At 59.1% G+C, this 57,025-nt stretch carries 56 protein-coding genes (1 of these 56 cut by a window edge); 18 read left to right on the forward strand and 38 right to left on the reverse strand.

The genetic code is table 11. From position 1 onward, the window contains the following. Positions 1–269: 269 nt before the first annotated feature. Positions 270–1,031 (forward strand): NAD kinase, encoded by a 762-nt coding sequence (locus tag GS620_RS00005; RefSeq protein WP_253283451.1) that lies wholly within the window; start codon positions 270–272, stop codon positions 1,029–1,031. Positions 1,032–1,292: 261 nt separating this feature from the next. On the opposite strand, the gene GS620_RS00010 is transcribed toward GS620_RS00005, so the two are convergent. The 4 genes from GS620_RS00010 to GS620_RS00025 form a co-directional block, all read right to left on the reverse strand. Beyond that, the gene (locus tag GS620_RS00010; RefSeq protein WP_171613448.1) at positions 1,293–2,723 is read right to left on the reverse strand and encodes an amidase family protein; all 1,431 of its coding nucleotides are present in this window, start codon (positions 2,721–2,723) and stop codon (positions 1,293–1,295) included. A 90-nt stretch (positions 2,724–2,813) separates the two neighbouring features. After that, on the reverse strand, positions 2,814–4,703 hold the full coding sequence (prpE, locus tag GS620_RS00015; protein ID WP_171613450.1) for a propionate-CoA ligase PrpE: 1,890 nt from the start codon (positions 4,701–4,703) through the stop codon (positions 2,814–2,816). A gap of 10 nt (positions 4,704–4,713) precedes the next feature. After that, positions 4,714–4,905 carry a hypothetical protein gene (locus GS620_RS00020; RefSeq protein WP_171613452.1) on the reverse strand — a complete coding sequence of 64 codons (192 nt, stop codon included), beginning with the start codon at positions 4,903–4,905 and terminating at the stop codon, positions 4,714–4,716. Positions 4,906–5,069: 164 nt separating this feature from the next. Next, positions 5,070–7,343, reverse strand: a complete 2,274-nt coding sequence (locus GS620_RS00025) for an NADP-dependent malic enzyme (protein ID WP_171329025.1) — start codon at positions 7,341–7,343, stop codon at positions 5,070–5,072. Positions 7,344–7,528: 185 nt separating this feature from the next. Between GS620_RS00025 and GS620_RS00030 the strand changes: the two genes are divergently transcribed. From GS620_RS00030 to upp, 7 genes are all read left to right on the forward strand, one after another. Next, on the forward strand, positions 7,529–8,233 hold the full coding sequence (locus tag GS620_RS00030; protein ID WP_171119413.1) for a hypothetical protein: 705 nt from the start codon (positions 7,529–7,531) through the stop codon (positions 8,231–8,233). Then, positions 8,196–9,299, forward strand: a complete 1,104-nt coding sequence (locus tag GS620_RS00035; RefSeq protein WP_171613454.1) for a cupin domain-containing protein — start codon at positions 8,196–8,198, stop codon at positions 9,297–9,299. Before GS620_RS00030 ends, GS620_RS00035 begins: the two co-directional genes overlap by 38 nt. Positions 9,300–9,367: 68 nt before the next feature. Then, entirely contained in the window at positions 9,368–9,784 is a 417-nt protein-coding gene (locus GS620_RS00040) for a cytidine deaminase (protein ID WP_171206635.1), read from the forward strand. Positions 9,785–9,788: 4 nt separating this feature from the next. Continuing rightward, positions 9,789–11,096, forward strand: coding sequence for a thymidine phosphorylase (locus GS620_RS00045; RefSeq protein WP_171613456.1), 1,308 nt, complete (start codon positions 9,789–9,791; stop codon positions 11,094–11,096). Then, positions 11,093–12,304: a phosphopentomutase gene (locus GS620_RS00050; RefSeq protein ID WP_171613458.1), complete on the forward strand. Its 1,212-nt coding sequence runs from the start codon at positions 11,093–11,095 to the stop codon at positions 12,302–12,304. The genes GS620_RS00045 and GS620_RS00050 overlap by 4 nt, the downstream gene beginning before the upstream one ends. Further along, complete coding sequence (locus GS620_RS00055; RefSeq protein WP_171613459.1) at positions 12,301–13,287, forward strand: adenosine deaminase; 987 nt, start codon at positions 12,301–12,303, stop codon at positions 13,285–13,287. The genes GS620_RS00050 and GS620_RS00055 overlap by 4 nt, the downstream gene beginning before the upstream one ends. Next, entirely contained in the window at positions 13,284–13,916 is a 633-nt protein-coding gene (upp, locus tag GS620_RS00060; RefSeq protein ID WP_152457415.1) for a uracil phosphoribosyltransferase, read from the forward strand. Before GS620_RS00055 ends, upp begins: the two co-directional genes overlap by 4 nt. Before the next feature lie 6 nt (positions 13,917–13,922). On the opposite strand, the gene GS620_RS00065 is transcribed toward upp, so the two are convergent. Next, positions 13,923–14,936, reverse strand: coding sequence for a hypothetical protein (locus GS620_RS00065; protein ID WP_171613461.1), 1,014 nt, complete (start codon positions 14,934–14,936; stop codon positions 13,923–13,925). 147 nt (positions 14,937–15,083) lie between these two features. Between GS620_RS00065 and GS620_RS00070 the strand changes: the two genes are divergently transcribed. After that, positions 15,084–16,019, forward strand: coding sequence for a DMT family transporter (locus tag GS620_RS00070; RefSeq protein ID WP_171206632.1), 936 nt, complete (start codon positions 15,084–15,086; stop codon positions 16,017–16,019). Positions 16,020–16,301: 282 nt separating this feature from the next. Beyond that, positions 16,302–17,075, forward strand: a complete 774-nt coding sequence (locus GS620_RS00075) for a Hint domain-containing protein (protein WP_371809763.1) — start codon at positions 16,302–16,304, stop codon at positions 17,073–17,075. Between the two features lie 56 nt (positions 17,076–17,131). On the opposite strand, the gene GS620_RS00080 is transcribed toward GS620_RS00075, so the two are convergent. The 8 genes from GS620_RS00080 to GS620_RS00115 all read right to left on the reverse strand — a co-directional run bounded on the left by GS620_RS00080 (position 17,132) and on the right by GS620_RS00115 (position 25,081). After that, on the reverse strand, positions 17,132–19,333 hold the full coding sequence (locus GS620_RS00080; protein ID WP_171613463.1) for a 3-hydroxyacyl-CoA dehydrogenase NAD-binding domain-containing protein: 2,202 nt from the start codon (positions 19,331–19,333) through the stop codon (positions 17,132–17,134). After that, positions 19,326–19,814, reverse strand: a complete 489-nt coding sequence (locus GS620_RS00085; protein WP_171170341.1) for a cupin domain-containing protein — start codon at positions 19,812–19,814, stop codon at positions 19,326–19,328. Before GS620_RS00085 ends, GS620_RS00080 begins: the two co-directional genes overlap by 8 nt. Next, positions 19,814–21,025: an acetyl-CoA C-acetyltransferase gene (locus GS620_RS00090; RefSeq protein WP_152457420.1), complete on the reverse strand. Its 1,212-nt coding sequence runs from the start codon at positions 21,023–21,025 to the stop codon at positions 19,814–19,816. Before GS620_RS00090 ends, GS620_RS00085 begins: the two co-directional genes overlap by 1 nt. 11 nt (positions 21,026–21,036) lie before the next feature. After that, the gene (locus GS620_RS00095; RefSeq protein WP_171613465.1) at positions 21,037–21,675 is read right to left on the reverse strand and encodes a glutathione S-transferase family protein; all 639 of its coding nucleotides are present in this window, start codon (positions 21,673–21,675) and stop codon (positions 21,037–21,039) included. 278 nt (positions 21,676–21,953) lie between these two features. Then, entirely contained in the window at positions 21,954–22,166 is a 213-nt protein-coding gene (locus GS620_RS00100; RefSeq protein ID WP_171119424.1) for a hypothetical protein, read from the reverse strand. A 53-nt stretch (positions 22,167–22,219) separates the two neighbouring features. Then, positions 22,220–24,001 carry an acyl-CoA dehydrogenase C-terminal domain-containing protein gene (locus tag GS620_RS00105; RefSeq protein WP_171613467.1) on the reverse strand — a complete coding sequence of 594 codons (1,782 nt, stop codon included), beginning with the start codon at positions 23,999–24,001 and terminating at the stop codon, positions 22,220–22,222. Positions 24,002–24,043: 42 nt separating this feature from the next. After that, positions 24,044–24,445 carry a MerR family DNA-binding transcriptional regulator gene (locus GS620_RS00110; RefSeq protein ID WP_152457424.1) on the reverse strand — a complete coding sequence of 134 codons (402 nt, stop codon included), beginning with the start codon at positions 24,443–24,445 and terminating at the stop codon, positions 24,044–24,046. Between the two features lie 267 nt (positions 24,446–24,712). Further along, positions 24,713–25,081: a MerR family DNA-binding transcriptional regulator gene (locus GS620_RS00115; RefSeq protein ID WP_152457425.1), complete on the reverse strand. Its 369-nt coding sequence runs from the start codon at positions 25,079–25,081 to the stop codon at positions 24,713–24,715. Positions 25,082–25,196: 115 nt separating this feature from the next. Here GS620_RS00115 and GS620_RS00120 point away from each other — a divergent pair, with 115 nt between their 5' ends. From GS620_RS00120 to GS620_RS00130, 3 genes are read left to right on the forward strand one after another with little or no spacing between them, the layout of a single operon-like run. After that, complete coding sequence (locus GS620_RS00120; protein WP_152457426.1) at positions 25,197–25,616, forward strand: PaaI family thioesterase; 420 nt, start codon at positions 25,197–25,199, stop codon at positions 25,614–25,616. A gap of 1 nt (position 25,617) precedes the next feature. After that, entirely contained in the window at positions 25,618–26,136 is a 519-nt protein-coding gene (locus GS620_RS00125) for a PaaI family thioesterase (protein ID WP_152457427.1), read from the forward strand. A gap of 2 nt (positions 26,137–26,138) precedes the next feature. After that, positions 26,139–27,455: an MATE family efflux transporter gene (locus GS620_RS00130; protein ID WP_171613469.1), complete on the forward strand. Its 1,317-nt coding sequence runs from the start codon at positions 26,139–26,141 to the stop codon at positions 27,453–27,455. On the opposite strand, the gene arsC is transcribed toward GS620_RS00130, so the two are convergent. Genes arsC through GS620_RS00150 form a run of 4 tightly spaced genes read right to left on the reverse strand, consistent with a single transcriptional unit; the run spans position 27,452 to position 29,611 of the window. After that, positions 27,452–27,793 (reverse strand): arsenate reductase (glutaredoxin), encoded by a 342-nt coding sequence (gene arsC / locus GS620_RS00135; protein WP_171170673.1) that lies wholly within the window; start codon positions 27,791–27,793, stop codon positions 27,452–27,454. The two genes, GS620_RS00130 and arsC, sit on opposite strands and share 4 nt — an antisense overlap. After that, positions 27,790–28,848 (reverse strand): quinone-dependent dihydroorotate dehydrogenase, encoded by a 1,059-nt coding sequence (locus tag GS620_RS00140; RefSeq protein WP_171613471.1) that lies wholly within the window; start codon positions 28,846–28,848, stop codon positions 27,790–27,792. Before GS620_RS00140 ends, arsC begins: the two co-directional genes overlap by 4 nt. Continuing rightward, the gene (locus GS620_RS00145) at positions 28,845–29,276 is read right to left on the reverse strand and encodes a DUF1330 domain-containing protein (protein ID WP_171613473.1); all 432 of its coding nucleotides are present in this window, start codon (positions 29,274–29,276) and stop codon (positions 28,845–28,847) included. The genes GS620_RS00140 and GS620_RS00145 overlap by 4 nt, the downstream gene beginning before the upstream one ends. Further along, positions 29,273–29,611, reverse strand: a complete 339-nt coding sequence (locus GS620_RS00150; RefSeq protein ID WP_171613475.1) for a DUF952 domain-containing protein — start codon at positions 29,609–29,611, stop codon at positions 29,273–29,275. Before GS620_RS00150 ends, GS620_RS00145 begins: the two co-directional genes overlap by 4 nt. Positions 29,612–29,718: 107 nt before the next feature. Here GS620_RS00150 and GS620_RS00155 point away from each other — a divergent pair, with 107 nt between their 5' ends. Next, positions 29,719–31,302: a bifunctional UDP-sugar hydrolase/5'-nucleotidase gene (locus GS620_RS00155; RefSeq protein ID WP_171613477.1), complete on the forward strand. Its 1,584-nt coding sequence runs from the start codon at positions 29,719–29,721 to the stop codon at positions 31,300–31,302. A gap of 62 nt (positions 31,303–31,364) precedes the next feature. On the opposite strand, the gene GS620_RS21900 is transcribed toward GS620_RS00155, so the two are convergent. Genes GS620_RS21900 through GS620_RS21910 form a run of 3 tightly spaced genes read right to left on the reverse strand, consistent with a single transcriptional unit; the run spans position 31,365 to position 32,976 of the window. Beyond that, a complete protein-coding gene (locus GS620_RS21900) occupies positions 31,365–31,661 on the reverse strand; it encodes a sulfotransferase (RefSeq protein ID WP_253283770.1) in 297 nt (98 codons plus the stop codon). Continuing rightward, positions 31,622–32,335 (reverse strand): sulfotransferase, encoded by a 714-nt coding sequence (locus GS620_RS21905; protein WP_253283771.1) that lies wholly within the window; start codon positions 32,333–32,335, stop codon positions 31,622–31,624. The genes GS620_RS21900 and GS620_RS21905 overlap by 40 nt, the downstream gene beginning before the upstream one ends. Positions 32,336–32,358: 23 nt before the next feature. Continuing rightward, entirely contained in the window at positions 32,359–32,976 is a 618-nt protein-coding gene (locus GS620_RS21910; RefSeq protein WP_253283772.1) for a tetratricopeptide repeat protein, read from the reverse strand. Between the two features lie 94 nt (positions 32,977–33,070). On the opposite strand from GS620_RS21910, the gene GS620_RS00165 reads away from it, so the two are divergent. Both GS620_RS00165 and mnmH read left to right on the forward strand, forming a co-directional pair. Beyond that, complete coding sequence (locus GS620_RS00165) at positions 33,071–33,736, forward strand: SOS response-associated peptidase (protein ID WP_171119432.1); 666 nt, start codon at positions 33,071–33,073, stop codon at positions 33,734–33,736. 47 nt (positions 33,737–33,783) lie between these two features. Further along, on the forward strand, positions 33,784–34,836 hold the full coding sequence (gene mnmH / locus GS620_RS00170; protein ID WP_171613479.1) for a tRNA 2-selenouridine(34) synthase MnmH: 1,053 nt from the start codon (positions 33,784–33,786) through the stop codon (positions 34,834–34,836). Here mnmH and selD read toward each other — a convergent pair. From selD to GS620_RS00205, 7 genes are read right to left on the reverse strand one after another with little or no spacing between them, the layout of a single operon-like run. Beyond that, a complete protein-coding gene (selD, locus tag GS620_RS00175) occupies positions 34,827–36,986 on the reverse strand; it encodes a selenide, water dikinase SelD (RefSeq protein ID WP_171613481.1) in 2,160 nt (719 codons plus the stop codon). The genes mnmH and selD overlap by 10 nt on opposite strands. Positions 36,987–36,991: 5 nt before the next feature. Next, positions 36,992–37,378, reverse strand: coding sequence for a Na+/H+ antiporter subunit G (locus GS620_RS00180; RefSeq protein ID WP_152457438.1), 387 nt, complete (start codon positions 37,376–37,378; stop codon positions 36,992–36,994). Positions 37,379–37,385: 7 nt separating this feature from the next. Then, positions 37,386–37,655: a K+/H+ antiporter subunit F gene (locus GS620_RS00185; RefSeq protein ID WP_152457439.1), complete on the reverse strand. Its 270-nt coding sequence runs from the start codon at positions 37,653–37,655 to the stop codon at positions 37,386–37,388. Next, the gene (locus tag GS620_RS00190; protein ID WP_171119435.1) at positions 37,652–38,149 is read right to left on the reverse strand and encodes a Na+/H+ antiporter subunit E; all 498 of its coding nucleotides are present in this window, start codon (positions 38,147–38,149) and stop codon (positions 37,652–37,654) included. Before GS620_RS00190 ends, GS620_RS00185 begins: the two co-directional genes overlap by 4 nt. Next, on the reverse strand, positions 38,149–39,693 hold the full coding sequence (locus tag GS620_RS00195) for a monovalent cation/H+ antiporter subunit D (protein WP_171613483.1): 1,545 nt from the start codon (positions 39,691–39,693) through the stop codon (positions 38,149–38,151). The genes GS620_RS00190 and GS620_RS00195 overlap by 1 nt, the downstream gene beginning before the upstream one ends. Further along, a complete protein-coding gene (locus GS620_RS00200) occupies positions 39,690–40,049 on the reverse strand; it encodes a Na+/H+ antiporter subunit C (RefSeq protein WP_152457442.1) in 360 nt (119 codons plus the stop codon). Before GS620_RS00200 ends, GS620_RS00195 begins: the two co-directional genes overlap by 4 nt. Next, the gene (locus GS620_RS00205) at positions 40,049–42,919 is read right to left on the reverse strand and encodes a monovalent cation/H+ antiporter subunit A (RefSeq protein WP_171613485.1); all 2,871 of its coding nucleotides are present in this window, start codon (positions 42,917–42,919) and stop codon (positions 40,049–40,051) included. Before GS620_RS00205 ends, GS620_RS00200 begins: the two co-directional genes overlap by 1 nt. A 256-nt stretch (positions 42,920–43,175) precedes the next feature. Here GS620_RS00205 and GS620_RS00210 point away from each other — a divergent pair, with 256 nt between their 5' ends. Together GS620_RS00210 and GS620_RS00215 are read left to right on the forward strand one after the other, a co-directional pair. Continuing rightward, the gene (locus GS620_RS00210; protein ID WP_171614465.1) at positions 43,176–43,616 is read left to right on the forward strand and encodes a rhodanese-like domain-containing protein; all 441 of its coding nucleotides are present in this window, start codon (positions 43,176–43,178) and stop codon (positions 43,614–43,616) included. Further along, positions 43,613–44,437: a PHB depolymerase family esterase gene (locus GS620_RS00215; protein WP_171613487.1), complete on the forward strand. Its 825-nt coding sequence runs from the start codon at positions 43,613–43,615 to the stop codon at positions 44,435–44,437. The genes GS620_RS00210 and GS620_RS00215 overlap by 4 nt, the downstream gene beginning before the upstream one ends. On the opposite strand, the gene mdoH is transcribed toward GS620_RS00215, so the two are convergent. The 11 genes from mdoH to cobM all read right to left on the reverse strand — a co-directional run. Beyond that, on the reverse strand, positions 44,438–46,309 hold the full coding sequence (gene mdoH / locus GS620_RS00220) for a glucans biosynthesis glucosyltransferase MdoH (RefSeq protein ID WP_171613489.1): 1,872 nt from the start codon (positions 46,307–46,309) through the stop codon (positions 44,438–44,440). Further along, positions 46,306–47,805: a glucan biosynthesis protein gene (locus tag GS620_RS00225; protein ID WP_171613491.1), complete on the reverse strand. Its 1,500-nt coding sequence runs from the start codon at positions 47,803–47,805 to the stop codon at positions 46,306–46,308. The genes mdoH and GS620_RS00225 overlap by 4 nt, the downstream gene beginning before the upstream one ends. Next, a complete protein-coding gene (locus GS620_RS00230) occupies positions 47,802–49,019 on the reverse strand; it encodes an OpgC family protein (RefSeq protein ID WP_152457447.1) in 1,218 nt (405 codons plus the stop codon). Before GS620_RS00230 ends, GS620_RS00225 begins: the two co-directional genes overlap by 4 nt. Positions 49,020–49,047: 28 nt before the next feature. Then, a complete protein-coding gene (locus GS620_RS00235) occupies positions 49,048–50,418 on the reverse strand; it encodes a tetratricopeptide repeat protein (protein WP_171170373.1) in 1,371 nt (456 codons plus the stop codon). A 179-nt stretch (positions 50,419–50,597) separates the two neighbouring features. Continuing rightward, positions 50,598–51,782: a CaiB/BaiF CoA-transferase family protein gene (locus tag GS620_RS00240; RefSeq protein ID WP_171170375.1), complete on the reverse strand. Its 1,185-nt coding sequence runs from the start codon at positions 51,780–51,782 to the stop codon at positions 50,598–50,600. Next, on the reverse strand, positions 51,769–53,388 hold the full coding sequence (locus tag GS620_RS00245) for a thiamine pyrophosphate-binding protein (RefSeq protein ID WP_171613494.1): 1,620 nt from the start codon (positions 53,386–53,388) through the stop codon (positions 51,769–51,771). Before GS620_RS00245 ends, GS620_RS00240 begins: the two co-directional genes overlap by 14 nt. A gap of 78 nt (positions 53,389–53,466) precedes the next feature. Beyond that, on the reverse strand, positions 53,467–53,925 hold the full coding sequence (locus tag GS620_RS00250; protein ID WP_171613504.1) for a DUF302 domain-containing protein: 459 nt from the start codon (positions 53,923–53,925) through the stop codon (positions 53,467–53,469). 58 nt (positions 53,926–53,983) lie between these two features. Then, a complete protein-coding gene (gene cobF / locus GS620_RS00255; protein WP_171613506.1) occupies positions 53,984–54,754 on the reverse strand; it encodes a precorrin-6A synthase (deacetylating) in 771 nt (256 codons plus the stop codon). Then, a complete protein-coding gene (gene cobA / locus GS620_RS00260) occupies positions 54,747–55,475 on the reverse strand; it encodes a uroporphyrinogen-III C-methyltransferase (RefSeq protein WP_152457453.1) in 729 nt (242 codons plus the stop codon). Before cobA ends, cobF begins: the two co-directional genes overlap by 8 nt. Beyond that, the gene (locus GS620_RS00265) at positions 55,472–56,794 is read right to left on the reverse strand and encodes a cobyrinate a,c-diamide synthase (RefSeq protein WP_171613508.1); all 1,323 of its coding nucleotides are present in this window, start codon (positions 56,792–56,794) and stop codon (positions 55,472–55,474) included. Before GS620_RS00265 ends, cobA begins: the two co-directional genes overlap by 4 nt. Further along, positions 56,781–57,025, reverse strand: the end of a protein-coding gene (gene cobM, locus GS620_RS00270; RefSeq protein ID WP_171231969.1) for a precorrin-4 C(11)-methyltransferase. 550 nt of this gene lie beyond the right edge of the window; the window shows 245 of its 795 coding nt (coding positions 551–795); its start codon lies off the right edge, out of view; it ends in the stop codon at positions 56,781–56,783. Before cobM ends, GS620_RS00265 begins: the two co-directional genes overlap by 14 nt.

The raw sequence follows: 57,025 nt of genomic DNA on the forward strand, positions 1-57,025 counted from the left end.
CGCTGACGACCCAGTTCCGACGTGATCGAGCCAAAAAGCTCGGGATCACGATCAGCAAGGGACTGGGTGAAAAATCCGGTATCACGAAGATTGGCGTTCATGGGCGCTCCACATGGCTAGGTAAAAATCTTGCGGATTTCCTATCGGAAACGCCACATTCGCAAAAGGCTTAAAGCGACGATTTGGCCCGCTGCGGCGTCAAGACTGGCCTATCGGGGAAAGGTATGTTTGTTTCGGAACCAAATGTGCAGCACCGGAAACCGGAAAACATGAAAAAAAGAATCGCCTTTCTTGCCAGTGAGGTCAAAGTGGCGCAAACGGCCCGGGATGCTCTGGTGTCCAAACACGGTAATGTGGCGCCCCGCGATGCAGATGTTGTGGTTGCTCTTGGGGGTGATGGCTTCATGTTGCATACCCTGCACAACATGCAGCATCTTGATACACCGGTATACGGGATGAACCGTGGCACAATCGGGTTTCTGATGAACGCGTATCACGAAGACGACCTGATGGCCCGCCTGGAGGATGCCGAGGAAGAGGTCATCAATCCGCTGGCGATGCGGGCGATGGATCAGTCCGGAAAGCTGCACGAGGCGTTGGCGATCAACGAAGTGTCATTGTTGCGGGCAGGCCCTCAGGCCGCGCGGCTTAAGATCAGCGTTGATGGCCGCGAGCGAATGGATGAACTTGTATGCGATGGAGCGCTGCTGTCCACAGCGGCGGGGTCCACGGCGTATAACTACTCGGCACACGGGCCTATTCTGCCGATTGGCTCGGACGTTCTCGCGTTGACGCCGATCGCCGCATTCCGCCCCCGCCGATGGCGTGGTGCCTTGCTGCCAAAAATCGCGAAGGTACGGTTCGATGTGCTGGATGCGGACAAGCGACCCGTTATCGTTGCCGCTGATTCGGTAGCTTTCCCAGACATTGATTGGGTCGAAATCCGTTCCGAGCCTACGATTTCACATCGCATTCTTTTCGACCCCGGGCACGGTTTGGAAGAACGACTGATTTCCGAGCAATTCACATAAAATTGCGTCTCTGCGAGGATTTTTTGAAACTGTGTGAAGCAGTTCACAGGGAATCTATTGGCAATTGGCTAATGTGAAATTGCCCGGAGAACACGCCAAGGTGGGAGTGAGTGGCCACCTGAACGGCGTATTCGAATGATTGCGCAGATTTTGCGCTGGCGAGGGTGGGTGGTGCTACGCTCGTCATCAGAAATCCGGGCTTATTTTAGCAGTCGGGCCCCGGGTACAATGTCCCGGGGTCTATTTTTTGCAGCAGCCCTGCTACTCTGACTTCTCCCAAAGCGGCAGGCACATTTGGCCCACGCGTGCCTCGATTGCCGCGGCCGCATCCACCGCCAGATCTTCGCGCCAGCGCTGTGCCGCAATCTGAACACTGATCGGCTGGGGGCCCTTAGGCAATTCAGCCAGCCGGGCCGGGACACATGCCGCAGGCAGGCCCAGAAAGTTCATCGCATAAGAATATACGGCGCACCCCAAAACCTCGTGCACACCCTCAGCGCCTTCGGTGTCCCGGTCGGGTTTGAAGAACGGTTGTGGCAGGAAAGGCGACAGCACCAAAGGGTAATCCTGCAAAAACAGGGACCATTCGCGCGCATAGTGGCTTCGTTTGGCCAGCATCCGAACCATCTCGGTTTCGACAATTGGCGGGAATTCCTGAAAATACACCGCAAAGATATTCTGAATCGTTTTCGAACCAGCGGCTTCGATATCTGATTTCATAAGCGTCAGCACTTCGCCCATCAGCGTACGATAACCGATTCGACCGCATTCAAAAACGTCAGGCGGGTCAATCTCTTGCACCATATAGCCCGCATCGGTCAGTGCGTCCCGTGCCGTGTCGAGTGCTTTCTCGACCTCGGGGTGCAAGGCATAGCCGAATGCGTTCTTGGTAAAGGCCACTTTGACTGGTGCGTCGGGGGCAGGGCCACGCCAGGCCATCGGCACGTGAAACGGATCACGCGCGTCGGCGGCGATCAGGCTGGGCATGGACAGATGCAGGTCAGCGGCCGACCGGGTTATCAGGCCCTGAACTGACATCGACTGCGCCAGCAAACCGCGCTCGACCTTCTGGCTTGGGTTCCATGCCGGGACACGCCCCAGCCCGGGCTTCACCGTCACGGCTCCGTTGGCCGCCGCGGGAAAGCGCAGGCTGCCGCCGATATCGTTGCCGTGGGCCAGCGCGCCGATTCCGGCCATGACCGCAGCGCCAGCCCCGCCGGAAGAGCCGCCGGGTGAGATATGCCGCCCCCAGGGGTTGTGCGTACGGCCATACAGCGGATTGTCCGTGTCGGCGCGGAAAGAGAACTCGGGCGTGTTGGTCCGCCCGACAACAACAGCCCCGGCCTTTAGCAGATTGCTCACAACCGGGGCGTCATCCGGTGCAATCACATCCTTCAATGCGACGACACCGTTGGTTGTGGCGTGGCCTTTTTGGTCAACATTCACCTTGATCGTGACCGGCACCCCATGCAGCGGACCCGTGGGTTTGCCGCCAGCCCGCGCATTGTCCAGCGCTTCGGCACGTTCCAACGCCTGCTCGCGAAGGTCTTCCACAACCGCATTCAAATGCGGGTTGACCTCATCCATTCGCTCGATCGAGGCCTGAACTGCCTCGGTCGCACTCAGGTCGCCGCGTCTTGTCAGGGTGGTCAGGTCTGTGGCGCTGAGACGCCAGATATCGGTCTGTGTCATGGGTCCTCACTGTCTTAACGTGACAGTAGGGAGGCTGCTTCCGGTTGCAAGAGAAGACAAAAAAATGGGCGGCTAATGCCGCCCCCCGGGTTACTTGGCGTAACCGATTGTCTGCAAGGCCTCCTTGATCTCGTCAAGAATGGCTGGATCATCGATCGTTGCAGGCATTTTGTAATCCTGACCGTCTGCAATCGACACCATCGTACCCCGCAGGATTTTACCGGAACGTGTCTTGGGCAACCTGTCGACGACGACGGCCAGTTTGAAGGCCGCCACCGGGCCGATCTTTTCCCGCACCATCTTGACGACTTCCTGAACCACGTCGCCATGATCCCGGTTTGCGCCGGCATTCAGGCACAGGAACCCAACGGGCATCTGACCCTTTAGCTGATCCGATACACCGATCACCGCGCATTCAGCCACATCCGGGTGAGCGGCAAGCACTTCCTCCATCCCCCCGGTCGACAGACGGTGACCCGCGACGTTGATGACATCATCGGTGCGGGCCATGATGTAAAGATATCCGTCCTCGTCGATCATGCCGGCATCGCCGGTTTCATAATAGCCGGGGAAATGTTCAAGATAGGATTTCCTGAACCGTTCCTCGGCGTTCCACAAGGTCGGCAGGGTGCCCGGAGGCAAGGGCAGTTTGACCGCGATGGCCCCCAGTTCGCCGGCTTTCATCGGGTGGCCGCCTTCGTCGAGAATTTGCACGTCATAGCCAGGCATCGGTTTCGCGGGCGAACCCAGCTTGATCGGAAGCTCTTCGATGCCCAGCGGATTTCCGGCGATGGCCCATCCGGTTTCGGTCTGCCACCAATGGTCGATCACCGGAACCTTCAGCGCATCCTGCGCCCAGATGATGGTGTCGGGATCAGCCCGTTCCCCCGCAAGATACAGTGCCCGTAGGTGAGACAGATCGTACTTGGCGATCAATTCGCCTTTGGGGTCTTCTCGTTTCACGGCACGGATCGCTGTAGGGGCGGTGAAGAAGCTTTTCACCTTATGTTCAGAGATTACGCGCCAGAAGGTTCCCGCATCAGGGGTGCCGACCGGTTTGCCTTCGAACACAATCGTCGTGTTGCCGTGGATCAGGGGTGCATAGCAGATATAGGAATGTCCAACGACCCAACCCACATCAGATGCCGCCCAGAATACATCACCGGGATCAACGTCATAGATGTTCTTCATGGTCCAGTTCAGCGCCACCAGATGCCCGGCAGTGGGGCGCACGACGCCCTTGGGCGCCCCCGTGGTGCCCGAAGTGTACAGGATGTACGCCGGATCGTTTCCGTCGACGGGAACACATTCCGCCGGTTCGACACCGTACTGGAACCCGTGCCAGTTGTAGTCGCGCCCTTCGATCAGTTGCGCAACTTCCTGTTCGCGCTGAAAGATGACGCAGAAATCCGGCTTGTGCTCGGCAAGTTCGATGGCGCCGTCCAGAAGCGGCTTGTAGTGCACGACCCGGCCAGGTTCCAAACCGCAGGACGCTGCAATGACGGCTTTGGGTTTGGCGTCGTCGATACGGACCGCCAGTTCGTTGCTGGCAAATCCGCCGAACACAACGGAATGCACAGCGCCCAGACGAGCGCAGGCCAGCATCGCCTCAAGCGCCTCGGGGATCATTGGCATGTAGATGATGACGCGGTCACCTTTCTCGATACCTTTCGCCCGCAGCGCGCCGGCCAGATTGGCCACACGGTTGCGCAGCTCGACATATGAAATCTCGCGTTTGGTATGAGTGATCGGGCTGTCATAGATGATGGCGGTCTGCTCGCCGCGCCCGTTTTCCACGTGGCGGTCCACGGCGTTCCAGCAGGTATTGACCCGTGCGTCGCTGAACCATTCATACAAAGGCGCGTTGTCGTCGAACAGAGCTTTGCTGGGTTCTTTGACCCAATCGATCCCCTTGGCGGCGTCCATCCAGAACGCTTCGGGGTTTTTCTTCCAACTGTCATAAACGTCCTGATACGCCATCTCGTCCTCCTCACAACGACTTGGTCTTTGTGTTAGGACCCAGAAAACTATCGGGCAAGCGCGTCAAATGACGACGCGTCAGTTTATCGCAAAATATTTGCAGTAATTCGCGCAACAGCTTGCAAATTTTTGCAAACTTCTTTTCCAGAATTGGATTTTCTGCGCCAAAGAGGCCATTTTGCAAACTTGCAAACCCGACCATGCAAAAGATCACGTCCGAGGCGACTCGGCGCAAAGCCAATTCGCCATTCTTCCGCGTGCCCCATGGCTCCCACGGAGAAGCAACGACATAAAGCAGTCAAAAGGTGAGAATTGTGTTAACCGCACCCCGGCGGGGGATGCGGTTTTGGGCGTCGGGCGGCCGGCTTACCCGTAATGCGCCACCGGCGTCCCCGCGATGGCAGCCATGTTCAGCAAACCGCGTGCGGTAATGGACGGGGTGACGATGTGCGCCTTGTTGCCCATCCCCATCAGAATGGGGCCAACTTCGATCCCGTCCGCTTTCATTTTCAGGATATTGCGAACGCCGCTGGCCGCATCCGCATGAGCAAAAATCAGCACATTTGCCGCGCCCTGTAGGCGAGATCCCGGAAAAATCCGCGCCCGAAGATCCGCATCAAGGGCCGCATCCAGGTTCATTTCGCCTTCATAGACAAAGTCGCGCGGTTTCTGGTCCAAGATGTCCAATGCAGCGCGCAGGCGTTTTCCCGATCCTTCCGCCTGATTGCCGAATTGTGATTGCGAACAGAATGCGATCTTGGGTTCGATCCCAAATCGGCGAACATGCCGCGCGGCGCCAATGGTGGATTCCGCCAGTTCTTCGGGCGTCGGCAATTGCCGGACATGCGTATCGGCTATGAATAGGGGGCCGTCTTCCAAAATCATCAGCGACAACGCGCCGTGCGGACGCAGGTTGCCATCGTCAAGCACCTGTTCAACATAGTTCAGATGCCAGCGATATTCGCCGAACGTGCCGCAGATCAGGCTGTCAGCCTCGCCCCGATGAACCATGATCGCGCCGATGGCGGTTGTATTTGTGCGCATGATCGCCTTGGCCAGATCCGGTGTCACACCTCGGCGCTGCATGATCTGATGATACGAGCTCCAGTAATCGTAGTAACGCGGATCGTTTTCCGGGTTCACGATCTGGCAGTCTGTGCCCGGGCGAATGGTCAGGCCCAGTTTTTCGCATCGGGATTCGATGACTTCGGGACGTCCGATCAGGATCGGCGTTTCCGTCGTTTCCTCAAGAATAGCCTGTGCAGCCCGCAGCACCCTTTCATCTTCGCCTTCGGCAAATACGATGCGACGGGATGCGACGGCTGCGGCCTCGAATACGGGGCGCATCAAAAGCGCCGACTTGAAAACAGACTGGTTGAGTTTTTCCTTATAGGCCTCAAGATCTTTAATGGGGCGCTTAGCGACGCCGCTTTCCATGGCTGCCTTGGCAACGGAAGATGAGACGACACCCACCAAACGCGGATCAAAAGGTTTCGGAATCAGGTAATCCGGCCCAAAGGTAAGTTGCTCGCCCTTGTAGGCGGCTGCCGCCTCGGCGCTTGTCGTCGCGCGGGCCATTTCCGCAATGCCGTCAACGCAGGCGATCTGCATTGCGTCATTGATCTCGGTCGCGCCCACATCCAGAGCACCCCGGAAGATAAACGGAAAGCACAATACGTTGTTGACCTGATTGGGAAAATCGCTGCGCCCCGTGGCGATGATCGCGTCCGGTGCAACCTCACGCGCGGCCTGAGGCAGAATTTCTGGCGTTGGGTTGGCCAGTGCGAAGATGATCGGACGATCGGCCATTTTCTGAACCATTTCAGGCTTCAGGACATTCGGGCCACTAAGGCCCAGAAACAGATCCGCATCGCCGATGACATCATCCAGAGTCCGCAATTCCGTTTTCTGCGCAAACTGCGACTTGTGCGGGTTCATATCCTCGGCGCGCCCCTCGTAGACGAGCCCGTGAATATCGCACAGCCAGATGTTTTCCTGTTTCACGCCCAGTTTCACCAGCATGTTCAAACAGGCAATCCCAGCAGCCCCGCCGCCGGTTGATACGACTTTGATGTCCGCAAAGGATTTCCCCGCCACATGCAAAGCGTTCTTGGCCGCGGCCCCGACGACAATGGCGGTTCCGTGCTGATCGTCGTGAAAAACGGGAATGTTCATGCGCTCGCGGCACAGCTTTTCGACAATGAAACAATCCGGTGCCTTGATGTCTTCCAGGTTGATGGCCCCGAATGTCGGTTCCAGCGCGCAGACGATATCCGCCAGCTTTTCCGGATCAGGCTGGTCTACTTCGATATCAAAACAGTCAATGCCAGCGAATTTCTTGAACAGGACGGCTTTGCCCTCCATCACCGGTTTCGAGGCCAGCGCCCCGATATTGCCCAGACCAAGAACCGCGGTGCCGTTGGACACCACGGCGACAAGGTTGCCGCGCGCCGTGTACTTTTCCGCGTTTGCGGCGTCGGCTTTGATTTCAAGGCTGGCCTCGGCCACGCCGGGCGAATAGGCGCGCGCCAGATCGCGACCGTTGGCCATCGGTTTCGTGGCCTTGATCTCAAGTTTTCCGGGTTTCGGATGGGCGTGATAGTCAAGCGCGGCCTGTCGCAGGCTGGGGGTGTCAGACATTGAAGTTTCAGTTCCCTCTTAGAATTTGATTTAACATTAAACTATTCGTCCAAGCTTGGCTACGTTGCGTAATTTTGCCGACGTGGCGCAGTCGCACACCCGAAATGGGTTGAATTTTGACATATTTTTTTTACATCTAGGCAACTTTGCGAAACGAACAAACACTCAGGCAAGACGAAGCAGTAATGACTTTCAAGGCAAATGATCAGGTCGATGGCCTGTTCTCCGGTTCTGTGGCGGATACCGGAGTTGTGCGGCTAACCCTTTCGTTTGCGGTGCTGTCAGGTGTTGTGCTTCTTGGTGCTGTTGGCATCTGGCCAGAACAGGCACTGGTTTTCAATCAGGAAGGCGGGTTGTTTGAAACAATTTCCGCGGCGTGTTTGTTTGCAGCGGGTGTGGCCGCTTTGTGGCGATATCCGGGTGTCACCCGGCTGTATATCGGGCTGACATTACTGTTGTTGGCCGAGCGAGAGCTGGAAGCAGGCGTTTATCCTGAAGGCAGCTTGCCGTTCATGATCCTTGACGGGCTGGATTCGGTGCTGGACGTCACTCTGGTCAGGGTCTTGCTGGCCTGCGTTGTCCTGGGCGGTGTCATGTGGCATGGGATCCCGACGGGATGGCGTGCTGTCAAGCGGCGCGCGCCTTTTATGATCGTGTTCATTGCGGCCGGCTGTCTTGCCGTCATCGCTCAGCTTCTTGAAGAATTCACCGGGCTGCACGGCGAAGCTTTGTCGTCAGTTATGAAGGCGCGGCTTTTCGTGATGGAAGAAACGCTCGAGATGTTCTTTTCGATTGGCATTTTGGCCTCTGTTCTGATCGGATGGTCAAAATCGAGTTCTGACGAGACATCTCATGACAAAGACATCCGAGCCTTCCCGGACCCAAGCTGAATTTCGTTTGCCTACCCAGGAAATTCGAAACGACATCCCCTTTTATACCAAGATGTTGGGGATGCAGATGGACATGATCTATCCCGCGGACGATCCGCGCGTCGCAGTGTTTTCAGGGCACGGTCTGCGGCTGCGGATTGAAAAAGACGCGCCCGAAGGTCCGGGAACATTGCGCATCCTGACAGATGACCCGGAAAGCTTTGCAGATGGCCAACGCGTTCTTGTCGCGCCGAATGGGACCCGGATCGAAATCGAAGAGCGTAACCCGCCGCTGGTGATGCCTGAAACGGTTCATTCCTTCGTGGTGCGCAGGCTCAAGGATCAGGCGCCATGGATCATCGGTCGGGCGGGGATGCACTATCGCGATCTGGTGCCGGATCGTCTGGGCGGATCGATCATCGCCAGCCATATCCGCATCCCGGACGGGGGTCCGGTGCCCGATATGGTGCATTTTCACAAAGTTGGGTTCCAGCTGATATTCTGCATTCATGGCTGGGTGGATGTCGTTTACGAGGATCAGGGAGAAAAAATGCGCCTGACCGCAGGGGATTGCTTTATCCAGCCGCCGGAAATTCGTCATCGCGTGCTCGAGGCGTCAGACAATGTTCAAGTCATCGAGATAGGTGTGCCAGCGGAACATGTCACGGAAATCGACCATGACATGCAGCTTCCCACGCCGCATTTTCGCCCGGACCGTGAATGGCAGGGACAACGCTTTGTCTTCAACCAGGCCAAGGGCGCTGAATGGGTGCCATTCCGTCTTCCGGGTTACATCTGCCGCGATACGACGATTGCCGAGAACACCAAAGGGGTCGCTGGCGTCCAGGTCGTCCGCAAGGGGCAGGGCGATACCGAATGGGCCAGTCACGATACGGACATTCACTTTACCTTCGTGATGAACGGGGCGGTCACGCTGGAAGGCGAGGGGCGCGAGCCCTGCCGGCTGGAGCAAGGAGACGCTTTTGTCATCCCGCCCGGGATGCGCACGCGCTTGTCCTCGCCCTCGGACAACATCGAGTTGCTGGAAGTCACCTTGCCCGGTACGTTCACGACAACACTGGGCTGACGGAAAAACATTGGCTGGGGGCTTCAATTCCTCGGCCTTTTTACGTAACGATCCAAATTTCTGACCAGATGATCAAAAAACGGGGAATCGCCATGTCGCTCAAAGACGCTGCCTTGTCAGTCCGCGAAAACGCCTATGCGCCTTATTCGAATTTCAAGGTTGGCGCAGCGCTTCGGGCTTCGACGGGTCAGATCTTTTCCGGGTGCAACGTTGAAAACGTGGCCTATCCCGAAGGCACTTGTGCCGAGGCCGGCGCAATCGCCGCGATGGTCGCCGCAGGAGAGCAGGAACTGACCGAGGTCTATGTGGTCGCCTCCAGCCCTCAGCCTGTGCCGCCTTGCGGTGGGTGTCGCCAGAAACTGGCCGAGTTTGGCAAGCGCGATGTGAAGGTTACCCTTGCAACCGTGGACGGCGCTGAATTCGAGACAACCATCGGGGATTTGTTGCCGGGCGCATTCGACGCGTCACATATGGAGGATGTCTGAACGCATGGATGCCCGTTCGATCATAGCAAAACTGCGCAGGCAGGAAGTGCCCGGGCGCGAGGAGCTGATCTGGTTTGCGCAGGGGCTTGCGGACGGAAGCGTCAGCGACGCGCAGGCCGGGGCATTCGCCATGGCTGTCTGCATGGGCGGATTGGGCCCTCAGGGGCGTGCGGATTTGACGATTGCGATGCGCGACAGCGGTGACGTTCTGACCTGGGACGTGGACGGGCCGGTGATCGACAAGCACTCGACCGGAGGGGTCGGGGACAGCGTCAGTCTGGTTCTTGCTCCGGCGTTGGCGGAATGTGGGGCGTATGTCCCAATGATCTCGGGCCGGGGTCTTGGGCATACCGGCGGAACGCTGGACAAGTTAGAGGCGATACCGGGGGTCAGCACTCAGATTGGGCAGGACCGTCTTGCGCAGATTTTACGCGATACCGGCGCGGCCATCGTCGGGGCGACCGGCCAGATCGCGCCGGCAGACAAGCGCCTTTACGCGGTGCGGGATGTGACCGCGACGGTCGAGAGCTTGGATCTGATCACAGCGTCGATCCTGTCTAAGAAACTGGCCGCCAGCCCGGACGCGCTGGTTCTGGATATCAAAACCGGCAGCGGTGCTTTCATGAAAACGATGGAAGATGCCCGCAAATTGGCCACCGCATTGACCCAGACCGCAAACGCAGCAGGATGCCGCACGTCGGCGGTGATCACGGATATGAACCAACCATTGGCCCCGGCGTTGGGCAATGCCTTGGAAATCGCGGAAGTGATGAAGGTGCTGACCACGTCGAATGCGTCCCCTTTGGCAGACATTTCCGCCGAGTTGGGGGGTGTCCTGCTGACCGACGCAGGAATGTGCGGAACGGTTGAGGAAGGGCGTGAGAAGATCTTTGAAATCATCCGTAACGGCCGCGCTGCCGAACGGTTCGGGCGCATGATGGCAGCGGTCGGTGGCCCGGTTCAGTTTGTCGATACCTGGGCCCGGTTCCTGCCTGAGGCGAATGTCATCCAAGAGGTTCCGGCCCCGCAGGACGGCTTCATCTCGGCGGTCGATGGTGAAGCTCTGGGTCTTGCCGTGGTTGCGCTGGGCGGTGGCCGTCAGGTCGAAAGTGATGAGATCGACCCCGCCGTCGGGATATCCAGTATTCTTCGGCTTGGGGATCGCGTGTCAAAGGGAGCGCCGATTGCAGTGATCCATACTGCTCGGGAAGATGCCGCGCGCAGAGCCGCAGAAACCGTGCTGAGCGCGATTGAGATCAGCGATAGGGCTCCGACGCTTCCGGATCTGATCCACGAAAGGATCAGCGTATGAGCCGTGCATTTCTCGTCGTCATGGACTCCGTTGGAATAGGCGGTGCGCCTGATGCCGATCGTTTTTTCAATGGCGACGTCCCGGATAGTGGGGCAAATACGCTGGCCCATATCGCGCAAGCCTGTGCCGAAGGGCGGGCCGAAGACGGGCGCTCGGGCCCCTTGAACCTGCCGAACCTCGACGCGCTGGGTTTGGGTGCGGCTGCGCGACTGGCGTCTGGGGACGCAACCCCCGGATTGAACGCGAAACCCAATGGGCTGTGGGGCTGCGCGCGCGAGCATTCGCCCGGCAAAGACACGCCCTCGGGCCACTGGGAACTGGCAGGTCTGCCGGTGCCGTGGGATTGGCACTATTTCCCGGATACGGTTCCGGCTTTTCCTGCGGACCTGAGCCGCGCAGCGGCCCAGGCCGCCGGGACCGAAGGCATCCTTGGCGATTGCCATGCCTCGGGCACGGCGATCATCGCCGAACTGGGTGCCGAGCATATGCGAACCGGCTGGCCGATTTGCTACACCTCAGCTGACAGTGTGTTTCAGATCGCAGCCCATGAGGAGAGTTTCGGACTGGACCGTTTGCTGGACATGTGCCGCGCACTTGCACCGCGCTTGCACGAGATGAAAGTGGGCCGTGTCATTGCGCGCCCCTTTGTCGGCTCGCCAGAGGCGGGATTTGAACGGACTGCCAACCGCAAGGATTTCGCCATTCTGCCGCCCGCACCGGTTCTGACCAATTGGGTGCAGGATGCCGGGCGGAAGGTGCACGCGGTGGGCAAGATCGGCGACATCTTTTCCATGCAGGGTATCGACACGCTGCGCAAAGGGTCGGACGCTGAACTCATGCGGCACCTTTCAGATCTGGTGGATGACGCCGAACAGGGCAGCCTGACTTTTGCCAACTTTGTTGAATTCGACAGTCTTTACGGCCACCGCCGCGATATCAGCGGCTATGCCCGAGCGTTGGAATGGTTCGATCACGAGATCGGCAAGATTCTGGCCAGGCTGCGCCCCGGCGACTTGTTGGTGTTGACCGCCGATCATGGCAATGATCCCAGCTGGACCGGGACAGATCACACACGTGAACAAGTGCCGGTTCTGATTTCCGGGTCGGGCACGGGGCAGATCGGCCAGGTAGATTTTGCCGATATTGCCGCCAGCATCGCCCATCACCTGAACATTCCGGCGCAAGGGCCGGGAAGGAACTTTCTATGAGCGTCGCCGATCTGCCGAAAATAGAACTGCACCTGCATCACGAAGGCGCCGCGCCACCGGCATTCATACGTCAGCTTGCGCATGAAAAACGGGTGGACCTGAGCGGTATCTTCAAGCCGGACGGATCCTATGATTTCCGCGATTTCGCGCATTTCCTGAATGTGTATGAAGCTGCTTGCGAAGTCCTGAAGACGCCCGAAGACTTTCGGCGGCTGACATTGGCCATTCTCGAAGAAAGCGCCGAAAACGGTGTCGTCTATTCTGAGACTTTTCTGAGCCCTGATTTTTGTGGCGGCGGCGACCTGCACGCCTGGCGGGACTATCTGAACGCCATTCAGGACGCGGCGGACGAGGCCGAGCGCAAGTTTGACATCACCCTGCGCGGCGTCATTACCTGTGTGCGCCATTTCGGCCCCGATCAAGCCAAGCGCAGCGCCTATTGCGCGGCAGAGACTGCGGGTGAATGGATCACCGGTTTTGGCATGGGTGGAAACGAATCCGTTGGCACTCAGGGCGATTTCAAATGGGCGTTCGATTGCGCGCGCGAGGCCGGCCTGCGGCTGACGACACATGCCGGCGAGTTCGGAGGTCCGGAAAGCGTGCGCGATGCCGTCCGTGATCTGGGGGTCGAGCGCATCGGGCACGGTGTTCGCGCCATTGAGGATCCGGACCTTGTTCGCGAACTGGTCGACCGGGACATCACTCTGGAGGTCTGTCCGGGATCGAATGTGGTTCTGGGGCTTTTCCCGGATTTTGCGACACATCCAATCGCGGCCTTGCGTGATGCGGGCGTGAAAGTCACCGTCTCAACGGATGACCCGCCATTTTTTCACACGACCATGCGGCGGGAATATGAAATGCTGAACGCAGCTTTCGGCTGGGAGGCCGAAGATTTTGCGGCCCTGAACGAAACCGCCCTGGAAGCGGCCTTTTGCGATGACGCTACCCGTGCACGGGTCAAGAAGAGACTGGAGAAAACATGAGCGAACATCTGACCATCGTCGATCACCCTCTGGTGCAACACAAACTGACGCTCATGCGGGACAAGGGCACCTCGACCGCCGTGTTCCGGCAGTTGCTGCGCGAAATAACGCTGCTGCTGGCCTATGAGGTCACGCGCGAAATTCCGTTGACCACGCGCCATATCGAAACACCGATGGAAGAAATGGATGCACCCATTCTGGCGGGCAAGAAAATGGCGCTGGTGTCGATCCTGCGTGCTGGAAACGGGATGCTGGACGGGGTGCTGGAGCTTGTTCCTTCTGCGCGTGTCGGCTTTGTCGGTCTGTATCGCGACGAAGAAACGCTTAAGCCCGTGCAGTATTACTTCAAGGCACCCGAGAGCCTGAAAGACCGTTTGGTTATCGCGGTGGATCCGATGCTGGCCACCGGCAACAGCTCGGCTGCGGCGATTGACCTGCTGAAAGAGGCGGGGGCGACGGATATCCGCTTTCTGTGCCTGTTGGCCGCGCCGGAAGGTGTGGCGCGTATGAAAGAGGCGCACCCGGATGTGCACATCGTCACCGCTGCACTGGACCGCGAGCTGAACTCGAAAGGCTATATCATGCCGGGTCTGGGCGATGCGGGCGACCGGATGTTTGGAACCAAGTAAACCGGCTTATTCACCGCATATGTTTTGCAGCCGGACCCAATCACGGTCCGGCAACACCTGTTCCAGTGTCCGGCCGGCCATGGGATCAGCCTCGATCAGGCCCAATACTGACTCTCCGGTAATATCCTGAGCATAGGCGTAAGGGGTGGAAGGCAGGGCGCTTTGCGAGAACATCGCCAGCAAGTCTTCGTCCGGAAGGGAAGGTCGGGGCTGCGAGAGGACCTGTTCGGTATAGGTGTCGATGATCTCAGGTGTCAGTTCCCCGGTCGTCAACAGCCGAAAGGCCGAGGCCGCCCCGGTTCTGTCCAGCAGATCATCCAGCGGGTCGTTGAGCGCCGCCCGCGCGCGCTCTGCAACAACATAGCCTGCTGCGACAGCAGGGTCTTCGTGGTCTTCAACCAGCGCCCGGTTCAACAGAACGGTGCCACCCGGCAAGCTGAGGCTGTCCTGAACGCCGGCGGGCAGTATAACGATCTGCCGTACGCCCGTACGACTGGCCAAGCGATCCAGTGAAGCCTGCGCATCCACGGAAGAACAGGCCGGTCCCGAGACGCGCTCGATCCGACGCAGGATCGTGTCTCCGATTTCCTGTCGTTTGATTTCGGGCACGACCGAGACAACATGGTTTTGCAACGCACCGGGCAGCCAAAACAACAATACGGCCAGAACCGCAGCCGCGACGCCGCCGACGCTCATCCAGCGCAAACGGCCGGGATGGGGGCGCGAACGTTCGATGGCACGTTGCAGCCGATCGATCGCTTCAAGCATCGTGGTTTCGGATTCTCCCAGTTCCAGTGTCTCATCCGGATCACCGTCGGGGCAAAAAACAGCCGGAAAGGCACCGGGGTTCTGCCGTTCAAGCGCCGCCAAAGACCAATGCGTCAAAGCCCTGTCATTGAAATCGGAAATGGTTAGGGTCGCCTCGCCAATCGATACCACGACTTCGCGCCGCTGTTCATCGGGCGAAGGGCGCCACAGACCGGTGGCTTCGATCCGCTGGTACTGTTTCAGGGCCGTCATCTGGTTGGGGTCTGCTCGAAATTGTTTTGCCGCAGCTTAGCATGGTGAAAACGCCGTGCGCAAACCTGTTGCGCAGGTATTCCGATTTGTGCTGGATACCCGTCAGGAAAAAGATCGCCGATCTTTGATCGCAACAAGGGCGCGAACATGCAGGCAGACACGACCACCTCTCCGGTGCTGGCTTCAGCCCTTATGGTAGCAGCAATGGCAATTATCGGCGTGATCGACAATGTTGTGATCCTGCTGGCCGAGACGGTCGGGCTGTGGCAATTCCATTTCATGCGGGCATTGCTGATGCTGCCGCTGATTGTCGGGCTGTCCCTTTTGGGGCTGGGCGGGCTGAGGCCGCAACGGTGGGGGGCGGTCATCTTACGCAGTCTTCTGATTACGACGGCCATGTTTTTCTATTTTGCGTCGCTGTCGATGATGCCGATTGCGCAAGCCCTGGCAGGGTTGTTCACCTCGCCGATTTTCGTGCTGCTGATTTCGTCCTTTGCGCTTGGGCAAAAGATCGGGCCGTGGCGCATTCTGGCTGTGCTGGTCGGTTTTTCGGGCACCCTTCTGGTTTTGCAACCCAACCCGGTCGAATTTGACATGCGTTCGGTTTTTCCAATTGCCGCAGGTTTTTTCTATGCCTTGAGTTCGATCATGACGCGGACATATTGCGCGCGTGAAAGCACGGTTGCGATGCTGGCAGCCATGGTCATTACCCTTGGGCTGTCAGGGGCCGTGGGCGCCGCCTTGTTCACGGTTGCACCCGTTGCCACTCTGGACGGGCCGGATGGCTTTGTTACACGGGGTTGGGTCTGGGAAGTGGGGCCCGCGCTGCCATGGATTGTTGTTCAGGCCGTCGGGTCGACGATTGCGGTCTTCATGCTCATCAAAGCCTATCAGGTAGGCGAGACCTCTTACGTGGCCGTGTTCGAGTATTCGGTGATGATCTTCGGGCCGCTCTTTGCATTCGTCGCACTGGGTCAGACCCTCGATTTGATGCAGGTGTCCGGGATTGTCCTGATCGCGACGGCAGGGGTTTTGCTGGGCTGGCGGGCCAGGCGGTCATCCACCCAGCAGGAACTTGCCTGACACATACAACAGCGCATTGCCAACGGATTTTGCACGCTGAAACCTCAATAAGCAGGTTCATTTCAACGGATCAGGTGCAGATGGATTCGTAAGTTCCATGCATGCTGACCGTTTCGAAAATTGCACAAAAGCCTGTTCAAGCCTTGTGAGTGTTTACCAAATCGCCCTGGGAACGCGCTGAGACGGCCCAAATTGGGCATAAATATGTCCGAAATAAGACAGCCCCGGTTTTTGATGTTAGCTGTTTTGCATAGTGAGTTTGTGCCAAAGGGGGTTAGGCACGTGTCTGAAGTTACGAGTATTTCTGTTTATCTTGATCAATCGTCCGATACTGATCCATCCGGTTTGAACCACGCGGTGAACGCGCGCCGTGGTGGTTTTTTGAACGGCACGAAGGTTGCGACAACAAGCGGGTGGAAACCGGTTGAGCGCATTGCAGTCGGCGATCTTGTCCGAACTCTGGATCACGGGTTCAAAGAGGTGCGCCGCATCTCGACCAGCGTCGTGGTCATTCCTGCCGAAGAGCGCCGTTCCGAGTATTTGCCGGTTTTCGTACCGGCACGCGCCGCGTATAACGGGCGCCCCGTTTGGCTGATGCCCGAACAGGGCATTGCTCTGAACCTGTCGCAGATTGATGCCGATGTCAGCGGATGTTCCGTCGTATCCGCAAGACTGCTGAATGGCGTGGGTCGGTTTATGTCGCAGGCACCGGGATCGTCGTTTGAGGTCTGTTCCCTGTTTTTCGACGAAGATCAGGTGATTTTTGTCGAGGGCGGCCTGCAAGCTTACTGCCCTTCCGGCCTGTTCAACATGCGCGGCAGGGTCAGCGGGGCTGGTTACGATGTCGCCGATGAAGAGACCGGCACAAAGCTGGTCAACCTGATTGCAAGCAGGGGAGATATGTCAGCCCTTGCCAACCCATTGGGTGCCCTGCCTGCACCCATTCCGCAGGAACCGATATTTCCGATCCGTCCGCCCTCTGGGGTCAGGCGGCCGGGTCGACCGGGGCGTCCAAACGCGCCGGTGCTGTTTCTGCGGCCCGAATGGCAGATCTAACCAAACACTGACAAAAACGATGCAGGCGCGTGATTTCACGCGCCTGCGTCACTGATTCAGGCAGCCTTTGCTTCGGGGTTGAAACGCCCGTAGAAGGTTTGACCCTTTTCTGCCATCTCACGCAGCAGCGGCGGGCAGGCAAAGCGTTCGCCATACTTCTCGGCCAGCTGATCACATCTTTCGGCTGCGTAGGGCGTACCGATTATGTCGAGCCAGCTGAGCGGACCACCGGACCACGGCGCAAAGCCCCAGCCCAGAATGGCGCCCACGTCGCCTTCACGGATGTCTTCCAGCACACCTTCTTCCAGCGCCCGAACCGCTTCCAGAACCTGAGCGAACATCAAGCGCTCCTGTACCTCGATCAGGTCGGGCTGGTCTTTGGCAAGCGGATACTTCTCCTGAAGACCCTTCCAGTATTCGACGCGCTTGCCTTTTTCGTCATAGTCGAAGAAGCCGGCGTTTGCCTTGCGGCCCAGGCGGCCCTGTTCTTCCATCCAGAAGATCAGATCGTCCGAGGGGCTTTCCGGATAGGCATTGCCCATGGCTGCCTTGGTCGCACGGGCGATCTTGGCGCCCAGATCAATCGAGGTTTCATCGGTCAGCTGGATCGGACCAACCGGAAAGCCCAACTGACGTGCGGCGTTGTCGATCAGCACGGGGCTCACGCCTTCGGTGATCATCCGTGCGCCTTCGTTGATGTACGGAATGATGCAGCGATTGGCGTAGAAGAAGCGCGCATCGTTGACCACGATCGGCGTCTTGCGGATCTGGCGCACGTAGTCGAGCGCCTTGGCAACGGCGCGATCACCGGTTTCCTTGCCCTTGATGATCTCGACCAGCAACATCTTCTCGACCGGTGAGAAGAAGTGGATGCCGATGAATTGGTCGGGACGCACGCTTGCCTTGGCCAGATCGGTGATCGGCAGGGTCGAGGTGTTCGAGGCAAAGATGCAGTCCTCGGGGATGATCGCTTCGACCTTTTTGGTCATCTCGGCCTTTACGCCCATGTCTTCAAACACGGCTTCGATGATCAAGTCACACCCTTTCAGATGGTCCAGATCCGGTGTCGCCGTGATGCGGGCCAGCATGGCCTCTTTCTTTTCGGCCGTGACCTTGCCGCGCTTGATACCCTTGTCCAGATAGGTTTCGGTATAAGCTTTGCCTTTGTCGGCCGCCTCCTGATCGCGGTCGACCAGAACGACTTCCATGCCAGATTGGGCCGAAACCAGCGCGATACCGGCCCCCATCATGCCAGCGCCCAGAACGCCGATCTTCTTGACACGCTGATCGGGCACACCTTTCGGACGGACCGCGCCTTTTTCAAGCGCTTCCTTGTTGAGGAACAGTGACCGGATCATCGCCGACGAGGACGGGTTCATAAGAACGTTGGTGAACCAGCGGGCTTCAATTTTCAAAGCGGTGTCAAAGTCGACCAGCGCGCCTTCATAGATCGCGCTCAGAAGGGCTTTGGCCGCGGGGAAGGCGCCTTGCGTTTTCCCATGAACCATGGCGCTCGCGCCCACGAAGGTCATGAAACCGGCAGGGTGGTAGGGCGCACCACCGGGCATCTTGTAGCCCTTCGCGTCCCACGGTTTCACCAGGTCGGCGTCCTTGGCATTCAGAACCCATTCCTTGGCCGCAGCGACCGGATCGTCGGCAACTGCGTCGATCAACTGCGCGCCCTTGGCCTTGGCCGGGTCCATCATCTTGCCTTCAAGCAGCACCGGGGCCGCCGCCATGGCGCCCACCATGCGGCTGTAACGGATGGTGCCGCCGCCGCCGGGGAAGATGCCCAGCAGGATTTCGGGCAGCCCGATCTTGGACTTTGGATTGCTTGTCATGACGCGGTGATGGCAGGCCAGTGCGATCTCGGTCCCGATCCCGGCGCAGGTTCCGTTGATCGCACAGGCGATGGGCTTGCCACCTTTCTTGGTCTTGGGGTCCATGCCCGCCAATTCCAGCTTGCGCAGGATGTGATGTCCGCCCATGACGAAATCAAACAACGCCTGCGCAGGTTCGTCCCCCGCTTCCTGACGGATAGTGGCCAATGTGTTCAGGTCCATTCCGCCGGCAAAGGAGCCTTCCTTGCCCGAGGTAATGACAATACCTTTGATCGCGTCGTCGCTCAGGGCCTGATCAATCAGTTGGCTGACTTCTTGAAAAGCCTCGCGGGTCAGCACGTTCATGGATTTTCCCTGGGCGTCCCAGGTCACAAAGGCGACGCCGTCCGCGTCTTTGGTCAGAGTGAAATCAGTCATTGTCATCTCCAATCTGGTCAGCCGTCAGCGGGCTGCCGTCTTTCCGGGTGAAAGAGAATCCGTTTTCATCATCCTTCACCATCATGTCTATGTCGCTGTAATAGCCGGTCTCGGTCGGGGTCCGTGTGCCCACTACCAGAAAGGTCGCGGGCGCATCGGTCTTGTTCACAAGGTGGTGGCCATTGGCCTCACCAGCGGGCCAAGCGGCGCAGTCACCAGGCAGCATCTCATGCTCACCATCGTCATCAATCAGCACGCATTTGCCGCTGAGCATGATGGCAAACTCGTCCTGCTCCATATGGTAGTGGCGCAGCGACGAGAGGCCCTGAGGCTCCAGCCGCACGATGTTGACCCCGTACTGGGTCAGCCCGCCCGCATGCCCGACGCGCTGCACGAAACGACCAGCGGTCGCCTCGGCCAGCTTGCCCGGATAGGACGAGCCCCCCTTGAACGGGATCTGAGAGAGATCCAGCTTGGGCATCAGACCCGCTCGATAATCGTTGCCGCACCCATGCCGGACGCAATGCAAAGCGTGGCCAGACCGGTTTCCTTGTCCTGACGCTCCAGTTCATCCAGCAAGGTGCCGATGATGATCGCACCGGTTGCGCCCAGCGGGTGACCCATCGCGATCGATCCGCCGTTGACGTTGACCAGCGCCGGATCGACGTCAAAGGCCTGCTGGAACCGCAGCACGACCGAAGCAAAGGCTTCGTTGACTTCGAACAGGTCCAGATCGCTGATCTTCATGCCGTTGTCGGCCAGGATCTTCTCGGTCACAGGAACCGGGCCGGTCAGCATGATGGTCGGGTCGGTACCGATCTTGGCGGTGGCCTTGATGCGGGCGCGGGGTTTCAGGCCGTATTTTTCACCAAATTCCTTGTTGCCGATCAGCACGGCCGCAGCCCCATCCACGATGCCCGAGCTGTTGCCCGCATGGTGGATGTGATTGATCCGCTCAAGATGTGGGTATTTCAGCATCGCCACCTTGTCGAAACCGGGCATCTGCTCGCCCATCATCTGGAAGGACGGGTTCAGGGCGCCAAGGCTTTGCATGTCGGTGCCCGGGCGCATGTACTCGTCGCGGTCCAGAATGGGCAGGCCGTTCTGGTCTTTGACCGTGATGATCGACTTTTCGAACCGGTTTTCCGCCCAGGCTTCCGCCGCGCGCTTTTGCGATTCAACTGCCAGAGCGTCAGCGTCATCGCGGCTGAACCCGTATTCCGTGGCAATGATGTCGGCCGAGATGCCCTGTGGCACAAAGTAGGTCTCCATCGCCAGAGAGGGGTCAACGGCAATCGCCGCCCCGTCGCTGCCCATGGGAACACGGCCCATCATCTCGACGCCACCTGCGATGTAAGCGTCGCCCGCGCCGCCCTTGACCTGGTTTGCGGCCAGGTTCACGGCTTCCATCCCGCTCGCGCAGAAGCGGTTGATCGCCAGGCCGGGGATCGACTGGTCCAGATCCGAGGCCAGAACCGCCGAACGTGCCAGACAGCCGCCTTGCTCCATCACCTGCGTGACGTTGCCCCAGATCACGTCCTCGACGGCGTGGCCTTCCAGGTTGTTGCGTTCCTTCATCGCGTTCAGGGTCAGGGCGGACAGACGTACCGAGGTCACCTCGTGCAGGCTGCCATCCTTGCGGCCCTTGCCGCGCGGGGTGCGCAGGGCGTCATAAATATAAGCTTCGGTCATGGGTCTTCTCCTCAAGCTCGATCCGACGGGTTGCCGGGCATCAGGTCATATGGGTGTTTCCAGCCGGGCTGTTCGGACAGGCGAGTCAGCCAGGCGTCGATATGGGGCCAGTCGGCGCGGTCAAAGCCGAATGGTTCAGGGTAATACAGATAGCCGCAGCAGCTGAGATCGGCGTTGGTCACGCCGTCGCCGACGATCCAGTCGCGGCCTTCCAAATGCGCGTTCAGCACCTGGTAGGCGGCCTTCAGGCGGCCCTGGTTGAAGGCGATCACATCCGGGTCGCGGTGCTGTTCGGGCAGAAAGTTGATCAGGAACCGGGTCAGGCCCGCCATCGAGCTGAGCTTGTGATTGTCCCACAGCACCCAGCGCAGGATGTCATAGTTCTCTTCCCGCGTTTTGCCGCCGAACTTGCCGGATTTTTCAGTCACGTAGGCCTGAATGGCACCGGATTGGGAGGTTTGAAAATCACCATCGACCATGAAGGGCGCTTCGCCCATCACGTTGATTTCCGAACGGAACTCGGGGCTTCGGGTGACGCCGTTGAAGAAATCGACAAAGACCGGTTCCCAATCGAGGCCAGACACTTCCAACGCCAGAGCGGCCTTGTAGGAATTGCCGCTTTCTCCGAAGCAGTGCAGTTTAATGGTCATGCAATCGCCCCTCCCGTGGCGCACGTGGCTAAGCCGGATTTGAGTATTTTTGAAAAGATGAAGGCCAGTCGGTAACCTTTGATCAACCATCTTCCTATTCAATGGTCCTGCGGTACAGGCTGGAGAGCCGATGACCGCAAAAGGTGAAGTCGTCCCTGTCCTGATGGCGAGTGCGCCCGGTGGCAGGGACGCGTCGCAGCTTCATCTTTTCATAAATACTCCCGCCGGAGGCATCCGGCATTCAAGTTAGCGGTTTCGTAAAAAATCGTCGCTGGCATTCACTTTTTCCGGGCCTCCAGTTCGGAATTAAAGATGCGCAGGCGATGGATCAGGTTGTCCTCGTTGATTACGCTGTTGAAATTTTCGAACAGAAAAGACAGCGCTTCGCCTTCATCTAATCCTGCCTCACGGGCAAAAGCCCTGAGCTTTCGATAGCCGTCCTCGGTCATGGCGACCGGGAATCGGCGGGTCAGGCGAAATCGTTTTGGCATTGTATCTCCTCCGTAAACCGGCTCCGAGGCGGGACCCCGGAACCGGAGAAAGATCAGAAGTTTGCAGCTTCCAGCGCCATGACCGTATCTGCGCCGGTTTGAATGCGCGACAGATGCAACGCCGTGGCGGGCAGACGGCGGGCCATGTAGAAGCGCCCGGTGTTGATCTTGGTCTCGTAGAACTCTTTGTCCGACGTGCCACTGTCCAGCGCTTCTTGTGCGGCCTTGGCCATACGCGCCCACATCAGGCCCAGGCAGACATGACCGAACATGTGCATGAAATCGTAGGAACCGGACAGCGCGTTGTTCGGATTTTTCATGCCTTCCTGCATGAAATACATACCAGCCGCCTGCAGATCCTTGGACGCAGCCTTCAGCGGTTCGATGAAGGCTTTGTCATACGCCTCGTTCTGGCCTGAGTTTTCCTTGCAGAAGGTTTTGACCATGTCGAAGAAGGCCATGACGTGCTTGCCGCCGTCCTGCGCCAGTTTGCGGCCAACAAGGTCCAACGCCTGTACGCCGTTGGCGCCTTCATAGATCATGGCGATCCGGGCATCGCGGGTATATTGCGACATGCCCCATTCCTCGATGTAGCCGTGCCCGCCATAGACTTGCTGCGCCTGAACGGTCATGTCGTAACCTTCATCCGTCAGGAAGCCCTTGATGACCGGGGTCAGAAGCGAGATCAGCCCGTCCGCGTCCTTGTCACCCGATCGGTGCGCTTTATCGATCATGGTCGCGCCCCAAAGGATGAACGCGCGTGCGCCTTCGGTGAAGCTTTTCTGATCCATCAGATTGCGACGGATGTCAGGGTGAACGATCAGCGGATCAGCCGGGCCATCGGGGTTCTTTACACCGGTTACATCGCGGCCCTGCAGGCGGTCTTTGGCGTATTCCAGAGCGTTCTGATACGCCGCTTCGGCCTGCGACAGGCCTTGCATGCCCACACCCAGACGCGCTTCGTTCATCATGGTGAACATCGCACGCATACCTTTGTGCTCTTCGCCCAGCAGCCAGCCGGTGGCCTCGTCATAGTTCATGACGCAGGTCGAGTTGCCGTGGATGCCCATCTTTTCTTCGATCTTGCCGACCGAGACGCCGTTGCGTTCGCCCAGCGAACCGTCCTCGTTCACGATGAACTTGGGCACGATGAACAGCGAAACGCCCTTGATGCCTTCGGGTCCGCCGGGGATTTTGGCCAGCACCAGGTGGATGATGTTGTCGGCCATGTCGTGATCGCCAGCCGAGATAAAGATCTTCTGGCCCGAGATTTTATAGCTGCCGTCGCCCTGCGGTTCCGCTTTGGTGCGCATCAGGCCCAGATCGGTGCCGCAATGCGGTTCAGTCAGGTTCATGGTACCGGTCCATTCACAGCTGACCATTTTGGGCAGGTACTTGTTCTTCTGCTCGTCCGTTCCGTGCGCCAGAATCGCCGAGGCCGCGCCGTGCGTCAGGCCCTGGTACATGGTGAAAGCCTGGTTTGAGCCCGAGAACATCTCACCCACAGCAGTGCCAAGCACATAGGGCATGTTTTGGCCGCCATACTCTTCCGGCATGTCGAGGCCAGTCCAGCCGCCTTCCTTCATCTGCTCGAAGGCTTCCTTGAACCCGGTCGGGGTGTAGACAATACCGTTTTCCAACCGGCATCCTTCGGTGTCGCCGACAACGTTCAGCGGATGCAGAACATTTGTGGCAACCTTGCCGGCTTCTTCCAGAACCGCGCCGGTAAACTCGGCTTCCAGTTCGTTATAGCCGGGTATGTCCGACTTTGAGACATTCAGCACGTCGTGCAGGATGAACTGCATGTCTTTGGTTGGCGCGTTGTAAACGGGCATGTGAAGCTCCCTTAATTCATATGTCCGGATGACAGGTCGAGGTTACTCGGCTGCCTTCTTTTCCTGTTTCATCGAGGCGATGACTTTCTCGCCCCAGCGCAACTGCTCTTTCAGATCGTCTATGGCCTGCGTCAGCTCTTCGCGGCGCGCTTCCATGTCCTCCAGACGCTCGCACGCGATTTCATAGGTCCGGGTCATCTGTGTGACCTGCTGGTCGCCGACATGGTACAAATCCAGCAGTTGTCGAATTTCTTCCAGGCTGAACCCAAATCGTTTGCCGCGCAGGATCAGTTTGAGCCGCGCCCGATCACGCTTGGTGAACAGACGTTTCTGGCCTTCACGGATCGGGAACAGAAGTTCCTTGGCCTCATAGAACCGCAAGGTGCGTGGCGTGACATCATAGGTCTCGCACATCTCACGGATGGTCATCACATCTTCGGTCATTCGTCATACTCTCGTCACTGGCGTCATGAGATATGAGTTGCGCAGTTGGTACGCGCTTTACAACACGAGAGTGACGTTTACGTAATCCAGACGCTGCGTCATTTCAAAGTTGACGTAACATCCGGCCACGTAAGCACGGTCTGACGCAATTTTCTTTCCGTTGCGTCATGCGGAATTTCCCGCCAAATCTGGCGCAATTGAGGAAACACCGCGCATCTGTTTGCGCAGATTCAGGGTGATCAATTCGAATTTTCGGATTGGGGGCGGCTATCCCAAGGACTTGGCCGTCTGGTCGCGCAGACGCTTGAGTTCGTCCATGGCTTCGTCCAGTTGCTGGCGCTGCTGCTGAAGCTCGTTCATCTGGCGATCCGCCATCTCGACGAAGGTGGCCATTTGCGCCTCATTGCCCTGATCTTCGTAGATCAAAAGCCATTGGCGGATCTCTTCCAGGGGAAATCCGAACTTGCGGCCGCGCATGATCAGCTTCATCCGCGCGCATTCGCGCGGGCCGTAAAACCGGGACCGACCTTCACGGTCCGGTTGCAAAAGTTCGATGTATTCGTAATAGCGCAGAGTGCGCGGGGTCACGTCGAACTCGGCGCACATCTCTTTGAATGACAAACGGTTGTTGGACATTCCCGATCTCCTTGTCAGCAACCTAGGCGGTCCCGATCCCAAGCGCAACAGGTGGGCTTGCCCTTTGCGGAAACAGCGGCTCATAAAGGACGGGCAGAGAACAGGACGCAAACCAATGGTCGACAAGACAGTTTTAGCCCGCCAGTTTATCGAGGCGATCCCCCATGCGCGGGCATTGAACCTCAAGCTCACGCAGATCGGTGAGGGCGAGGCAGAGATCACTTTGCCCTACAATGAGGATCTGATCGGGGATCCGCGCACAGGGGTGATTCACGGTGGGGCGATTTCCACAATTCTGGACACATGCTGCGGTGCTGCTGTGATGAGCCACCCCTCGGCCCCCGGCGGGACAGCCACGATCGATCTGCGCATTGACTACATGCGCGCAGCGACACCGGGTCAGACGGTGACAGCGCATGCCGTCTGCTATCACATCACGCGGAACGTGGCGTTTGTACGAGCCACGGCTATGGACCATGACAAAGACCTGCCGGTGGCCACGGCCTCGGGGTCCTTTACGGTTGAGGGGAAATAACATGGCAAGACCTCGTCCCGAACCAATGCAGGTGGTCAAGCAGCGACGCGACGCAGCGTTGCGTGCGCTGGTTGACGGTGTCCCTTACATCCGATTTCTCAATATCAGCTTCGACCGGCGCGGGGATGAACTGACCGGCGTTCTGAACTTCGATGACAAGTTGATCGGCAACCCGTTCCTGCCTGCGATTCACGGCGGTGTAACCGCGGCATTCCTCGAAGTGACCGCTGTCATCACCCTTAGTTGGGAACATATGTTCCCGCGTATCGAAAGTGGCGAGATCGACGGAGAGGCCATTGTGACCGACCCGAATATTCGCTTTCCCAAGACCATCGACTTTACCGTCGACTATCTGCGCTCGGGCCTTCCACGGGACGCATATGCACGGGCCTTCATCAGCAGATCCGGGCGGCGGTATGCCTCGGTCCGTGTCGAAGCCTGGCAGGACAATCATGCGAAACTGTTTGCGCAGGCTTCCGGACATTTCCTGATGCCGCAACCTCCCAGAGACAAGAGCTGACCGTGCAGGACGCCTCGGCGCCCATCACGCACGGGCGGGTGCTGAAGATCGCGGTGCCCATAGTTCTGTCGAATGCCACCGTGCCGATACTGGGTGCGGTGGATACCGGCGTTGTCGGTCAGATGGGCGAGGCGGCCCCGATCGGGGCGGTCGGCATCGGGGCTGTGATCCTGTCCACAATTTATTGGATCTTCGGTTTCCTGCGGATGGGCACAACCGGGATGGCGGCGCAGGCACGCGGGGCAGGCGATACCGTCGAAACCCGGGCGCTGCTGATGCGCGGCCTGATCCTTGGAGGCGCGGCAGGACTGTTCTTTATCCTTGCGCAGGTGGCCGTGTTTGCGGGTGCATTCGCGCTTTCCCCGGCAAGCCCCGAAGTCGAAGCCCTGACCCGATCCTATCTGGAAATCCGCATCTGGGGGGCGCCTGCAACCATCGCATTATATGCCGTTACCGGCTGGCTGATCGCCGTCGAGCGTACGCGCGGCGTGTTCATCCTTCAGGTCTGGATGAACGGGTTGAATATCGGTCTCGACCTGTGGTTCGTTTTGGGCCTGGGCTGGGGGGTCGAAGGGGTTGCGATTGCCACCCTGATCGCAGAATGGACCGGTTTGGCCTTGGGGGTGTGGCTTTGCCGGGATGGGTTCGCAGATGGAATCTGGCGCGATTGGGCTAGGGTTTTCGATGCCGCCCGGCTGCGGCGCATGTTGCAGGTCAACGGTGATATCATGCTGCGATCGGTTCTGTTGACCGGATCGTTCACGACATTCCTTTTTGTTGGCTCGGATCTGGGTGACGTGAATCTGGCGGCCAATCAAGTCTTGCTTCAGTTTCTTGAAATCACCGCCTTTGCGCTTGATGGGTTCGCCTTTTCCGCCGAAGCGCTGGTCGGAGGCGCAGTCGGTGCCAGAGACAGGTATCAGGTGCGTCGCGCCTCTGTCATGGCCTCGCAATGGGGTGTTGGGGGCGCGCTGTTGCTGGCGGCGGTTTTCTTCGTCGCCGGCCCGGCGCTGATCGACCTGATGTCAACTTCACCGCAAGTGCGTGAAGCCGGGCGCGAATACCTGTTCTGGGCCGCGATCGCCCCGGTGATCGGGGTGGCAAGCTGGATGTTCGACGGTATCTACATCGGTGCCACCTGGACCCGCGCCATGCGAAACGCGATGATTCAGTCGGTGGCGATCTATGTGGTCGCTTTGTTCATGCTGGTGCCTGTCTTCGGCAATCACGGCCTGTGGGCCGCGCTGATGGTTCTTAATATCGCACGTGGTGTGACAATGGGCTGGCGCTATCCCAAGCTTGAAGCCCAGGTGGCCTAGAGCAACGTCAACAGGTTTTCCGGCGGACGTCCGATGGCGGCTTTGTCTCCGGCAATTGCAAGAGGGCGCTCGATCAGGATCGGGTTTTCGGCCATGGCACGGATCAGGTCTTCGTCGGGCGAGGTTTTGACCAGCCCCAGTTCCTTGAACCGTTTTTCTCCTGTGCGCATCATTTCGATGGGCGACAGCCCAAGCGCGGATTGCGCAGCGCGCAACTCGTCGATTGACGGTGCGTCTTCCAGGTACTTTCGAACGCAGACCTGCGCACCGTTTTCTTCCAAAAGCGCCAGACCGGCGCGGGATTTGGAACAGCGGGGGTTGTGCCAGTATTCGATCACAGCCAATCCTCTCGTTTGCTGCCGACGGCTTGCGATACGGTGTCAAAACCGTCACGCGCCAGCAAGTCATCCAGCCCTTTGGCGATGTCGGCAGCCAGGGAAATGCCGCCATACACCATTGCGGTATAGAACTGCACGGCCGATGCCCCGGCACAGATCTTGGCATAGGCTTGCTCGGCATTGCTGATGCCGCCCACGCCTATCAGGGGGATATCCCCGTCCGTCAGTTTGCTCAGCCGAGCCAGTACGCTGGTCGACTTTTCAAACAGCGGGGCGCCCGACAAACCACCACTTTCGTCTTTCTGCGCGCTGCGCAACCCGTCGCGGGACAAGGTGGTATTGGTGGCGATCACAGCGTCCACCCCGGTTTCGCGTGCGACCTCGGCGATGTCCTGCAATTCCGCCTCGGTGAGATCCGGAGCGATTTTCAGGAAGATCGGCAGCCGGCGCGGCAGCGCATCACGTGTCTCGATCACACCGCTCAACAACGCGGTGAGAGCGGCTTTGCCCTGCAAATCCCGCAGCTTCTCCGTATTCGGGGATGACACGTTGACGGTTGCAAAATCCAGGTGTTCGGCACAATGGGCCAGCACTTTGACAAAATCGCCCGCGCGGTCTTCGCTGTCCTTGTTGGCCCCCAGATTCAGGCCGATGACCGCGTCTTTGGGGCGGTCTGCCAGCCGTTTTGCCATCGCCTCCATGCCTTCATTGTTGAAGCCAAAGCGGTTGATGGCTGCCTTGTCCTCGGTCAGGCGAAAAAGACGGGGTTTGGGGTTTCCCGGTTGCGGGCGCGGCGTGACCGCCCCGACTTCGACAAAACCGAACCCGGCGCGGGACAGCGGGGCCAAAACCTCACCATTCTTGTCGAACCCGGCAGCCAGCCCAATCGGGTTCGGCAGGGTCAACCCGGCAACGACCGTTTTCAGGCGCGGCGTCGTTACCGGCCCGGGTGCGGGTGCCAGCCCTGACTTCAACGCCCTGATCGACATCCCGTGGGCGGTCTCGGGGTCCATGCGGTGCAGGGCGGCGAGGCCCAGTTTCTCTGTCAGTTTCATCCGAATGTCGCCCCGGCTTCACTTGAACCGCATCGGATCAGGCGGGACGTTTCCACCGCCGCCTGACGGTGGATCACCGCCGCCCGATAGGTTGGGTCGGTGACCATTTCCAGAAATGCATGTGCCGTCGGATAGCGGGCGATGAAAACGGCATCCCACGCCTCGTCCGCCGGGCCAATCAGGGTTGATTCAAACACCCCACGCCAAAGGATGCGCGCCCCGATACGTTCAATGATCGGAGCGGTTTCGGCTCCGTAGTTCTTGTAGGCTTGCGCTCCGGTCAGCCCTGCATTCTCCAGTTCATGCGCGGGTGGGTACTGCGCCTTGGCCCGAAATTTCACCAGGTTGAGCATTTCGATCGGCTGGTCCCGATCCAATGCCTTGAAGGCCTCGAACTGGTCGCGGTCCGGGTCGATATAGGATGTCATGACATGTCCTTTGGGAACTGGTGCGCGGTGCCGTCAAACGGCAGAGGGCGTGACCAGGCAACATCGCTCATCCGGATCTGGCGATAGAGATGCGGGAACAGGGCACCGCCGCGCGAGACCTCCCATTTCAGGTCGTCGCCCATCGCATCTGCGTCACAGGCCAGCAAAACCAGACCATCGACACCGGCAAAATGTTTGGCTGCGGTTTCAGCTGCTTGTTCAGCGGTGGAAAAGTGGACAAACCCGTCAGCGACGTCGATCGGAGCACCGTTCGAGGCACCTTGGTCCTGCAAGGTGGCCCACTCTTCGGCTCGGAAAATCTTGTAAATCAGCATACGGACCTGATGCCCCGCGTACGCGTTGGAATCAAGCCGGATTTCTTCTTTGACTCTTTGGCGTCATCGGCGCACGATCCCTGCAAATTAAAACAGGGAGATTCAATATGTTGACGCGTTTCCTGGCTTCGGCTGCAATTCTTGGCCTGACCGCTGGCGTGGCGGCGGCAGAATACAAGCTGACCATTCTGCATACTAACGACATTCACAGTCGTATCGAGTCGATCAACAAATACGACTCGACCTGTGACGCAGAAGGCGAAGCCGAAGGTAAGTGTTTTGGCGGCGTTGCACGCCTCAAGACCATGGTAGACGCCCGACGTGATGCGCTGGCGGATCAGAATGTGCTGCTGCTGGATGCGGGGGATCCGTTCCAGGGATCGCTTTACTACACAACATATAAGGGCGCGGCAGAGGCCGAGTTCATGGAAGCCATCGGTTACGATGTTATGGCCGTTGGCAACCACGAATTCGACGATGGTCCGGAAGGTCTGGCGTCGTTCATCGACGCGGTCAGTTTCCCAGTGATCTCGGGCAATCTGGACCTGTCGTCGTCGGCCGAGTTGAAGGACAAGGTCGGCAACCATGTTGTGCTTGACGTTGGCGGTCAGAAGGTCGGCATAATTTCAGCACTGGCAACGGACACGGTTGAAACGTCAAGCCCCGGCAAGGACGTAATTTTCAAGGATGAGATAGAAAGCCTGCAGGCTGATGTAGCTGCCTTGCAGGATGAAGGTGTCAATATCATCATTGCTTTGAACCATGTTGGATTGGCCAAGGATCTGGAGATCGCAGAGCAGGTGCCGGGGCTTGACCTTGTTGTCGGCGGCCATTCGCACACGCTGCTCTCGAACACGCAGGAAGGTGCGGCTGGGTCATATCCGATGATGGTCGGTGATGTCCCGATCGTGCAGGCCTATGCCTATTCCAAATATCTGGGCGAGATCACGCTGACCTTTGATGATGACGGCAACCTGATTTCAGCGGAAGGTGAGCCTATCCTGCTTGATGCGTCTGTCACGCCCGATGCGGATATCGCTGCACGCGTGGCCGAGATGGGCGCACCGATCGAAGAAATGAAGCAACGCGTCGTTGCCAACTCGGGCGCTGCAATTGAAGGCGATCGGGCGGTTTGCCGCGTACAAGAATGCGCAATGGGTAACCTTGTCGCCGACGCCATGCTGGCGCGGGTTGCCGAACAGGGCGCTCAGATTGCGATTGCGAATTCTGGCGGTCTGCGCGCGTCGATTGACGAAGGCGAAGTGACCATGGGCGAAGTGCTGACTGTGCTGCCGTTCCAGAACACGCTGTCCACTTTTGAGATCACCGGGCAGACCGTCATTGACGCGCTGGAAAACGGCGTAAGCCAGGTGGAAGAGGTCAAGGGCCGGTTCCCGCAAGTGGCGGGCCTGCGCTTTACCTGGGATCCCAGCGTAGCGCCGAACGAAGGGCGTATCATTGATGTGATGGTCGCCGAGGGTGATGGGTTCGTTCCGATTGATCCGAACAAAACCTACCTGGTCGTAACCAACAACTACGTCCGCAATGGTGGCGATGGGTATTCGATGTTCGAGGGCGATGACAAGAACGCCTATGACTTCGGTCCGGATCTTGCGGATGTAACCGCGGAATATCTGGCTGAAAACGCGCCGTACCAGCCTTATGTCGACGGACGCATCCAACAGAAGTGACCCTGTTTTTCGAAAAGGACAAAAGCCGCGTCGTTATGATGCGGCTTTTCCGCTTCTGCGGATTAACTGAAATCGTATTCCGGCCAAAGTTCCGGGTCAAAGCCATCCAGCATCGGTTTGATCTGATGCGCGACCTTGCGCCAGCGCCCGATTGACTTGGTCGAGATCTTGTTGCGCACCTGATCCACGCTGGCCGTACGCACCTGTCTGGTGTTCTTTTCGGGGTGTACCATGGATTGGCACCACTCAATACCGCAAAACTCGGCAACGCGCTGGCTGTGGGTCAGGGGGTCCGCCACCAGATCTTCATAGGGCATTGTCAGAATGCGGTTTCCGAACAGCTTATCCCAATGAGACATGTAGCGGGATACAGATTTGCGGTATGCGCGATCGCTTCAAGGTTAGATGTGTCGTTCATGCCGTCTGCCAGGAACCGCTGGATCCATTTTGACAAACCGACATCGCGTGGATCCCGCAGCATGTTGATGATCCGGGCATTCGGGAAGGCTGCAAGAATGAAGCCGACATTTTGGTAGTTGTGCGGCATCTTGTCGACAAAGGCGATTGAATCCGTCGGAATCCCAGGCATCTGGTCCAGGTAGCTTTGGGCAATCGCCTTCGCGGCTTCTGAATCGAGCGACGTGCCGGACGTATAAAACTTTGCGGAAAGGTCGGTCATCAGCATCAGTTCACCGCAACCGGCGATACCGGGCGCAGAGCTCAGCATCATCTCCATCAAAGTGGTTCCGGATCGCGGCTGACCGATAATAAAAATTGGTACCGGCATACTGTTTTGCTCTGCACTGACCCGAGGCGACCCTTGAGGGAACAGGTCCAGAATATCGGATATTTTGTTCTCTTCGATTTCGGGGTCGTAGGGTAGAATACTCTGTTGGATTGCGTTTGCCTTTGCAAATTGCGGCAACGCCTTGGCCAAGCCTTCGCTTTTTTCGATCAGATGTGCCTTGGCAAACTCGAGCTCTTGTAAAGGTTGATCTGTCTGAGCGATGGCCTCGTTCAACGCAGGGATCATCTGCGGCACGTTTTCCTGTGCGGTCAATATTGCGGATTGCAAGAGGGCATTCGGGTTGTGGGGATCGGTTTCCAGGATGTTTTGCAGAACTTTGATCGCTTGGGCTCTGTCACTGGTCTGATGCAGATTGATGGCCATTTGCAATGCAATAGTTGTGTTCTTTGTGCCAACTCGTACGCGCGTTGGATATCCCGCGTGCTTTCCTCGACAAAACCGATGCTTTGGAAGGCGCGGGCACGCTTTGAAAGCAATTCCGCGTTGTTCGGATCTGACGCCAGTTTGTGTGTGGTGAACTGGATGATGGATCGCCAGTTCTCCCCTTGGCGTTGTATTTCGTCGATGACTCTGGTGAGTTCCCGATTGTTGGGAAATCGTTCAATCTTTTTTTCTGCGTAGGTCAATGCCTGTAAAATTTGCCCTGTTTGCATCAAGGCGTTAGCCAGATTCTCGGAAAATTGCGGATCATCGGGCTTCATCCGCGAGGCTTCAATGAAATGCGGAATGGATTTCCTGTACTGCTTCATCTCGGTCAAAACGAAACCGGCGATGGCTTGGTAATCCGAGGCCTTCGGGAATTTCTTGATGCCCAATTGGGCCTTTTTCAGCGCCTGTGGAAGCTTGCCCGCATCCAAAAGGGCCATCGCTTTACTCTTGAGGGATTGCGTTTTTGGGTTTTCCGTGTGATCCCGTGAGATCCTGTGCCAGTATCAAGATTGTATCGTCGGTTGATTACCTATGTGCGGACGGTTTGCAATAACTCTTCCCAATGACGCGATGGCGCAGCTGTTCTCCGCGCGTCCGGCAAACGCGTTGCCGACCGTACCGAATTTCAATGTTTGTCCGACAAATCAGGTGCATGTGGTTCGGGGTGGTGACTCAGGTCGGCGTCTGGATGCGCTGCGTTGGGGGTTCTTGCCACATTGGTACAAGACGCAAACCGCCGGGCCTTTGCTGATCAACGCCCGCGCCGAGACTTTGGCGGAAAAGCCTGCCTTTCGCGATGCCTGCCGGTCGCGTCGCTGTCTGATTGCCGCAACGGGGTTCTACGAATGGACCAAGACGGACGAGGGAACGCGCTTGCCATGGTACATCCATCGTAGGGACGGCGCCCCCATTGCCTTTGCCGGGATCTGGCAGGATTGGGGGGTGGATGAAAACCGTCAGGGCACCTGTGCCATCGTGACGACGGCGGCCAACGAAAACCTTGGTACCATCCATCATCGGATGCCCCTGATCCTCGAACCCGAACATTGGTCATTGTGGCTGGGAGAAGCGGGAAAGGGCGCTGCTCGTTTGATGCAGCCGGGGGCAGAGGATGTGCTGACGTTTCATCGCGTTGATCCAGTCGTGAACTCGAACCGGGCCAGCGGACCTGATCTGATCACGCCTTTGCACGAGTGACGGCGTGCGGCCTTTTCTTTGCAGACGCGGCAAGCTAGACCATCGGCATGGCCCTGAATTTTTCTGATCTGACACAGCTTTATGCGCATGGTTTTGACACGGTCATCGATGTGCGCAGTCCGGCAGAGTTCGCTGAAGATCATCTGCCAGGCGCGATCAACCTGCCGGTTCTGAACAACGAGGAACGCGCCCGTGTCGGGACCATGTATGTACAGGAGAGTCCGTTTCTGGCGCGTAAACTCGGGGCCGCTCTGGTATTCCGCAATGCGGCCAACCACATCGAGCAACATCTAAGCCACCACGAAGGCAGCTGGCGCCCTCTGATCTATTGCTGGCGTGGCGGACAGCGTTCCGGGTCGTTCACATGGATGCTGCAACAAATCGGCTGGCGTGCGGATGTGATCGAGGGCGGCTATCGCACCTACCGCTGGCTGGTGAATGCGTATTTGTACGATGATCCGTTGCCGCATCGGTTGGTGGCGCTGGATGGCTATACCGGAACGGCCAAGACAGAATTGCTGGCACTTTTGCAGGCACGCCGGCTGCAGGTTCTTGACCTCGAAGCACTGGCCAATCACCGAGGGTCTCTGCTGGGGGAAAGACCGGGCGGCCAGCCCAGCCAGAAAGCTTTTGAATCGGCCCTGGCAGGGGCGCTTTGTGCGATGGATACGGCGCGCCCGGTCGTCATCGAAGCGGAATCGTCCAAGATCGGCAGCCTGATACTGCCGCCCAGCCTGTGGAACGCTTTGTGCGCAGCCCCACGGGTGAACATCACGGCTCCGCTCGAGGCGCGCGCTGCCTATCTCGTTCAGGCCTATGACGACATCCTGTCTGACAGTGACCGTTTGAGGGACCGTTTGTCGCCGCTGCGCTTTCATCGCGGGCACGAGGTCGTGGATAATTGGATGCAGCTGATCGAAGCAGGTCAAAAACAGGTGCTGACCCAGGCCCTGATGGAGCAGCATTACGACCCGGCATACGCAAAGTCGCGGCGGTCCCGTTCCGTCAAGGTTCTGGCCGATATTGAGATCGCCGTTCTGAACGATGCCGGCCTGAGCAAGGCGGCCACCCGGATCGAAACCCTGCTGGATCAGTCCTGAAGGCGCAGTCCCGGTGCATCGGTGAGCTCGCCGATTGCCATGGCCGGATATCCGGCGTTCCTGAGGTCTTTCAAGACGGTTTCGGCACCCTTTGCCGCCACTGCGGCCAGCAGGCCGCCTGCTGTCTGCGGGTCGAATATCAGGGCGGCTTTGCCCGCGGCAGGCAGTGCAGGTGCTATTGCCCGGTTGTCTGCAAAAAGGGTTGATCGAACACCCCGGTCCGTCAGTTCCTGCGCGCCATCCATCAACTCCACGGCATCCAAATCCATTATGGCCCCGCATCCGGAAGCGTCGCAGATACCTTGCAGATGTCCGGCCAGACCAAACCCGGTCACGTCGGTCATCGCATGGGCCCCGGCCAATATGCGGGCCGCCTTACCCTGCGGCTGCGCCATATGCCGGTAGGCTGCGGCGACCCAGGCACCGTTGGCCTGGCCTGCCATCTCGGCCGCCATGAGAACGCCGCTTCCTATGGGTTTGGTCAGGATCAGACAGTCGCCCGGTTGCCCGCCGGCCAGCGTAATCGGGTCGGCGTCGCACAGGCCGGTCAGTGTGAAACCGATTGTCATCTCGTCACCCATGGAACTGTGCCCGCCCACGATATCGGCACCGGCGTCCCGCATGACGTCTCCTGCGATCGACATGATTTCCGACATGGTACGGCGTTGCAGGGCAGCAGACATGCGCGGAAGGATGATCGTTGCCGTGGCAGCCTGAGGCGTGGCCCCCATGGCCCACACATCCCCCAGGGCATGTACAGCGGCGATGCGCGCCATAAGTGCGGGATCATTGGTAAAAGCCCGCAGGTGATCTGATGTCATGACCTGCCGAACCCCGCCCGTCTGAAGCAGAGCCGCGTCGTCGCCGGGCAGGGGGATGATATCCGGGCGAACAGGATCGGGCTGCGATTTCAGCGCCACCTGCAATGCTCCGCGCCCGACCTTGGCACCGCATCCGCCACACATCGGTTTTTCACCCAGCACCTCGACAAGCCCGGCGGCATGCGCGCGCGGCAGCGCGGGGGGCTTCATCTGCGGCAGGTCCCGGAACTTGTTCATGAAAGTCTGGTCGATGTGGTTCTTCCATTTCCACATCATCGCTCCGCTGTGGGACAACCCCAACCGCTCGCCCAGCGCTGATTTGCCGCCTAGCGAAATCAGCTTCAGGTAATCTTTCTGCGGGACGTACTTGCGCATCCGTCCAGCCCCCAGCGCCGCGCGCAGATTGTCGAACAGAACCGGTGCTTCGCGCACTGCATATACACCGGCTTTGGGTCTGGGATTGTCCGTCAGATGGGCGCAATCACCGGCGGCAAAAATCACGGGATCGCTGGATTGCAGGTAGCTGTTTACCCGGATGAAGCCATCCTCAAGGTCCAGCCCGGTCTTTTCGATCCAGCCATAGGGGCGGGCTCCGGCCGCACCTGTCACGAAACCGGCCGGGATTTTGCGCCCGTCCTGCAATGCGACGTGATCCGAAGCGATCCGGTTGATCGCGGCGTTTTCGATCACCTCTACACCAAGATCCTGCATCGCACGGCGGATCGTCTCTGCTGCTTTGGGCCTGGTGGCCGTCAAGGCAATGGCATTGTCGATCAGCGTAACCTGCGCTGACCGACCCTTGGCCCTGAGCGCATGAGCCATCGCCATGGCCAGTTCAACCCCGGCGACCCCACCGCCGATTACGACGACCGAGGCAGGGCCGCTGCCTTCCAGATAAGCAGCCCACTTTGCCGCGAATGGCCCCAGTGGTTTGGCTGGTACCGCATGTTCCGCAAAGCCGGGCATTGCGGGCATGTCCGAAGTGATCCCAACATTGACCGACGCCACATCGAAACCTACCGGAGGACGCCCGGGAACATGGATTTCCTGACGATCGGTATCGATTCCATCGACCGCGCCCAGAATGACGCGCGCGCCTGCGAAGCGGGCCAGTCTGACCAGATCGATGTCCAGCTCCCACCTGTCATAATGCCCGGCGACATAGCCTGGCAGCATCCCGGAATACGGGGCCGTCGGGCCGGGGTTTATCACGGTCACACGCGCCCCCGGCAACGGGTCCATCCCCCATTTGCGCAGCAGCAGCGCGTGGGTGTGACCTCCGCCAACAAGAACCAGATCGCGGGTCAGGGGCAGCGGAGGAATATGCATCGGTTTCAATTCGCGCTATGATCCGGAACGTCTTCGACCTGCTCGACGGCGTGGGTGGCCCAAAGTTCATCCTCGCCGGCATCCGGCAGGTCTTCGGGTTTTTCATGCCGGTGTATGTGCCACTTTGCAATGAACAGGGCCGTGATCGGAGCGGTCAGGAACAGGAACAGAGTGATCAGCAGCTCGTGCAGGGACAGCTTTCCTTCCAGAAGAACAGAATGCACGATCGAAGCCAGAAGCACGCCGCCCACCCCCAAGGTCGTTGCCTTGGTCGGGGCGTGCAGGCGGGACATCGGGTCTTTCAGCTTGATCATGCCAAAAGACCCGACAAAGCCGAAGATACCCGAGACGATCAGGAAAAAGGCGATCAGCAGTTCCACGATGAATGTCATCCCGCCCTCATTCGATAATGTTGCCGCGCAACATGAAGCGCGCATAGGCCACGGTGGAAACAAAACCGAGCATGGCAATGATCATGGCGGCCTCGAAAAAAATCTCGGTCCCCTGATCCAACCCATATAGGATCATCAGGGCGATGGTGTTGATTACCATAGTGTCCAAGGCCAGAACCCGGGTGCCGACCCCGTCAGCGGTTATGATACGCCACAGACACATCATGATCGCCGCACCGAAACAGGCAAATGCAAAATAAATCGCGTAGTCGATCATTCGAAAATCTCCTTCAGGCGACGTTCATAGCGCTGTTTGATCTGGTCCCGCACGGCCTCGGGGTCGGGGGCATCAAGACAGTGCACCAGCAGATTATGCCCCTGAGCTGACAAATCACAACTGACGGTGCCCGGAGTCATCGTGATGGTGCCCGCAAGAACCGTGATCGCTTCGGGTGTGCGCAGTTCAAGCGGGACGCAGATCCAGTTGGGCTGGCGGTTATCATTGCGTTTGAACAGGATGATCCGGGCCACTGTCACGTTCGCAACCACGATATCCCAAAGCACCACCAGCATGTATTCCACAACCATTGGCCAGTTGCGAAGCTTGGGACGATCCGGCCAGTAGGGTTGCGTGACGAACGGAATGATGATCCCGAGGATCAGACCAAAGATCAAAGAGTTCAGCGAAGGCTTGTTCGCCAGCAGAATCCAGACAAGCGTCAGCAAAATCGTCAGGTGAGGGTGCGGGAAAATTCGGCGCAGCAGTTTCATCACTCTTCCCTTCCCAAGACGGCAGAGATGTAGTTTTCAGGCGTAAACAACTGCTCTGCGGTTTTGCTCGTGTACTCCAGGGCCGGACCCGCGAACAGGGTCAGCAGGACCAGACCTGCCACGGCCCCGAACACAGCCGTAAAAGCAAGGCCGGGTTGCGGTTCGGGGGCGGCGGGTACAGACGCGTTTTCGCCTTCGGCGGTTTCATCGGTTGTGACAACCTCAGCGTCGTAGCTTTTCCAGAAAATCAGCGTCCCGGCACGGGCCAGCCCGACGATGGTGACGAATGATCCAATCAGGATAACGGCCCAGACCGAGGTGGCATCGGATGCATCACGCGAAGCGTCCAGAACCAAAAGCTTGCCAACAAAGCCGGACAACGGCGGCATTCCAGCCATCGCGATGGCGCCGACAAAGAACAGGGCAGCAATCAACCCGCTTTGCGGCATCGGCGGCTTGGGGGCTATGGCCCCTCCCTGCCGTTCCATGATCAGGTCAGCAATGAGAAACAGCAACGCGGTCGCAAGTGTCGAATGGAACACGTAATAAAGGGCGGCTGCCGTCGCGCCGGGCGTGAACTGCGAAATCGCGATCAGCAAAGTACCCATGGACGCGATGGCGCAAAAGGCAACCATGCGGGCAATATGCTGCGATCCTAGAATGCCGACGGCACCGACGGCAAGCGTCAGCAGCGCCGCAGGTTGCAACCAATCGCCAACCAGACCCTGCGTGACTTCGACGTCGGGGCCGAAGGCCAGAGTGTACATTCGCAGGATCGAATAGGCCCCTACCTTGGTCATGATTGCAAACAGGGCCGCAACAGGCAGCGGGGCGTTGGCATAGCTGGCGGGCAGCCAGAAGTGCAGGGGCAGAACGGCAGCCTTGATGCAGAAGACCAGCAGCAGCAGCACCGCACCAACCCGCAGCAATGCGGTATCTTCAGCCGGAATCTCCGCAACGCGCAGGGCGATGTCCGCCATGTTCAGCGTACCGGTCACGCCATAGATCGTGCCAAGGGCAAACAGAAACAGGGTCGACCCCAACAGGTTATACGCCACATACTGCACACCCGCTTTCAACCGTACCGCGCCACCGCCATGTGTCATAAGGCCGTAAGACGCGATCAGCAGCACCTCGAAAAACACGAAAAGGTTGAAGGCGTCGCCGGTCAGGAAGGCGCCACAGACGCCCATGAGCTGGAAATGAAACAGCGCGTGGAAATGCTTGCCCCGGTCATCCCAGCCCGAGGCGATGGCATAAAGCACGATCGGCAGGGCCAGCAGGGCGGTCAGCAGAACCATCATTGCGGACATGCGATCCAGCACCATGACGATGCCAAAGGGGGCGGGCCAGTCGCCAAGCTCGTACACCTGAATGACCCCGCCCGAGGCCTGAGCCGTGATTGTCAGCGCAATCCCAAGCAAAGCCACGACGCCCGCGACCGAGAAGATGCGTTGCAGGTCCAGATGGTATCGCAGGACCATGATGATGAATGGGGCCAGAATCGCGGGCAGGACGATCGGCGCAACGATCCAGTGGTTCATGCGTCATCTCCCGGCGCGTCAACACTGTCCTGGGCGGTCATGTCGATATGGTCATTCTTGGCGGACAGGTATGCGCTGAGCGAGATCATCACGATCACGGCTGTCATCCCGAACGAGATCACGATGGCCGTCAGGACCAGCGCCTGTGGCAGTGGGTCGGTATAGGGGACGTCCTCGTACTTGTTCAGAACCGCTGGTGCGTTCAGCGCTAGTCGTCCGGTCGCGAACAGGAAGACGTTCACCGCGTATGTGATCAGAGACAGGCCCAGAATGACCGGAAACGTCCGGCGGCGCAGGATCAGGAAGATCCCGGCAGCGGTCATGATACCGACGGCAGAGGCTACGAGCGCTTCCATCAGGCCTGCTCCTTCTCTTGTTGTTCTTCCGGAGGGTTGTCTCGCAGGGGGTTGATATCCATCGGGAATTCCTGTGCCATCCCCGGTTGCCACGCAAAGCGGGACAGGCTGTCCAATGCCAGCATGACCGCACCCAGAACCGCCAGGAATACGCCTGTATCAAACAGCATGGCGGTGGCCCATTCGAATTCCTCAAGCGGAGGCCAGTTGATGTAGCCGAAATCGCTGGTGAGGAAGGGACGTTCATTGAACCACGCGCCCAGTCCGGTTGCTGCGGCGATCAGAACGCCCCAGCCGATGGTGCCGTGGTAATAGAACCTCTGCCGCTCGATGGCCCAAGTATAGCCGCTGGCCATGTATTGCATCAGATAGGCGATGGCGACGATCAGGCCGGCGATAAAGCCGCCACCGGGCTGGTTGTGCCCGCGAAAGAAGATGTACGCCCCGACCATCAGTGCGATCGGCATCATGACGCGGGTGACCACAACCATCATCAGCGGATGCGAATCCCCGGATTGCGGCCAATGCGGTTTGCGGTTCAGCAGATAGCTGCGGACATTTGTACCGAGAACGGATTCCGTCAGCGCAAAGATGATCAGCGCGGCGATGCCCAGAACGATGATCTCGCCAAAGGTATCAAAACCCCGGAAGTCGACAAGGATCACGTTGACCACATTGGTGCCGCCGCCGCCTTTGTAGGAATTGGCCAGATGGAACTCTGAAATCGTCGGGAACGCGAAATCGCGCATCATCATCGCGTAGATCAACGCACCGGTGCCAAGGCCCGCGACCACGGAAATCGCCGCGTCCCGCCAGCGCCGTGCCGCCGAACTGTCCCAGGGCGTTTCGGTCGGCAGGAAGTTCAGCGACAGCAACAAAAGGATCATTGTCACCACTTCGACCGAGATCTGCGTCAAGGCAAGATCGGGGGCCGAGAGATAGTTGAAGGCAACCGAAACGATCAGGCCGACGACACCGATCAAAACCAGTGACAAAAGACGATTCCGGTGGAACCACATAATGCCCAGCGTCGCACCCACAAGGCAGATCCAGCCAAGGATAGGAATGATCTGGGCCGGCAGCGGAACGCGGGTTTCAATGCCGATGGTTCCGGTCGAATACGCGTAATAACCCAGGCCAACGGTAAAGGCGACGAAGATGATCGCATAGCGGCTAAGGACCCCGTTGTGCATCTCATCCGTGATCCATCGGCTCAACCTGGTCAGCGCTTCTATGATTGCTTCAAAGATCTGCTTGGCTTCGGGGCGGGGCAGAGCGTTCCAGATCTGCTCACCTCGTCTGTGCAACGCCAGCAGGAATAGACCACCCAGCGTGGCCACGACCGACATGTAAAGGGCCGGTGTGAAGCCATGCCAGAGTTTCAGCGAGTAATACGGAAGCTTCTCGCCGCCAATCACCGCGCTGGACACCACTGCGACCAATGGGCCGACAATGGCCGCGGAATAGAGGCCGATCAGGATGACAAGTACGACCAGGAACGCGGGCGCAATCCACAATCCAACGGGCGGATCATGCGGATGTGCCGGATAATCTTCCCGCTGAGGTCCAAGAAAGACGTGGCTGACGAAGCGGAAGGAATAAGCGGCCGAGAACAACGCAGCCAAAAGCGCCAGCCCCGGCACCAGGTAATGAGAGTGCAGCCATGTGGTGTGCACGGTTTCTTCAAGCATCATCTCTTTGGACAGGAAACCGTTCAGAGGCGGCAGCCCGGCCATCGAGAGGGCGGCAATCGTGCCGATTGTGAAGGTGATCGGCATCAGGTGGCGCAAGCCACCCAGCCTTTTGATATCGCGCGTGCCTGTTTCGTGATCCACGATCCCGGCGGTCATGAACAAGGCGGCTTTGAACGTTGCGTGGTTGATGATGTGGAACACGGCAGCGACGGCGGCAATTTTTGTGCCAAAGCCCAGCAGCATGGTGATGAGGCCAAGATGCGAAACGGTCGAAAACGCCAGAAGAGCCTTAAGGTCGTCCTTGAACAACGCGATAGACGCGCCGATCAGCATGGTGATCAGCCCCGTCGTGGCGACGATGTAGAACCACGCATCCGTGCCGGCCAGAACCGGCCACATCCGTGCCATCAGAAACAGGCCCGCTTTCACCATTGTGGCAGAGTGCAGATAGGCCGAAACCGGTGTTGGCGCGGCCATGGCGTGCGGTAGCCAGAAATGAAACGGGAACTGCGCCGACTTGGTGAAACAGCCCAGCATGATCAGGATCAGCGCAGGCATGTAGTAGGGTGAGGCCTGGATCAGTTCTTTGTTCTGCAAAATGACGCTGAGGTCGTAAGACCCCACGATATTGCCGAGGATCAGCATCCCGGCAATCATCGCCAAACCGCCAGAGCCAGTGACAGCCAAAGCCATGCGCGCGCCCTGACGACCTTCGGGAAGGTGCTTCCAATAGCCGATCAGCAGGAATGAGCTGAGCGATGTAAGCTCCCAGAATATAAGCAGAAGCAGGATGTTGTCGGACAGGACAATCCCGACCATCGCGCCCTGAAACAGCAAAAGATAGGTAAAGAACTGCCCCATCGGATCTTCGCGCGACAGATAGAACCTTGCATAAAGGATGATCAGCAACCCGATGCCCAGGATCAGCAACGCGAACAAAAATCCCAGGCCGTCTAGCATGAAGTTCGCGTTCAGCCCCAGCCCCGGTATCCAGTCGAACCGGGCGGTCACGACGTCTCCGCGCATCACCGCAGGGATATGGATCAACAGGCCCATCAGGGCCAGGAATGTGGTCAACCCGGCGGCGGAGGCGGCTGCGTTCCGGCCTGCCCGGATCAGCAGGGCAGGAAAAACAGCGCCGAGAAAGGGAAGGGCCGCGATAAGGAATAGGGACAAGTGCGATACTCCGGTCTGGGCGGTCAGTGTGAAGCCAATTTTGTAAGGATATTTTCCCGACTGTCCAGATATTGTAACTTTTTTACAGAGTCCTATTGGCCCCATCAAAAACTCTGCAAGGATTCGAAAAAATAACGTGATCTTGATGCGGGTCGGGTTTTTCGACGCCCCGGTTTCTGACCATCTGTGATAGAACACATGTCAGCGAACAGGAGGCTGAATCTTGGCCGAGAAAGTGAACCTAGCCCGAAGATGGATGTTGATCGGCGCTTGCGCGGCGATTGCAGGCGGGTTTGCGATCAGGGAATACCGTTTGATCCCCGAAGACCACGGCGGCGGCCGGATAACGGTCGCCGAGGCCCATGAGCAGGCCTCGAAGGGAAGCGTTCTGTTGATCGATATCCGCACGCCGCGTGAATGGCGCGCATCGGGCATAGGCGAAGGTGCCGTGCCGCTGGACATGCGGCGCCAGGATTTTGTCAAGGCGCTGACGGAATTGGCTGGCGGCAATCCGACGACCCCGGTGGCCTTGATTTGCGCGCGCGGCGTGCGCTCGGCACGCCTGAGCAACCGCCTGATCGAAGCTGGATTCACCAGTGTGATCGACGTGCCCGAGGGTATGTTGGGTTCGGCCGCAGGGCCGGGATGGGTTCGGGCCGGATTGCCGGTGCGCAAATATGATGAGGATGCAGGATGATCCGGGAATTCAGTCTGGCGTTGGCCTTGGCAGTGACCGGGCAAATCGCTTTCGCGGGGTGTGCCGGACAAGAGGATACCTGTGAGACACCCATGGGTGCCTATTACATCGAACTGCCCGACGCGGACAATGCGCCCATGGTGGTTTTCCTGCATGGGTATGGCGGCAGCGGGTCGGGCACGATGCGCAATCGCGGGATGGTCGAGCCGCTGCTGGAGCGCGGCTATGCGGTGATGGCCCCTGAGGGGTTGGAAAGGCCCGACCGGGGCGGCACCAAAAGCTGGAACTTCTATCCCGGTTTTGGTGAGCGGGACGAAACCGCCTTTCTGACCGAAGCGGTGCAAGACGCGGCACGGCGGTTTGGCATCGACGCTGACCGTGTCCTTCTGGGCGGGTTTTCCGCCGGAGCTTTCATGGTCAACTATCTGGCCTGCGAGAGCCCCGATACGTTTTCTGCCTATGTCCCGGTGTCCGGTGGTTTCTGGCGCCCGCACCCTGAAACCTGCAATGGTCCGATCCGCATGTTCCATACGCATGGCTGGACCGACAACGTAGTGCCGCTGGAAGGGCGCTTGCTGGGCGGAGGACGCTTTCAGCAGGGTGATATCTATGCGGGTCTCGAAATCTGGCGCGATGCGAACGGTTGTGTCGATCACAAACCGACCGGGTTCAGCACGACGGGTGATTTCATGCGCCGCCGCTGGACCACCTGTGCCGAAGGCAGCGCGCTGGAATTTGCTCTCTTTCCCGGAGGGCACACCGTTCCCGTGGGCTGGGCCGACATGATAATCGATTGGTACGAAGGGCTTCCCGGCAGTTGATCACTCGGCCGGGGTCATGTTGCCTTTGCCTTCGACCAGGCACTTCAGTTCATCGCGATAGCGGCGCGCTGACCGGGTAATGGCGGGTTCGCTGAAGTCTTCCCGCATTCCGACCATCTTGCGCGCGGCACCTGCCGAGACACCGCTGAGCGCTGACAACGGGATAGCCAGCGCCAGACTGATTGCGATCGGGGCCAGCCAGATCGACACCAGACCGGACAGGATACCGACACTCAGCGCCACTCCAATGACGGTTTCAAGCGCATGGCACAGGATCAGCGTTCGCAGACCATAGGTGCCACCGTCGCGGGCCTGAGGCGACCAGCCGCGCTGAATGCCGAAAGCCGTACGGAATACAGCGATCATCTGTTGCACCATCAGGATCGGAGCGTAAAGGATCGACAACAGAACCTCGGCCAGGAAAGAGGCAAGGAATTTGCGCCCGCCACCGAAATCCGCGTAGCGTACACCGCTCAGCGGCAGGGCCAGAACGCCCAGAACCTTGGGGGCCAACAGCATCGCGTACATGACCAGAATGATCAGCACGTGGCGGGTTTCCGACATCTCGGGCCATTGCGGGAACAGAGGATTGTCGGGGCTGAAATAATGCAGGACAGAGGCATCCTGACCCTGACCGATCAGCGCCCACATCAACAATAGCGCAAACCACAACGGGGACATCAGATAGCCGACCGCGCCGTGGAACATGTGGAATCGCGATACGGCACGGAATCCGGAAGAACCCAGCAATTTCAGGTGTTGCAGGTTGCCCTGACACCAGCGGCGGTCCCGCATGGCGTGATCGATGAGGGTCGGCGGTGTTTCTTCATATGACCCGCGAATACGCGGCAGAAATCGCACGGCCCATCCGGCGCGGCGCAGCAGGCCGGCCTCGACGAAATCGTGGCTCATGATCAGCTTGTCCTGACCGCTGAACGAACGCAGCTTGGGCAGGCCGGCGCTGGTGGCAAAGGCCTTGGTGCGGATAATCGCGTTATGGCCCCAATAGTTGCCCTCTTGCCCGCACCAACGGGCCAGACCTTCGGCAAAGGCGATGCCATAGACACCATTTGCAAATTGCTGCATCCGGGCAAAGACCGACTGTGCGCCGATCAGCTGCGGATAGCTTTGAATCAAGCCCGCACCCGGATCGCATGCCAGTGCATCGGTCAGGCGATGGATCGCGCGCCCGGTCATCAGGCTGTCGGCATCCAGTACCAGCATGGCATCCCAGTCCGCACCCCAGCGGCTGACCCAGTCGGCGATATTGCCCACCTTGCGGTCGGTATTCTGTTCGCGGCGGCGATAATACAGCTCGAGCCCGGGTGCCAGGGTGGTGCGCAGCGCCTCGACGCTGGCCTGTTCCTGCGCCGCAATCTCGGGATCGCGCGTGTCCGACAGAATGAACATGGCATAGTGGTGTTTGCCGCCGCGAGCCTGAAGATCCTCCAGCATGGTGCGGGCATTGCCCAACACGTTCCAGGGGACTTCGTTGTAGACCGGGGTCAGCAGGGCCACCCGCAGGGGTTGCGCCGCGGTCCGGCGCTCGGAGCGTTCCTGTTTCGCCAGCGACACCATGCCCAGCAAAACGGTGCAGACGGTGAAGGAAATCCAGAAAAAGTTGAACGAAATCAACGCCAAAAGGATGGCTTCGACCACGTTTATGCCTTCCGCGCCGAACCAGTCGCACATGACCCACAGCAACGCCAGAGTGGCGGCCATGGCAGGCGAAAAGGCCAGCGCGCGCCAGAATCCGGTAGATGATTTGTGCTGACCGGAAGGCGCATCGGCATCCCGGAACCGTGCGCCAAAATTCTGCGCCGGCATCGCCAGAGGGGCCTCGGGCGGCATGATATGCAGATCGCGGCTCATGCGGTCCAACGGTACAGCCAGACTTCCGAGGCGGGCTGTTTGTCTTTCAACAATTGCGCGCGCAACTCGACATGGTTGCGTTCGCCGGGCTGGAATGAAAACGCCAGGCGTGGACCACCGGTATCCGGGTTGCGCTGCAAGACGCCTTCCGAAGATTCCGCATGTGGCGAATCCACAAAGACAGTGATTGCGCCCAGGTCCTCGAACAGCTCGCTGTCTTCAAAATCGATGACGGCCAGCCGGCCTTCGCCAAAGGTGTTTTCGCCCATCGCGGTGTTGATCACGCGCGGCATCGGTGTGCGCTGGGGTTCTTCCCCCCAGATCAGGCGATAGGACAGATCAACCTGACTGCCTGCCGCATAGGGTTCAGCGGGCCTCCAGTAGGCGACGATGTTGTCATAGATTTCCTGATCTGCCGGGATCTCGACCAGCGTGACCGAGCCTTTGCCCCAGTCTTCCTGGGGCTCGACCCATAGGCCCGGGCGCTTGTGGTAATTGGCCTCGAGATCGGCATAGTCCGAAAACTCTCGTTTGCGCTGCATCAGACCAAACCCGCGCGGGTTTGTATCGACGAAGGATGAAACCTGCAATCGGGTCGGATTGGCCAACGGACGCCACAGAACCTCGCCCGCGCCATTGCGGATCATCAACCCGTCGCTGTCGTGCACAGCAGGGCGGAAATCGTCGAACCGGCTGTGGTTGGTCTGGTCGAACAGGAACATCGAAGTACCCGGAGCGATACCCACATGGGGCAGGTCTTCGCGCGGGAACAGCGTTGCCTCGATATCCATGATGCAATCCGCGCCCGCCGTGACGTTGAAACGATAGGCGCCGGTCACGCTGGGGCTGTCCAACAATGCGTGCACGACCATGTTGCGTTGGCCCGGTTCGGGACGTTCCAGCCAGAAACGGATGAATTCGGGAAATTCCTCGCCATCCGGGTCGCCGGTTTTCAACGCCAGACCCCGCGCGGACAGTCCGTAAACCTCGTGCAGGCCAATGGCGCGGAAATAGCTGGCCCCCTGCCAGACGCAGAATTCATCTGTCTTGCCGGGGCGGTGCATTTCAGTGCGCAGACGCAGGCCCGAGAAGCCCAGCGTGTCATCGATTGGCAGTTGCGGCACGTCTTCGGACTTGTCGAACATTTCCAGATCGAAGGCGACCGGCTTGGTAATGCCGTTCTCGACCGTTTCCACCTTGACGGTGCGCGGGAAGTACAGGCCGGGGGTGAAGAAATCCACGTTGAAGGGCGTCTCGGTTTCATACCACAGCGCCCGGTCAAGCCGGAACCGGATGGAACGGTATTGCTGATAGGTCAGGTCCTGCCATTCCTGCGGTACCATCTCGCGTTCCACATAGGGGCGGCTGGCCAGATCGCGGGCCATTTCGATCACATAGTCGCGGTCAAAAGGCGTCTCACCGCCCGTCGCATAGGCGGATGGAGCGAAGGCCAAAGCAGTCGTCGAGACGAGGAATGCGCGACGGGTAAAATTCATTTCTTCGACTTCCAGGGTTGTGACTTGAACCAAGCTGCCAGATAGGCAACGCCGATGATCATCGCAAACCCAATCATGTTGGCGATGAAGACAGTGGCGACATCCCGCCCAGCTTGATCCAGCGCGACGCCGATCAGCCGGGCCGCGGCCATCGAAAACACAAAAACGGCAAGGGATTGCTGGCCGACCTTGGTGATAACGGCCAGCAGGAATTGCCAGATGCGTGCGCCCACACCATGACCCGTCGCGATCAGGCGGTGGCCGTGCTCGCCCGCTGCAACCCATCCCAGATAGGCCAGCGACAGAAAGTGGACATATCGAAGAAGGCCGAACTCGGTTTTGCCACGCAGCTCTTCGGTCAGGGGCCAGCCCTTGCGGATCACTGCGCCAAGCTCGGGTGCAGCCGTGTTGATCCAGGTGAAGACTTTCCATGACCCGAACGGGGCTGACAAAACGACAAAGGCAATCGCCACCCAGATCAAGGATTTCGACACGGGCGGGGCCGGAATCCAACCGCGCATGAAGGCGAAGCCGGTGAAAAACAGCAATTGCCATCCGAAGGGGTTGAAGAACCACTGGCGCTCGGACCAGGGTTCGGCGGGAAGGGCAAGCGCGCCGGTTTGGGCGATGAACCAGATGGCCACGCAAACTGCCGCCATCAGCCAGAAACTGACGCGGTAGAGCGCCATGTAAAGCGGCATCAGCGCCAGTACGACCAGATACATCGGCAGGATATCGAAGTAGTTCGGCACATAGGTCAGTGTGAAAATCCCGACCAATTGCGGGGCCGGGTCATTGAAGAAATGCTGAAGGTTCAACGACGAGACATAGGTCTTCTCGAACGCGCCGGTCTGATCCAACGCGGCCATTGTCATTGCAACAAAGAAGAACAGGGCAATATGCGCCCAATAGACCTGCCAGATGCGGTAGGCCACTCGGGCGGTGCCCATCCACCATCCCTTGCGCAGAAATGCCCCGCCAAAGGCGATGGCCGAGGCCATGCCCGAACAGAACACGAAAATCTCGGTCGCGTCGGAATAGCCGAAGCGCGCGGGAATCCACTTTGCCCAGGGATCGTTGGGGATATGGGCGATCAGGATGATGAACATCGCGATGCCGCGATAGAAATCCAGACGCGGATCACGCGCACTGGCAGGGGCTGCGGCCGGGGCCGCAGCGGGTACAAAATCAGAAGCGGGCGATATGGTCGCCATACGTTTTCTGTCCTTCTTGGTCTTCTTGTTATTCGGCGGGGACGCTTTGGACGTCACCGCTGTCGCGGGCCGCGTCGATCAGGGCGCGACGCGCGATGGCATAATTGTCTTCGCCCCCGGCGCGCTTGGCGCGACGGTCATCCAGAATGCGTTCCACCGCGTCCAGGCGACCAGCGCGCAGGCCGGAATCAATGGTAATGCGTTCAAATACATCACGTTGCGCGTGGCTGCCACCGGCCAGTTGCATGGAATCGCGCGCCGCCAGCAGATGATCAAACGCCGTTCCATAATGGCCGTCACCAAAGGCCTCCAGGCCCATGGCCGCAGCGATACCTGGGTCTGCCATGCGGCGGGTGGCGTCGTCGTCGGCGCGGGCCGCATCCTTGTTCATGCGGTTCAGCATCTTGGCCGTGGCATCGGCGCGATTGTCACCGGTAAGCGCCAGCAGATAATGCAGATCCGCAAAGATCAGACAGCCATCTTCCGTTCGTGCGGCACTCAGATCAGCCAGCTCTTCCCAGCGATTTCCGACATTCACGCCCTCAAGTTCAAGCCGCATCAGCAGCGAAGTACCGTTCGAGATGTCGCGATAATCGTCGGTTTTGTCCTTGCGGATGTGATTGTCATACAGCTCGATCACCTGATCGACCTGACCCAGATCCAGATGCATCAGCGCCTTGTGCCACCACACGTGGTACCGGAAGTTGTTGCAGTGGGCCCAGGCCGCCTCGCGCCCGGCCAGCCAGTCTAGGCCCAGCTGCGCATTGCCCGTCATCTCATGGACATGGGCCACCGCGTGCAGGCCCCAGGCATCATCGGACACCATCCACAGCGCCTGACGGCCCGCGATTTCGGCTTTTTCATAAGCGCCTGTTTCTTCCAGCGCGAAGGAATGACAGCCCAGCAGATAGCCGCGCCCGGGGTGGTCCGGCTCATAAACGGGCATCACCCGCTCGATCGAGCGGCGCATTCCGTTTGCATCACCCAGAACGAAGCGGGTCGCATGGCTTAGTTTCATCGCCAGAGTGTCCTGCGGATGGTCACGCAGAATCGCTTCGAATTTCTGAACCGCCTGTGCCTGTTGTCCGGCCAGATACAGGGCCAGCGCATCCACGTAGAGACGTTCGCGTTCAGTTGCAGGTTGACGTTCCATCGCCGCGTTGGCAGCAGCCAGCGCTTCGACAGCAACCGCCATCATCTCGCGCCGCCCAAGCAGCGCCATGAACAGACCTTTGACCGCTTGACCCAGCGCGAAGTCGGGCTCGAGTTCCAGCACTTTGCCCAAGTGCTGCGGCGTGACAGCGGCATGAGCCATGAACCCAAGCAGAACACCATTCCACGCTTCGACTGCCGCCGGCTGGGTCAGGGTGTTCATCTGTCCGAAAACGTCTTGTTTCATACTTGGGTCCAATCTGATTGCGATATTTGACACTGTTCGATGTACCAGAGTGTGCGAGAGGGACGTAATAGTATCGACGCTGCTCTCGAATTGGTGAAATGACGTGTGCGAAAAAGATGAAAAAAACCGCCGATTCAAGGGCATGTTTCAGCGACTTGCCGCCTAAATGTGCAAGTATTTCAATCCTCGAACGGGTTTTCGGCGCTCAGAACAGCCTCAGTATCGGCCCCACAGACCGGCGGGGCGTTACGATATGTTACAGGTGTCCGAGACAGGTTCAGAGGATTCCCGATCAGGTTGACCTGACCCGGCTGGGCCTGCATGGCAATCTGCATCTGTCTTGCGGCCACTTGTTCCGTGTTGAACACCTGATCCAGCGTCTGCACCGGGCCGACGGGCACTTTGACAGCCTCCAGACCGGAAATGACGGTCTGGGTGTCCAGCGCCTTCACAGCGGGGCGAAGAATCGAATTCAGCGCGTCACGATGCTCCAATCGGGCCGGGTTGGTCGCGAATCTCGGATCGTCTGCCAGTTCAGGAGCATTGATGAAGTTGCAGAGTTTTCTGAACTGGCCGTCATTTCCAACCGCGAGAATCACGTGCCCATCGGCGGTTTCGTAGACGTCATAAGGGACGATGTTGGGGTGCCCGTTTCCGCGTCGTTGCGGAACATTGCCTGACGTCAGATAGTTGACACCTTCATTGATCAGCCAGGCGATCTGAGAATCCACCAGCGCCAGATCGATCTGCTGGCCCTCGCCGGTCAAGTCGCGGTGGCGCAGCGCGGCCAGGATACCAACGGTTGCATACATCCCGCACATCACGTCGGCGATGCCAACACCCACCTTCATGGGCGCGCCCTCGGGGTCGCCGGTCAGCGACATGATCCCGCCATAGCCCTGCGCCATCAGGTCATAGCCAGGCTTGCTGGCATTCGGGCCGGTTTGGCCGTAGCCCGAGATTGAACAGTATACGAGGCTTGGAAACTCTTGCGACAGGGTGGCATAGTCCAGCCCGTATTTGGCCAGCCCGCCCGGTTTGAAGTTCTCGATCAGGATGTCCGCATGTGACGCCAAGCGTCTGATTTCCGCCTGACCCTCGGCCGAGGAGATATCCAGCGCGACGGATTTCTTGTTGCGGTTGGCAGACATGAAATAGGCGCTCAGATCCGAGCGGTTGCCCTCGGCATCGCTTACGTAGGGCGGGCCCCATTGCCGCGTGTCATCGCCCCCGGTTGCCGGGTTTTCGATCTTGATGACGCTTGCGCCCAGATCGCCCAGAAGCTGTGTGCATGTTGGGCCCGCCAGGATCCGGCTAAGGTCCAGAACCTTGACACCCTTCAATGGGCCTTCAGATGCGGCCATCATAGCCTCCACGCTCAACTTCAGCAGCAATCACCGTAAATGTCTCAGCCTTTACAGCAGCTTCCAGTGCGGCGCGCAACTCTGTCCTGTTACGAACCGTATGGCCATTGCCGCCAAAGGCGCGGCCCATTGCGGCGAAATCATGATGGCCGAAATCCACGCCCGTGTTGCGCATCTGTCGCTGGCGTTGTTTCAGCTCGATCAGGGCAAGGCTGGCATCCACGATGACCAGAAAAATCGGGTTGCCGCCCATTTCAGCCGCTGTCGACAACTCGCCCGCAACCATCAGGAACCCCGCATCCCCCGAGAAGCTGATCACCGGGCGGTCGGGTTCGGCCAGTTTCAGGCCAATGGCCATGGGTACGGCACATCCCATCGTGCACAACGCCGAGGACTGGATCAGCCCGCGTTCTTCGTTGCACGCCCACATCTGGCTCAGCAGAATGCGGTGTGCGCCGCTGTCGGCCGTGGCCAGTGTTTCAGGCGGCAGGACAGCACGGGTTTCGACAATGACGGCAGCGGGCCCCCAGCTTTCATCGGTGGGGAAGTCCTTTGCCAGCGCGGCTTTGATCTGCTCGGGTTCGTTGCCCGGCCATGTTTCACGGGCCGGGTTGCCTTTGGCTATTGCCTCCAATGTCTCGCCCGTGTGGGCAACAAGGTTCAATCCAGCCTGATGCATGTAGTGGTCGTTGACCACGGCAGAGATATCGATGACGCGCTTTTCTTCCGGATCCCAGATCTCACGCCAGCCGGGGCGCATTTCGATCGGGTCATATCCCAGACACAATACCAGATCCGATTGTTCGATCAGAGGCACAAGATGCTTGTCAGCCAGCGGCGACAGCCCCGCGCCGCCCAGACACAGCGCGTGATCCTCGGGCACGACGCCTTTGGCCTTGTAGGTCGTTACGAAAGGAATGCCAAAATGCTCCAGGAACGCCTGCACGACACTGCGCGAGTCGTCATAGAGGACATCCAGGCCGATGATGGCGATGGGGCGTTCGGCCTCGGCCACCCAGCGGCGGGCCTTCTCAAGGCATTCACCACCGGGGCTGACCGGCGCGACCTTGGCCAGCCGGCGGCGTTTCACGCCGTTAACAGGCGTGTCGGCAACCGAGATCGGGACGTCGATATGAACCGGGCCGGGTCGTGGCTGCATAGCCAGTGACACCGCCTTGTCGGCAATAATATCCGCGCCTTTGGCTGTCAGCGTATAAGTGCCTTTGGTGATCGAGCGATAAACCCGGCTGTGATCCATGACCTGATGGGTATAGGTCAACGCTTCGTCCGCATCGACGCATCCGGTCAGAACGACCATCGGCACACGATCCTGCAAAGCGTTCGCCACGACATTGATCCCGTTCATTGCGCCCGGACCCAAAGTGGCCACCAGAATCGCAGGTGCACCGTCGCGATGATGAACGGCCTCGGCCATGAACCCGGCAGAGTTTTCGTGCTTGGTCAGATGAAAGGTGATCCCAGCCTTTTCCAGCGCATCGACCAGCGTTAGGACCTCGCCCCCCGGCATCCCGAATGCGTGTCGGCACCCCGCTTCATAGAGGCGTTGGGCCAGAATATCCGCAGCGCGGGGCGAGGGGTCTTGCATCAGTCATGCTCCGATAAAACCGTTTCAAGCAGATTGCGGAGGACGTTCCCGGACGCAAGGCGGTTCACGCCAGTGTGACTATTTGACTGCGCGTTCAGCGATCGATTGAAACGTCGAGTCAAGTTCGGCCGCAATATCCATCAGGTTCTGACCGCCTTCCGAGGCGTAGGGCGCAAAAACGAAACTGGGGGTTTTATACGACAGGTTCGCCGTCCCGTCTTTGTTCTCGGTAACGTAAAACCGGATCGGGGCCTCGATCATCGCGTGGACCGAGGTTTCCAGAACCCGCACGGCGTAGTCATTGTTGAAAGCGCCGATCACGCGATTTCCGGGAATCGATATCCCACGTGCTGCCGCCGCTTTGGTCGGGCCCGCCTGAGTCACGACGATCAGCCCGTTTTCCTTGATCGCGGCTTTGGTTGCGTCAACCAGTTCTGCATACGGTTTCTGGGTTGGGTACACGGCCCAGCCCTCGGGCGCATTCTGAGCCCACAGAGGCAACGCGATCAGGCAGAGCAGGGGAATGAAGGCTTTCATCAACGCGTCTCCGGTATCTTGCTCTGACCTGTGTGCCAGACTTGAGCGTTCTGCGCAGTCACGAATCCGTGTTCGCCGCGCGCTGCTGCACGTCGCGTTTCTTCAGCAAGTAGATATCCATGATCCAGCCATGGTCGGCTCGGGCGCGGGCGCGCGTGTCAAGGATCCGCTGCGCGACTTGATCCAAAGGGCCGCTGATCAGCAGTTCTTCTTTCATGCCCACATAGGCCCCCCACCAGATGTCATACTCTGACATTCTGAGGGACTGGAACGAACATTCCCCGTCCAGCATGACGGCGACTTTCGAAGCTGTTTCAGGCCAGCCTTCATCCCGGATACGACGCCCGGTGGTCACGACATAGGGTGCGCCCAGGTCATTGATCGGGATCGCATGAGCCGCGGTCAAAGCCTGCAAGGCCGTGATGCCCGGGATCACCCTGGTGTTGGGCTTGGGGTCCAGCCGCGCCGCAATGCGCAGCGAACTGTCATACAGGGACGGGTCGCCCCAAATCAGCAGCGCAATGTTCTGCGCCTCCGGGTGGGCCGCGATCGCCTCTTGCCAGCGCAGCGCAATGGCGTCGTGCCATTCGTCCACGCCACGCAGATAGCCGTCATCCGCCCGGCGCCTTGGGATGTCAAAATGGGCTATCCTTGGCGGTGTCTCGGTTACCCGATCGATGATGTCCTCACGCAGCCCGGCCAGATCGGCCTTGTTTTCGCCCTTGTGGGGGATCAGGATCAGATCGGCCGACCGGATCGCCTGCGCCCCCTGAAAGGTCACGTGATCCGGGTTGCCGGTGCCGATGCCAATCAGGCTCAGGTCAATCATCTTCGAACTCCGCCAGCGGCCCGTAAAGGATCAAGGCCGGAGCCGTGCCGATCTCGGATTTCAGCTGTTCGGCCAGGGCACCGATGGTGGCGCGCGTCAGCTTCTGATCCGGGGTCGAAACAGATTCAGCCATCAAAGCAGGCGTATCCAAAGGCAGGCCGTGTGAATGCAGCGCTTCTGCCAGAAGCGGGAAAGTACGTTTACCCATGAATACGACAGTGGTGGCCTGAGAATCGGCCAAGGCTGTCAGGTTCAGGTCGTTCGGCAACGCGCCACTGACGTCATGTCCCGTCACGAACTGCACCCGCCGTGCGGTCAGACGACGCGTCAGCGGGATGCCTGCAGCAGCAGCGGCAGCCACCGCAGACGGTACGCCGGGGATGATCTCGAATTCAATGCCCGCATCACGAAGGGCAACAAGCTCTTCTTCAAGCCGCCCGAACATGCCGCCATCGCCGGATTTCAGCCGCACGACATGTTGGCCGGTCTGGGCGTAGTCCACTAGCAACCTGCTGACATGGTCCTGTTTGGGCGAGGGGCGACCTGCCCGTTTGCCCACGCCCACAAGATCGGCGTCCTCGCGCGCGTGGCTCAGAATCGGCCCGCTGCTGAGGTCATCGAACAAAATCGCATCGGCTTTTTTCATCCTGTCGACGGCCTTCAGCGTCAGCAGTTCCGGATCGCCGGGGCCCGAGCCGATGAAAGAGACAAATCCGCTCATGCAGTTGCCTCCGCAATCAGGTGAAAGAACGTACCTGTGACATTGCCGCGAACAGAGCCGGTCTGAGGTCCCTCTGCGCCTTCGGCATCAAACACACGGGCCAGCGGCGGGTCAGGCTGATCCACGATCGAGGAATAGTGGAACTCATGCCCGCGCAGCGCTGCATTCCGCGCAAATCCCGGCATCGGGGCCAAAAGTTCGGCCTTGCGATAGCCTAGGTTGAATTTGCGTTTTTGGTACGACGTCACCAGCCCCAGCAGGCCAGCCATTTCATGCCGCACGCCATCCTTGTCGATCAGCGCATGACCCAGCGCCATGTATCCACCGCACTCGCCATGCACAGGCCTTTTTTCCGCGTGCTTGCGCAGACCCGCGAGGAAGGTTTGGGCAGCAGCCAATGTCCCGGCATGCAGTTCAGGATATCCGCCGGGAAGCCAGACCAGATCGGCATCCGCCGCCGGGGCTTCATTAGCCAGTGGCGAGAAGGGCAGGATCTCGGCCCCAGCGGCGCGCCAGCCTTCCAGCAAATGTGGATAGGTAAAAGAAAAAGCCGCATCCCGTGCCAATGCAATCCGCTGGGCCGGAGGGCGCGGCAGCGCGTCTGACGATGGCCCAATGGGGCCTGAGGAAGCCGCCCGTTTGATCGCCTCGAGATCCACATGTTCGCGCAGAAATGCGGCATAGCCCACGATGGCGCTTTCCAGATCCGGGTGTTCGACTGCCTGAATCAACCCCAGATGCCGCTCGGGTAGGGTCAGATCGCCTCGGCGCGGCAGAACACCCAGAACCGGCAGGCCTGCGCGTTCCATCCCCAGCCGGGTCAGGCGCTCGTGCCGCGGGCTGGCACAGCGGTTCAGAATGACGCCGGCAAAGGGCAGATCGGGGTTGTACATCCTGAACCCCAGCGCGGTTGCCGCCGCAGATTGCGCCTGGCCGCCGACATCCAGCACCAACACAACCGGCCAACCCATCCGTGCAGCGGTCTCGGCGCTGGACCCATGACCCAACTCACCCGGCTTGGCCACGCCATCGAACAGGCCCATCGAACCTTCTGCCACCACGATGTCGGCGCCTTCGGCCTGCGCGGAGATCGCGTTCAACAAAGGATCGCCCATCGCCCAGCTGTCAAGATTGAACGAAGCCCGCCCGGACGCGGCTCGGTGGAAGGCGGGGTCGATATAGTCCGGTCCGCTCTTGTACGGTTGAACGGTCAGGCCATCCTCGGCCAACGCGCGCAACAGGCCCAGCATGACCGTTGTCTTGCCCGAACCCGAAGACGGGGCGGAAATCAGAAGGCCCGGAGGGTTAATCATCACCATGGCTCCAGCTTGACCAGGGGCTCTCGGCGCTTTGTGGGCGATAGCGGCGGTCGTAATCTTTCGAATACAGGCAGCTTTCGTCGAAACCTTCGCCCGCCAGGGCCGGACCGACCATGATCAACGCAGTCCGCGAGATGCTGTCATCCCGCGCCTCTTTGAGCGTTCCCAGCGTCGCGCGGATGATCCGTTCATCCGGCCAGCTTGCGCGATAGACCACGGCGACCGGACAAT

The organism is Ruegeria sp. HKCCD6428 (assembly GCF_013110595.1).
In the GTDB taxonomy this organism is placed as follows: domain Bacteria; phylum Pseudomonadota; class Alphaproteobacteria; order Rhodobacterales; family Rhodobacteraceae; genus Ruegeria.

Coding starts and splice junctions, on each gene's coding strand:
- GS620_RS00005 (WP_253283451.1), top strand. CDS start 270: ATGAAAAAAAGAATCGCCTTTCTTGCCAGTGAGGTCAAAGTGGCGCAA.
- GS620_RS00010 (WP_171613448.1), bottom strand. CDS start 2,723: ATGACACAGACCGATATCTGGCGTCTCAGCGCCACAGACCTGACCACC.
- prpE (WP_171613450.1), bottom strand. CDS start 4,703: ATGGCGTATCAGGACGTTTATGACAGTTGGAAGAAAAACCCCGAAGCG.
- GS620_RS00020 (WP_171613452.1), bottom strand. CDS start 4,905: ATGGTCGGGTTTGCAAGTTTGCAAAATGGCCTCTTTGGCGCAGAAAAT.
- GS620_RS00025 (WP_171329025.1), bottom strand. CDS start 7,343: ATGTCTGACACCCCCAGCCTGCGACAGGCCGCGCTTGACTATCACGCC.
- GS620_RS00030 (WP_171119413.1), top strand. CDS start 7,529: ATGACTTTCAAGGCAAATGATCAGGTCGATGGCCTGTTCTCCGGTTCT.
- GS620_RS00035 (WP_171613454.1), top strand. CDS start 8,196: ATGACAAAGACATCCGAGCCTTCCCGGACCCAAGCTGAATTTCGTTTG.
- GS620_RS00040 (WP_171206635.1), top strand. CDS start 9,368: ATGATCAAAAAACGGGGAATCGCCATGTCGCTCAAAGACGCTGCCTTG.
- GS620_RS00045 (WP_171613456.1), top strand. CDS start 9,789: ATGGATGCCCGTTCGATCATAGCAAAACTGCGCAGGCAGGAAGTGCCC.
- GS620_RS00050 (WP_171613458.1), top strand. CDS start 11,093: ATGAGCCGTGCATTTCTCGTCGTCATGGACTCCGTTGGAATAGGCGGT.
- GS620_RS00055 (WP_171613459.1), top strand. CDS start 12,301: ATGAGCGTCGCCGATCTGCCGAAAATAGAACTGCACCTGCATCACGAA.
- upp (WP_152457415.1), top strand. CDS start 13,284: ATGAGCGAACATCTGACCATCGTCGATCACCCTCTGGTGCAACACAAA.
- GS620_RS00065 (WP_171613461.1), bottom strand. CDS start 14,936: ATGACGGCCCTGAAACAGTACCAGCGGATCGAAGCCACCGGTCTGTGG.
- GS620_RS00070 (WP_171206632.1), top strand. CDS start 15,084: ATGCAGGCAGACACGACCACCTCTCCGGTGCTGGCTTCAGCCCTTATG.
- GS620_RS00080 (WP_171613463.1), bottom strand. CDS start 19,333: ATGACTGATTTCACTCTGACCAAAGACGCGGACGGCGTCGCCTTTGTG.
- GS620_RS00085 (WP_171170341.1), bottom strand. CDS start 19,814: ATGCCCAAGCTGGATCTCTCTCAGATCCCGTTCAAGGGGGGCTCGTCC.
- GS620_RS00090 (WP_152457420.1), bottom strand. CDS start 21,025: ATGACCGAAGCTTATATTTATGACGCCCTGCGCACCCCGCGCGGCAAG.
- GS620_RS00095 (WP_171613465.1), bottom strand. CDS start 21,675: ATGACCATTAAACTGCACTGCTTCGGAGAAAGCGGCAATTCCTACAAG.
- GS620_RS00100 (WP_171119424.1), bottom strand. CDS start 22,166: ATGCCAAAACGATTTCGCCTGACCCGCCGATTCCCGGTCGCCATGACC.
- GS620_RS00105 (WP_171613467.1), bottom strand. CDS start 24,001: ATGCCCGTTTACAACGCGCCAACCAAAGACATGCAGTTCATCCTGCAC.
- GS620_RS00110 (WP_152457424.1), bottom strand. CDS start 24,445: ATGACCGAAGATGTGATGACCATCCGTGAGATGTGCGAGACCTATGAT.
- GS620_RS00115 (WP_152457425.1), bottom strand. CDS start 25,081: ATGTCCAACAACCGTTTGTCATTCAAAGAGATGTGCGCCGAGTTCGAC.
- GS620_RS00120 (WP_152457426.1), top strand. CDS start 25,197: ATGGTCGACAAGACAGTTTTAGCCCGCCAGTTTATCGAGGCGATCCCC.
- GS620_RS00125 (WP_152457427.1), top strand. CDS start 25,618: ATGGCAAGACCTCGTCCCGAACCAATGCAGGTGGTCAAGCAGCGACGC.
- GS620_RS00140 (WP_171613471.1), bottom strand. CDS start 28,848: ATGAAACTGACAGAGAAACTGGGCCTCGCCGCCCTGCACCGCATGGAC.
- GS620_RS00145 (WP_171613473.1), bottom strand. CDS start 29,276: ATGACATCCTATATCGACCCGGACCGCGACCAGTTCGAGGCCTTCAAG.
- GS620_RS00150 (WP_171613475.1), bottom strand. CDS start 29,611: ATGCTGATTTACAAGATTTTCCGAGCCGAAGAGTGGGCCACCTTGCAG.
- GS620_RS00155 (WP_171613477.1), top strand. CDS start 29,719: ATGTTGACGCGTTTCCTGGCTTCGGCTGCAATTCTTGGCCTGACCGCT.
- GS620_RS21900 (WP_253283770.1), bottom strand. CDS start 31,661: ATGTCTCATTGGGATAAGCTGTTCGGAAACCGCATTCTGACAATGCCC.
- GS620_RS21905 (WP_253283771.1), bottom strand. CDS start 32,335: ATGATCCCTGCGTTGAACGAGGCCATCGCTCAGACAGATCAACCTTTA.
- GS620_RS21910 (WP_253283772.1), bottom strand. CDS start 32,976: ATGGCCCTTTTGGATGCGGGCAAGCTTCCACAGGCGCTGAAAAAGGCC.
- GS620_RS00165 (WP_171119432.1), top strand. CDS start 33,071: ATGTGCGGACGGTTTGCAATAACTCTTCCCAATGACGCGATGGCGCAG.
- mnmH (WP_171613479.1), top strand. CDS start 33,784: ATGGCCCTGAATTTTTCTGATCTGACACAGCTTTATGCGCATGGTTTT.
- selD (WP_171613481.1), bottom strand. CDS start 36,986: ATGCATATTCCTCCGCTGCCCCTGACCCGCGATCTGGTTCTTGTTGGC.
- GS620_RS00180 (WP_152457438.1), bottom strand. CDS start 37,378: ATGACATTCATCGTGGAACTGCTGATCGCCTTTTTCCTGATCGTCTCG.
- GS620_RS00185 (WP_152457439.1), bottom strand. CDS start 37,655: ATGATCGACTACGCGATTTATTTTGCATTTGCCTGTTTCGGTGCGGCG.
- GS620_RS00190 (WP_171119435.1), bottom strand. CDS start 38,149: ATGAAACTGCTGCGCCGAATTTTCCCGCACCCTCACCTGACGATTTTG.
- GS620_RS00195 (WP_171613483.1), bottom strand. CDS start 39,693: ATGAACCACTGGATCGTTGCGCCGATCGTCCTGCCCGCGATTCTGGCC.
- GS620_RS00200 (WP_152457442.1), bottom strand. CDS start 40,049: ATGGAAGCGCTCGTAGCCTCTGCCGTCGGTATCATGACCGCTGCCGGG.
- GS620_RS00210 (WP_171614465.1), top strand. CDS start 43,176: ATGTTGATCGGCGCTTGCGCGGCGATTGCAGGCGGGTTTGCGATCAGG.
- GS620_RS00215 (WP_171613487.1), top strand. CDS start 43,613: ATGATCCGGGAATTCAGTCTGGCGTTGGCCTTGGCAGTGACCGGGCAA.
- mdoH (WP_171613489.1), bottom strand. CDS start 46,309: ATGAGCCGCGATCTGCATATCATGCCGCCCGAGGCCCCTCTGGCGATG.
- GS620_RS00225 (WP_171613491.1), bottom strand. CDS start 47,805: ATGAATTTTACCCGTCGCGCATTCCTCGTCTCGACGACTGCTTTGGCC.
- GS620_RS00230 (WP_152457447.1), bottom strand. CDS start 49,019: ATGGCGACCATATCGCCCGCTTCTGATTTTGTACCCGCTGCGGCCCCG.
- GS620_RS00235 (WP_171170373.1), bottom strand. CDS start 50,418: ATGAAACAAGACGTTTTCGGACAGATGAACACCCTGACCCAGCCGGCG.
- GS620_RS00240 (WP_171170375.1), bottom strand. CDS start 51,782: ATGGCCGCATCTGAAGGCCCATTGAAGGGTGTCAAGGTTCTGGACCTT.
- GS620_RS00245 (WP_171613494.1), bottom strand. CDS start 53,388: ATGCAAGACCCCTCGCCCCGCGCTGCGGATATTCTGGCCCAACGCCTC.
- GS620_RS00250 (WP_171613504.1), bottom strand. CDS start 53,925: ATGAAAGCCTTCATTCCCCTGCTCTGCCTGATCGCGTTGCCTCTGTGG.
- cobF (WP_171613506.1), bottom strand. CDS start 54,754: ATGATTGACCTGAGCCTGATTGGCATCGGCACCGGCAACCCGGATCAC.
- cobA (WP_152457453.1), bottom strand. CDS start 55,475: ATGAGCGGATTTGTCTCTTTCATCGGCTCGGGCCCCGGCGATCCGGAA.
- GS620_RS00265 (WP_171613508.1), bottom strand. CDS start 56,794: ATGGTGATGATTAACCCTCCGGGCCTTCTGATTTCCGCCCCGTCTTCG.